Source organism: Lentzea atacamensis (assembly GCF_003269295.1).
In the GTDB taxonomy this organism is placed as follows: domain Bacteria; phylum Actinomycetota; class Actinomycetes; order Mycobacteriales; family Pseudonocardiaceae; genus Lentzea; species Lentzea atacamensis.
The window spans coordinates 381,695-438,137 of the sequence record NZ_QLTT01000008.1; the positions used below are offsets into that span (position 1 = coordinate 381,695).

The 56,443-nt window shown below is 70.2% G+C and carries 48 protein-coding genes, 2 tRNA genes and 1 pseudogene (1 of these 51 only partly in view); 21 read left to right on the forward strand and 30 right to left on the reverse strand.

The features are described from left to right. The 6 genes from C8D87_RS32915 to C8D87_RS32940 form a co-directional block, all read right to left on the reverse strand. Positions 1-193, reverse strand: the 5' portion of a protein-coding gene (locus C8D87_RS32915; RefSeq protein ID WP_109640151.1) for a VWA domain-containing protein. It extends 911 nt beyond the left edge of the window; only the first 193 of its 1,104 coding nucleotides appear in the window; the start codon lies at positions 191-193; its stop codon lies beyond the left edge, outside the window. Next, positions 190-2,445, reverse strand: coding sequence for a DUF5682 family protein (locus tag C8D87_RS32920; protein ID WP_233442407.1), 2,256 nt, complete (start codon positions 2,443-2,445; stop codon positions 190-192). The genes C8D87_RS32915 and C8D87_RS32920 overlap by 4 nt, the downstream gene beginning before the upstream one ends. Beyond that, on the reverse strand, positions 2,403-3,473 hold the full coding sequence (locus tag C8D87_RS32925; RefSeq protein ID WP_109640149.1) for an ATP-binding protein: 1,071 nt from the start codon (positions 3,471-3,473) through the stop codon (positions 2,403-2,405). Before C8D87_RS32925 ends, C8D87_RS32920 begins: the two co-directional genes overlap by 43 nt. Beyond that, entirely contained in the window at positions 3,470-6,988 is a 3,519-nt protein-coding gene (locus C8D87_RS32930; protein WP_170166663.1) for a DUF4132 domain-containing protein, read from the reverse strand. The genes C8D87_RS32925 and C8D87_RS32930 overlap by 4 nt, the downstream gene beginning before the upstream one ends. Positions 6,989-7,061: 73 nt before the next feature. Further along, on the reverse strand, positions 7,062-10,571 hold the full coding sequence (locus C8D87_RS48735; RefSeq protein WP_112229588.1) for a WGR and DUF4132 domain-containing protein: 3,510 nt from the start codon (positions 10,569-10,571) through the stop codon (positions 7,062-7,064). 83 nt (positions 10,572-10,654) lie between these two features. After that, the gene (locus C8D87_RS32940; RefSeq protein WP_112229589.1) at positions 10,655-12,202 is read right to left on the reverse strand and encodes a glycoside hydrolase family 13 protein; all 1,548 of its coding nucleotides are present in this window, start codon (positions 12,200-12,202) and stop codon (positions 10,655-10,657) included. Positions 12,203-12,501: 299 nt separating this feature from the next. On the opposite strand from C8D87_RS32940, the gene C8D87_RS32945 reads away from it, so the two are divergent. Then, positions 12,502-12,574 (forward strand) — tRNA-Gln (locus C8D87_RS32945). Positions 12,575-12,576: 2 nt separating this feature from the next. Next, positions 12,577-12,653: transfer RNA gene (locus C8D87_RS46315), tRNA-His, on the forward strand. 83 nt (positions 12,654-12,736) lie between these two features. On the opposite strand, the gene C8D87_RS32950 is transcribed toward C8D87_RS46315, so the two are convergent. After that, a complete protein-coding gene (locus C8D87_RS32950; protein WP_112229590.1) occupies positions 12,737-13,510 on the reverse strand; it encodes an inositol monophosphatase family protein in 774 nt (257 codons plus the stop codon). Between the two features lie 58 nt (positions 13,511-13,568). Between C8D87_RS32950 and C8D87_RS32955 the strand changes: the two genes are divergently transcribed. Then, positions 13,569-14,543: an ArsR/SmtB family transcription factor gene (locus C8D87_RS32955; RefSeq protein ID WP_112229591.1), complete on the forward strand. Its 975-nt coding sequence runs from the start codon at positions 13,569-13,571 to the stop codon at positions 14,541-14,543. Continuing rightward, positions 14,540-15,280, forward strand: a complete 741-nt coding sequence (locus tag C8D87_RS32960) for a DUF1684 domain-containing protein (RefSeq protein WP_112229592.1) — start codon at positions 14,540-14,542, stop codon at positions 15,278-15,280. The genes C8D87_RS32955 and C8D87_RS32960 overlap by 4 nt, the downstream gene beginning before the upstream one ends. Here C8D87_RS32960 and C8D87_RS32965 read toward each other — a convergent pair. Continuing rightward, positions 15,277-15,975 (reverse strand): aminoglycoside 3'-phosphotransferase, encoded by a 699-nt coding sequence (locus C8D87_RS32965; RefSeq protein WP_112229593.1) that lies wholly within the window; start codon positions 15,973-15,975, stop codon positions 15,277-15,279. The two genes, C8D87_RS32960 and C8D87_RS32965, sit on opposite strands and share 4 nt — an antisense overlap. Positions 15,976-16,104: 129 nt before the next feature. On the opposite strand from C8D87_RS32965, the gene C8D87_RS32970 reads away from it, so the two are divergent. Continuing rightward, complete coding sequence (locus tag C8D87_RS32970) at positions 16,105-16,395, forward strand: peptidase inhibitor family I36 protein (RefSeq protein ID WP_112229594.1); 291 nt, start codon at positions 16,105-16,107, stop codon at positions 16,393-16,395. A gap of 48 nt (positions 16,396-16,443) precedes the next feature. Next, the gene (locus tag C8D87_RS32975; RefSeq protein WP_112229595.1) at positions 16,444-16,872 is read left to right on the forward strand and encodes a DoxX family membrane protein; all 429 of its coding nucleotides are present in this window, start codon (positions 16,444-16,446) and stop codon (positions 16,870-16,872) included. Here the strand turns inward: C8D87_RS32975 and C8D87_RS32980 are convergent. The 7 genes from C8D87_RS32980 to C8D87_RS33010 all read right to left on the reverse strand — a co-directional run bounded on the left by C8D87_RS32980 (position 16,830) and on the right by C8D87_RS33010 (position 24,381). Continuing rightward, positions 16,830-17,708, reverse strand: a complete 879-nt coding sequence (locus C8D87_RS32980; protein WP_112229596.1) for a hypothetical protein — start codon at positions 17,706-17,708, stop codon at positions 16,830-16,832. The genes C8D87_RS32975 and C8D87_RS32980 overlap by 43 nt on opposite strands. 173 nt (positions 17,709-17,881) lie before the next feature. After that, positions 17,882-18,859, reverse strand: coding sequence for a LacI family DNA-binding transcriptional regulator (locus C8D87_RS32985; protein WP_112229597.1), 978 nt, complete (start codon positions 18,857-18,859; stop codon positions 17,882-17,884). Then, entirely contained in the window at positions 18,856-20,205 is a 1,350-nt protein-coding gene (locus C8D87_RS32990) for a GH1 family beta-glucosidase (protein ID WP_233442408.1), read from the reverse strand. Before C8D87_RS32990 ends, C8D87_RS32985 begins: the two co-directional genes overlap by 4 nt. Positions 20,206-20,207: 2 nt before the next feature. Next, on the reverse strand, positions 20,208-21,020 hold the full coding sequence (locus C8D87_RS32995) for a carbohydrate ABC transporter permease (protein ID WP_109640135.1): 813 nt from the start codon (positions 21,018-21,020) through the stop codon (positions 20,208-20,210). After that, a complete protein-coding gene (locus tag C8D87_RS33000; RefSeq protein ID WP_233442420.1) occupies positions 21,017-21,937 on the reverse strand; it encodes a carbohydrate ABC transporter permease in 921 nt (306 codons plus the stop codon). Before C8D87_RS33000 ends, C8D87_RS32995 begins: the two co-directional genes overlap by 4 nt. A gap of 32 nt (positions 21,938-21,969) precedes the next feature. Further along, a complete protein-coding gene (locus C8D87_RS33005; protein WP_233442421.1) occupies positions 21,970-23,202 on the reverse strand; it encodes an ABC transporter substrate-binding protein in 1,233 nt (410 codons plus the stop codon). 159 nt (positions 23,203-23,361) lie between these two features. Beyond that, entirely contained in the window at positions 23,362-24,381 is a 1,020-nt protein-coding gene (locus tag C8D87_RS33010; protein WP_112229600.1) for a LacI family DNA-binding transcriptional regulator, read from the reverse strand. Between the two features lie 152 nt (positions 24,382-24,533). Here C8D87_RS33010 and C8D87_RS33015 point away from each other — a divergent pair, with 152 nt between their 5' ends. Beyond that, positions 24,534-27,251 (forward strand): AfsR/SARP family transcriptional regulator, encoded by a 2,718-nt coding sequence (locus C8D87_RS33015; RefSeq protein ID WP_170166664.1) that lies wholly within the window; start codon positions 24,534-24,536, stop codon positions 27,249-27,251. On the opposite strand, the gene C8D87_RS33020 is transcribed toward C8D87_RS33015, so the two are convergent. Both C8D87_RS33020 and C8D87_RS33025 read right to left on the reverse strand, forming a co-directional pair. Further along, a complete protein-coding gene (locus tag C8D87_RS33020) occupies positions 27,237-27,710 on the reverse strand; it encodes a hypothetical protein (RefSeq protein ID WP_112229602.1) in 474 nt (157 codons plus the stop codon). The genes C8D87_RS33015 and C8D87_RS33020 overlap by 15 nt on opposite strands. A 50-nt stretch (positions 27,711-27,760) precedes the next feature. Next, complete coding sequence (locus C8D87_RS33025) at positions 27,761-29,233, reverse strand: sigma-70 family RNA polymerase sigma factor (protein ID WP_146771938.1); 1,473 nt, start codon at positions 29,231-29,233, stop codon at positions 27,761-27,763. 208 nt (positions 29,234-29,441) lie between these two features. On the opposite strand from C8D87_RS33025, the pseudogene C8D87_RS48150 reads away from it, so the two are divergent. Further along, a pseudogene (locus C8D87_RS48150) lies at positions 29,442-30,142 on the forward strand (trehalase-like domain-containing protein). A gap of 19 nt (positions 30,143-30,161) precedes the next feature. Further along, positions 30,162-30,464: a glycoside hydrolase family 15 protein gene (locus tag C8D87_RS49280; protein WP_146771941.1), complete on the forward strand. Its 303-nt coding sequence runs from the start codon at positions 30,162-30,164 to the stop codon at positions 30,462-30,464. Between the two features lie 6 nt (positions 30,465-30,470). Here the strand turns inward: C8D87_RS49280 and C8D87_RS33040 are convergent, their stop codons facing one another. Then, complete coding sequence (locus C8D87_RS33040) at positions 30,471-31,214, reverse strand: DUF899 family protein (protein WP_112229606.1); 744 nt, start codon at positions 31,212-31,214, stop codon at positions 30,471-30,473. 467 nt (positions 31,215-31,681) lie between these two features. Between C8D87_RS33040 and C8D87_RS48740 the strand changes: the two genes are divergently transcribed. From C8D87_RS48740 to C8D87_RS33055, 3 genes are all read left to right on the forward strand, one after another. Beyond that, positions 31,682-31,807: a hypothetical protein gene (locus C8D87_RS48740; protein WP_267899899.1), complete on the forward strand. Its 126-nt coding sequence runs from the start codon at positions 31,682-31,684 to the stop codon at positions 31,805-31,807. A 14-nt stretch (positions 31,808-31,821) separates the two neighbouring features. After that, on the forward strand, positions 31,822-32,214 hold the full coding sequence (locus C8D87_RS47195) for an ABC transporter permease family protein (RefSeq protein WP_215732556.1): 393 nt from the start codon (positions 31,822-31,824) through the stop codon (positions 32,212-32,214). An 84-nt stretch (positions 32,215-32,298) separates the two neighbouring features. Continuing rightward, complete coding sequence (locus C8D87_RS33055) at positions 32,299-34,899, forward strand: ATP-binding protein (protein WP_109640126.1); 2,601 nt, start codon at positions 32,299-32,301, stop codon at positions 34,897-34,899. A gap of 22 nt (positions 34,900-34,921) precedes the next feature. Here the strand turns inward: C8D87_RS33055 and C8D87_RS33060 are convergent, their stop codons facing one another. Beyond that, positions 34,922-35,257: a hypothetical protein gene (locus tag C8D87_RS33060; protein ID WP_109640125.1), complete on the reverse strand. Its 336-nt coding sequence runs from the start codon at positions 35,255-35,257 to the stop codon at positions 34,922-34,924. Positions 35,258-35,287: 30 nt separating this feature from the next. Beyond that, entirely contained in the window at positions 35,288-37,621 is a 2,334-nt protein-coding gene (locus tag C8D87_RS33065) for an XRE family transcriptional regulator (RefSeq protein ID WP_112229607.1), read from the reverse strand. A 207-nt stretch (positions 37,622-37,828) separates the two neighbouring features. Here C8D87_RS33065 and C8D87_RS33070 point away from each other — a divergent pair, with 207 nt between their 5' ends. Continuing rightward, positions 37,829-38,896, forward strand: a complete 1,068-nt coding sequence (locus tag C8D87_RS33070; protein WP_170166665.1) for a glycosyltransferase 87 family protein — start codon at positions 37,829-37,831, stop codon at positions 38,894-38,896. Here C8D87_RS33070 and C8D87_RS33075 read toward each other — a convergent pair. After that, entirely contained in the window at positions 38,879-39,550 is a 672-nt protein-coding gene (locus C8D87_RS33075) for an RraA family protein (RefSeq protein WP_112229609.1), read from the reverse strand. The genes C8D87_RS33070 and C8D87_RS33075 overlap by 18 nt on opposite strands. Before the next feature lie 33 nt (positions 39,551-39,583). Continuing rightward, positions 39,584-40,084: an ester cyclase gene (locus tag C8D87_RS33080; RefSeq protein ID WP_112229664.1), complete on the reverse strand. Its 501-nt coding sequence runs from the start codon at positions 40,082-40,084 to the stop codon at positions 39,584-39,586. A 115-nt stretch (positions 40,085-40,199) separates the two neighbouring features. Between C8D87_RS33080 and C8D87_RS33085 the strand changes: the two genes are divergently transcribed. The 5 genes from C8D87_RS33085 (at position 40,200) to C8D87_RS33105 (ending at position 45,576) form a co-directional block, all read left to right on the forward strand. Continuing rightward, a complete protein-coding gene (locus C8D87_RS33085; protein ID WP_112229610.1) occupies positions 40,200-41,693 on the forward strand; it encodes a sialidase family protein in 1,494 nt (497 codons plus the stop codon). A 62-nt stretch (positions 41,694-41,755) separates the two neighbouring features. Continuing rightward, a complete protein-coding gene (locus C8D87_RS33090; protein WP_146771942.1) occupies positions 41,756-42,313 on the forward strand; it encodes a nucleotidyltransferase family protein in 558 nt (185 codons plus the stop codon). A gap of 78 nt (positions 42,314-42,391) precedes the next feature. Continuing rightward, complete coding sequence (locus C8D87_RS33095; protein ID WP_112229612.1) at positions 42,392-43,768, forward strand: MFS transporter; 1,377 nt, start codon at positions 42,392-42,394, stop codon at positions 43,766-43,768. Between the two features lie 3 nt (positions 43,769-43,771). Continuing rightward, positions 43,772-44,521: an isocitrate lyase/PEP mutase family protein gene (locus C8D87_RS33100; RefSeq protein ID WP_112229665.1), complete on the forward strand. Its 750-nt coding sequence runs from the start codon at positions 43,772-43,774 to the stop codon at positions 44,519-44,521. A 65-nt stretch (positions 44,522-44,586) separates the two neighbouring features. Then, a complete protein-coding gene (locus tag C8D87_RS33105; protein ID WP_170166666.1) occupies positions 44,587-45,576 on the forward strand; it encodes an RNA polymerase subunit sigma-70 in 990 nt (329 codons plus the stop codon). On the opposite strand, the gene C8D87_RS33110 is transcribed toward C8D87_RS33105, so the two are convergent. Together C8D87_RS33110 and C8D87_RS33115 are read right to left on the reverse strand one after the other, a co-directional pair. Further along, positions 45,577-46,107 carry a DEAD/DEAH box helicase family protein gene (locus C8D87_RS33110; protein WP_215732557.1) on the reverse strand — a complete coding sequence of 177 codons (531 nt, stop codon included), beginning with the start codon at positions 46,105-46,107 and terminating at the stop codon, positions 45,577-45,579. It abuts the gene before it with no gap. 2 nt (positions 46,108-46,109) lie between these two features. Next, positions 46,110-46,514, reverse strand: a complete 405-nt coding sequence (locus C8D87_RS33115; RefSeq protein WP_112229614.1) for a P-loop NTPase family protein — start codon at positions 46,512-46,514, stop codon at positions 46,110-46,112. A 126-nt stretch (positions 46,515-46,640) separates the two neighbouring features. Here C8D87_RS33115 and C8D87_RS33120 point away from each other — a divergent pair, with 126 nt between their 5' ends. Beyond that, positions 46,641-49,403: an AfsR/SARP family transcriptional regulator gene (locus tag C8D87_RS33120; protein ID WP_112229615.1), complete on the forward strand. Its 2,763-nt coding sequence runs from the start codon at positions 46,641-46,643 to the stop codon at positions 49,401-49,403. Positions 49,404-49,459: 56 nt separating this feature from the next. Here the strand turns inward: C8D87_RS33120 and C8D87_RS33125 are convergent, their stop codons facing one another. Next, positions 49,460-50,017 (reverse strand): AMIN-like domain-containing (lipo)protein, encoded by a 558-nt coding sequence (locus C8D87_RS33125; protein ID WP_112229616.1) that lies wholly within the window; start codon positions 50,015-50,017, stop codon positions 49,460-49,462. Between the two features lie 214 nt (positions 50,018-50,231). Here C8D87_RS33125 and C8D87_RS33130 point away from each other — a divergent pair, with 214 nt between their 5' ends. After that, a complete protein-coding gene (locus tag C8D87_RS33130; protein WP_112229617.1) occupies positions 50,232-51,983 on the forward strand; it encodes an ABC transporter ATP-binding protein in 1,752 nt (583 codons plus the stop codon). 3 nt (positions 51,984-51,986) lie between these two features. On the opposite strand, the gene C8D87_RS33135 is transcribed toward C8D87_RS33130, so the two are convergent. Further along, positions 51,987-52,625 carry a DUF998 domain-containing protein gene (locus tag C8D87_RS33135; protein ID WP_112229618.1) on the reverse strand — a complete coding sequence of 213 codons (639 nt, stop codon included), beginning with the start codon at positions 52,623-52,625 and terminating at the stop codon, positions 51,987-51,989. Between the two features lie 334 nt (positions 52,626-52,959). On the opposite strand from C8D87_RS33135, the gene C8D87_RS33140 reads away from it, so the two are divergent. Further along, positions 52,960-53,505: a hypothetical protein gene (locus tag C8D87_RS33140; RefSeq protein WP_112229619.1), complete on the forward strand. Its 546-nt coding sequence runs from the start codon at positions 52,960-52,962 to the stop codon at positions 53,503-53,505. Here the strand turns inward: C8D87_RS33140 and C8D87_RS33145 are convergent. From C8D87_RS33145 to C8D87_RS33160, 4 genes are read right to left on the reverse strand one after another with little or no spacing between them, the layout of a single operon-like run. Then, positions 53,455-54,303 (reverse strand): alpha/beta fold hydrolase, encoded by an 849-nt coding sequence (locus tag C8D87_RS33145; RefSeq protein ID WP_112229620.1) that lies wholly within the window; start codon positions 54,301-54,303, stop codon positions 53,455-53,457. The genes C8D87_RS33140 and C8D87_RS33145 overlap by 51 nt on opposite strands. Next, positions 54,303-54,842, reverse strand: coding sequence for a GNAT family N-acetyltransferase (locus tag C8D87_RS33150; RefSeq protein WP_233442410.1), 540 nt, complete (start codon positions 54,840-54,842; stop codon positions 54,303-54,305). The genes C8D87_RS33145 and C8D87_RS33150 overlap by 1 nt, the downstream gene beginning before the upstream one ends. Before the next feature lie 31 nt (positions 54,843-54,873). Continuing rightward, positions 54,874-55,227, reverse strand: a complete 354-nt coding sequence (locus tag C8D87_RS33155) for a VOC family protein (protein ID WP_112229621.1) — start codon at positions 55,225-55,227, stop codon at positions 54,874-54,876. An 8-nt stretch (positions 55,228-55,235) separates the two neighbouring features. Beyond that, positions 55,236-56,174, reverse strand: a complete 939-nt coding sequence (locus tag C8D87_RS33160; protein WP_112229622.1) for an RNA polymerase subunit sigma-70 — start codon at positions 56,172-56,174, stop codon at positions 55,236-55,238. Between the last annotated feature and the right edge of the window lie 269 nt (positions 56,175-56,443).

Consider the following 56,443-nt stretch of genomic DNA (forward strand, 5'->3'; position numbering starts at 1 on the left):
CCAGCCAGTCCACCGTCTGCAGCACGGAGTCCTCGTTGCCGCCCTTGCGCACCCCGCGTTCGGCGAGCTCGGGATCGCGCCCGTAGAGCCACTGCAGCGCGGCGTCCCGCGCCGCCGCGGAACCCTGCAGCGCGCCGGTGCAGCGGGAGGCGGGCTCGCCGAGGATCAGCCGCCAGCGTTCCAGGTCAGTCATGCCAGCCCGCCCTTGGTGAGTAGCGCCTCGACGCGGTGTTCCACGGCCAGTGCCTCCGCAACGACCATCGGGTCGGCGGTGAGCCGGGTGAGGTTCCTCGCGTCGCCCTCGACGCCGCGGTGGGCGAGGACGGTCCCCGCGATGGTCTCCCTTTCCCTCGGCGGGAAGTAGCTGAAGGCGAGCCGCAACGCGGGCAGCGCCACCAGGAACTCCTCCTCGGTCATCGCGCTGACCAGCTCGTCCAGCACCCCGACCAGATCGGGGCTCGCCAGCACCTCTTCGCGGGCCACCGCGAACAACCCCGCGAGCCAGTCGCCGAGCGCCGCGATGCCGCGGACCTTCCGCACGTCCGGCTGCGCGCCGAGCGCCCAGGCCAGGCCGAGCGCCGCACCCCGCAGGTCCGGCGGCGCCTGCACGTCGTTGCTCACGCGCGTCGCCACACCAGTGACATCCGCTGTGTCCAGTGACAGCGCGGCGTTCGCATGCAGCACGGCGTCCCTGGTCGCCGCCATCGTCCTGAGCCGGTGCGGGTCGGCAGGCGCCGGTCCGCCGTGCAGTCCCTCGATCAGCCACAGCACCCTGGCCGTGCCCGCGTCGATCACCGCGCCCAGCAACGGGTCCTTCGCCGTGCCGAACAACCTGTCGTGCCGCCACAACCCGAGCACACCGCTCAGCACGTCGCCGAGTGCGGCAAGGTCACCCGTCTCCTTGACGCCTTCGCCGAGCGACGCCTTGACCCTCTCCGACAGCGTCGAGATGCCGCACAGCACCGCGTCGAACAGGATCCCCGCGAGGTGCCGCAGCTGCGCGTGCCGTGCCTGCCGTTCGAGCGCCACCCCGGCCGCTTCCTCCAGCGTGGCACCGTGCTCGGCGGCCTCGATCAACGCCGCCAGCCGCTCCTCGACCGGTGTGAGGAGCCACTGCTCGTCCAGCTGCGGCGCGGTACCCCCCGACGGCCCGCTCGTGCGCTCGAAGCCGGGAATCCCCAGCACCCGCAACCGGTGCAGGATCCTGCTGCGCTCCAACGCGTCCGGGTCCGTGAGGTCGAGCGCGATCTTGCCCTCCTGGTCGAGCCCGTGCGCCCGCAGCAGCTGCTGGACGGCGTCGACCAGCGGCGGCGCCGGTGTGCTCGGATGCAGCCGCCCGACCTTGTCACCCCGCAGCGCCCCGATCATCTCGACGAGCGCCGGGTGCGCGCCGGGCCGCAACGTGCCGCGCCGATTCCACGGCGGCGGCTGCGTCAGGTCCTCGGAGATCAACGCGCTGGTCAGTCCGTCCAGCACGTCCGTGCGGGCCGGGTGCTCGTGCCCACGCAACCGCGCCAGCGCCCCGGCCTGGGTGTGCGCGGCGACGAGGTCAGCCGTCGACACCGGCTGCTGCCTGCGGCGCAGCCTCGTCGCCACCGACTCGACGAGCCAGTCCGCCGCCCGCCGCGGCCCGTTCTCCCAGACCTGCTGGTAGTAGCCGGGTGACGGCATGCCCGACTGGTACCCGGTGAACGCGTCCAGCCGCGCGTGCGAGTACGGCACGAGGTAGCTGGCGCCGCGCTCGCGTTCCGGCACCCCCGGCCACTCGGCGTCCTCTGCCGGACGGCTGTCGAGCTCGGCCTTCAGCGCGGGCGTGTGGAAGCCGCCGGTGACCACGACGACCGGCCTGCCACCCGCGTGCCTCACGGCCGCCCGCACCCAGCGCGCCATGTACTCCTCGCGCGCCGCGTCGCCGTCGTCCGCGGCGGCCGTGCCGCGCAGGACGTCGAAGTACTCGTCCAGCCCCTTCGGCTCCGGTTCGGACTCGAAGAGGTGGTCCCACAGCACGTCGACGTTGTCGACCGCGAACTCCCGGCACAACCGCTCGACGACCTCGGCGTAGCGCAGCTCGGCGTCGGCGTACCTGTTCGTGACGCCGTGGAACGCCTCGTGCCACGCGGGCAGGTCGATGAACCTGACCTCCGCACCGTGCCGGCGCCCCTCGGTGATCGCCACCCACTCCGGCGAGTAGTCGCAGAACGGCGTCCACGAGGCGTGCTGGTCGGAGTAGCTGAACAACGCGATCGGCAGCTCGTGTCCCAGCAGCAGCTCGTCGACGCGCTCGTTGAAGTCGGCAGGGCCCTCGATCAGCACGTACGCCGGCCGGTGGGTGCGGATGGTGTCGGCGACCAGCCGGGCACAGGCGGGACTGTGGTGCCGGACGCCGACGAACACGGCCCCCATCAGCCGGGCAGCAGGTGGCGGGCCCGGTGCAGCTCCTGCCACTGCTTCCCCTTGCGCCGCGGCGCGTGCTGTTCCAGGTACCGGCGCAGGCGAGCCAGGTCCTCCGCGTTGTCCTTGGCCGCCGTGCCCGCCAGGCACTCGACGACGTCGGCCGCCGTCCCCGCCTCGCCGCGCAGGAACCACCCGCGCAGCCCCACCGCGTGCGCCACCGACACCGCCTCCGCCGTGCTCATGACGGTGGTCAGCCGGTCGTTGCCCTCCCTCAGGTCGCGGAACGTCCTGACGAGCACCTCCAGCACGTCCCGCTTCGGCGCGAGCTCGACGCCGGACTTGGCGAGCAGCTTCGCCGACTCCTGCTCGACCAGCGCGAGCTCGGTGTCGAAGTCCGCGATGGGGAACACCGTCTCGAAGTTGAACCGCCGCTTCAGCGCCGCGCTCATCTCGTTGACACCCCGGTCGCGCGTGTTCGCCGTGGCGATCACGTTGAACCCGTCCTGCGCGAACACCATGCCGTCCGGGCCGTTCAGCTCACCGATCGCCATCACGCGGTCGGACAGCATCGACAGCATGCAGTCCTGGACCTCCAACGGGCAACGCGTGATCTCCTCGAACCGCACCACCTTGCCCTCGGCCATGCCGCGCAGCATCGGCGCCGGCACGAGCGACCGCGGCGACGGGCCCTCCGCCACCAGCAACGCGTAGTTCCACGAGTACTTGATCTGGTCCTCGGTGGTCGCCGCGCCGCCCTGGATCGTCAGCGTCGACTCGCCGCTGACCGCCGCCGCGATCAGCTCGGACAGCAAGGACTTGGCCGTGCCCGGTTCGCCGACGAGCATCAGCCCCCTGCTGGTGGCCAGCGTGACGAGCGCTCTGTCCACAAGGGACGGATCGCCGACGAACTTCTTCGTGATCCCCCGCTTCTCGTCGCCCACCACGAACCTGCGCGCGGCTTCGAGGCTCAACGCCCAGCCGGGCGGCTTGGGCGCGGTGTCGGAGTCGCGCAGCCGGGCGAGCTCGTCGGCGTGGCGGACTTCGGCCGGCGGGCGCTGCATCGTCTGAGTGCTGGTCATGACTGCAGGGACTCCAGTTCGGAAAGGAGCTCGGACACGGTGATCGGGTCGACGTCGAAGGTGCGCGGCGCGTTCTTCGGCGCGGACCAGTCGCCGCTGCCGGTGGGAGAGAACCACATGTCGGTGAAGCTGACCTCGGGGAAGACGTCGACGGCGCCGACCGCGATGCCGGGGTCGAGGGAGGCGACGAGCGCGCCGCCACCGGGGAACGGCCGCGTGATCCAGCACTCGACCCCGGCGTCCTGCGGTTCGCCGCGGACCCAGCCCTTCTTGGTGAGGCCGAGGATCTTGCCGATCGGGCGGGGCACGTTGCTGTACTTCTCGAGGTGGGGGAGCAGGTCGTCACCGGGAGCCAGGAGGTGGACCGGGCGGCCCAGCTGCGGGAACGGCTGGAGGATCTCGTAGTCGGCGAACACCTCGCCCCAGCGCGGCTCGGCCTGGAGACTCACCGGGTGAGCCACCCGGACGACGGCGTTGTCCGGGAGGGTGATCTCGTCGTCGGCGGCGTCGGCGAGGGTGCGGTCCTCCGCCAGCCGGAACGAGAGGCCTTCGTCGGTGATCCACACGAGGCGGCGGACAAGGTGCCAGAGCAACGGGTGTGCGGCCAGAACCGTGTGGAACTCCTCCGCGGTCCACGTCCGCTGGTCGACCATGGCACGTTCGAGACGCTGGATCTGGTCGGCCGCGATCGTCCTGACGTCCTTCTTCAACGCAGCGAACCGCCTGTGCTCCAGCGGTGCCTTGTCCTGGTCGTCCTTGGCGGCTGGCTTCGGGAGATCCTTGCGGCGCTTGCCGTCCGGGTCGAGCACGAACGGCTTGAGCTGCTCGTCGAAGCCCACGGTGAACCGGCGGGGCCCGTAGTCGATCACCAGGGTCGCGGCGTCGTCCAGGCCCAGGCGCGGGACGAGGCGGTCGGACAGCTGGTCGCGGCTCAGGCCCAGCTCGGCGGCGATCTGGGCGATCTTCTCCTGGGCGCGGGTCTTGAGGCCCTTGAACGACACCTTCTCGGCGATGCTGTTCAGGTGCGACAGGGCGACCTCGGTGCCGATGTCGGCGAGCACGTCCAGCCCCGCGACCGCCCTGGCGTGCTGGCTCTCGCCGGGCCAGTTGCGGATCAGCGGAGACAGGGCCCGGACCGTCTCGTCGTTGCCGAACCAGCCGAGCGCGCTCAACGCCCAGCTCTCCTTCGACGGCCCGCCGGCCTGCAACCAGTGCTCGAAGACGGCCCACGCGAACGCCGCGAGCGATGCCGGGTCGAGAGCCTCCCTGGCCACCGGCAGCCCGGCGTAGATCTCGCCAGGCTTGGACAGTGCCGCCGTCATGAGCAGGTGCCCGGTGGCCTCCGCCGGCAGGGCGTGCGCGCGGTCGCGGAGCAGCACCTGGGGCAGCAGCCGGGTGTCGGCCCACTCACCGATCACCGGCAGCTTGGTGGGCAGCACGTCGAGCGGGTCGACGGACAACACGACGTCGATCGCCGTCTCCGCGCCGCAGGACGCGGCGATGGACTTCACGTCCACGCCGATGCCGTGCAGGTGTCGGATCGCGGCCTCGGCGTTGCGGCGCGCGGTGCCTGGCGTGCCGGCCGCCGCCGGGATGAGCAGCCGGGCGGCCAGTTCGCGGTGCCGGGCCAGCCAGGCGAGCCCCCAGCGCCTGGCCTGCCTGGTCCTCGCGAACCAGTCGGCCATCACGGCAGCCACCTCGGCGGACGCGAAGGGCAGCAGCACCACACCGCCCGTCGCGGGGGTGGCCTGGCCGAGCCGCAGCAGGGCGGGCACGGCGTCGACCCCGAACCGGGCGGCGAGCCGCTTGCCCCAGTCCTCGAAACCGTAGGAGTGCGTCGGCTTCCACTCCGCGACCAGGTGCCGCACTTCCGCCTCGGGCGCGAGGAGGAACAGTTCGCTGTCGAAGTAGCCGGCCCGGCCCGCGAGGTAGTCCCCGAGCAACGTCTGCCAGCTGCGGTCCGAGTACCAGTCGTGGCCCGACTCGAGCCACTTCTCGCGTTCGCCCGGTTCCCAGACCACCGTCGCGTCCGGCACGGGGAGATCCGCCACCACCACGGGCTTCACCGGCGGACGGCGCCGCAGCCACGGCGGCGAGGCGAGCAGCGGCGGCAACAGGTCCGTGCCCGCCTCCGGCACGACCTGGCCCTCGGACGCGGCGAGCAGCGTGGTGACCTCGGCCGGCACGTCGAGCGACGGATGTGACAGCAGGTGCGCCTTCAGCAGCTGTCGCGCTTCCTCGCTCTGCTCGACCCGTTCCACGAGCAGCCGCGCCGCCCGCCGCGGGAACGCCGTCATCGCGGACAGCAGCGCGGGCCGCACGTACTTGGTGTCGTGGCGGTCGAGCAGGATGGTGAACGCCTCGTCCGTCGGCAGGACCGCGAGGATCTTCAGCGCCAGCTTGCGGCGGTCCGCGACCTGGTACTGCTCGTCGAGCTCCGCCGCGAGCATCGGAGCGATGGCCGGCCCCAGCACGTACAGCGCCGTGTAGAGCACGAAGGCAGAGCTGGGCAGCGACCGGCCGACCTTGACGAACTCCTCGTACGTGCTGGCACTGCACGGCAGCAGCCACCACGGCGACACGTAGGACTGGCGGCACACCTCGTCGAACCAGTCCGCCCGCGACGGCACCAGGAACGACCGCAGCTGCCGCACCTCGAGCGTGGCACTCAACCCCGCCAGCGCGGCCTCCGCGGCCTCGACTTCCGCGTCACCGGCGACCGCCAGCGCATAGCGGACGGCGATGAGCATCTGACCCTCGACGTCGGTACGACCGGCGTGGAAGTGCCCCTTCCGGCGGTGCAGGCGGGTACCGGTCCACTTCTGCCGCCGCTCGTTCCACTCCTCCGCGAACGTCAGCGCGACGAACTCGATGACCGCGACGGCGGCGAACGCCGCGCCGTGGTCGGCGATCCAGGCGTGCACCGACGCCGGCCCGGACGACGTGATGGCCGCGATCGCCGCCGCGCCAACGGGGTTCGCGTTTCCGGCGAGGTGTTCTTTGGCCGCGTCGACCAGATCGGCGTTCGGGTTGTGCGCGGAGAGCGCGCGCTCGATCGTGGCGGCCTTCTCGACGATCTGGAGCCGGGCCTCGGCGGCTTTGGCGTGGTCGACCGAGAACTCCGGTGCCGGGTCGAACCCGCGCTGCCGCACCACGTCGCGCAACCAGGCTCTGGGCATGACCCAGGTGTCCTCGTCGACGACCGGTTCCGGCTTGGCAGCGGCGCCGGTGGGTTGCGCGGCTGCGCGAGCGGCGGTCGGCTGGGCGGGTGCGGGCTGGGCAGCCGCCGGAGCCTGAGCGGCCGTGGCCGAGCCGACCGCGACGTAGCCCTTCTTCTCCTTCTCCCCCACCAGTTTCGCGACGTGCGCCTCGGCCGCCTCCGCGGACGCCAGCTCCTTGGTCTGGGTCTGGCCGGCCGTCTCCAGCCGTCCGAAGCGGACGCTCACAGAGGATCCTTCCCGGCCGATCTCCCAGAACTTCGCCGAGCTGCCCGCGACGAGCTCCCACCTGCGCACTGCCGTACCTCCTGGGTCAGGTTCCGATGTCATGGACCGTACTGATGGGGTCTGACAATTTTTGGTGCAACGCTCACGCGCGCAGGGACTCCAGTTCGGACAGGACCTCGGAGACGGTGATGGCGTCGAGCTCGACGGTGGACGGGGCGTTCTGCTGTACAGACCAGTAGCCGTCGCCGCTGGTGGAGTACCAGAGCTCGGCGAACTTGATCTCCGGGAAGACGTCGACGGCGCCCACCGCGATGCCGGGGTCGAGAGAGGCGACGAGTGAGCCACCGCCGGGGAACGGGCGGGTGATCCAGCACTCGACGCCGGCGTCCTGGGGTTCGCCGCGGACCCAGCCCTTCTTGGTGAGGCCGAGGATCCTGCCCACCGGGTGGGGCTCGTCGCGGTAGTTCTTCAGGCGGGTCAGGAAGTCCTCGCCCGGTGCCAGCAGGTGCACCGGGCGGCTCAGCTGCGGGAACGGTTGCAGGATCTCGTAGTCCGCGAACACCTCGCCCCAGGCGCCCAGACAGTCCCGGAGGTCGGCCGGGTGCGCCACGCGGACCGTCGCGCCCTCGGGGAGGGTGATCTCGTCGTCGGCGTCGTTGGCGAGGGTGCGGTCTTCGGCCAGGCGGAAGGACAGGCCCTCGTCGGTGATCCAGACCAGTCGGCGGACGATGTGCCACAGCAGGGGATGGGCGGCCAGGACCGTGTGGAACTCTGAGGCGGTCCAGGTGCGCTGGTCGACCATGGCGCGTTCGAGGCGGTGGATCTGGTCTGCTGCCACGGCTCGGACGTCTTTCTTCAGCGCCGTGTAGCGCTTGTGTTCTTGCGGTGCCCGGTCCTCGTCGTCGCGGGCGCCGGGTTTGGGGAGGTCCTTGCGGCGCTTGCCGTCCGGGTCGAGGACATAGGGTTTGAGCTGCTCGTCGAAGCCGACGCGGAACTGGCGCGGGCCGTAGTCGATCACCAGGGAGGCTTCGTCGTCGAGGCCGAGGCGCGGGACCAGGCGGTCGGCGAGCTGGTCGCGGGACAGGCCCAGTTCGGCGGCGATCTGCGAGACCTTCTCCCGGGCGCGGGTCCTGAGGGCCTTGAACTTCACCTTCTCGGCGATGCTGTTCAGGTGGGACAGGGCCACCTCGGTGCCGATGCCGGCCAGGACGTCCAGCCCTGTCACGGCCTTGGCGTGCTGGCTCTCGCCCGGCCAGTTGCGGATCAGCGGGGACAGCGCGCGGACCGTCGTGTCGTCGCCGAACCAGCCCAGCGCTGTGAGCGCCCAGCCTTCCTTCGACGGTGCACCGACCTCCTGCCACCGCTGGAAGACGGCCCACGCGAACTCGGCCAGCGAGTCCCGGTCGAGCGCGTCGCGGACGATCGGCAGGCCCGCGTAGACGTCGCCCGGCTTGGACAGGGCAGCCGTCATCAGGAGATTGCGGGCGGCCTCGGGGGACAGGGCGTGCCTGCGGTCGCTCAGCAGGACCTGCGGGAGCAGCCTCGTGTCCGCCCACTCGCCGATGACCGGCAGCTTGGCGGGCAGCACGTCGGCGGGGTCCACCGACAGCAGCGCCCGCAGGCCTGCGGCTGACTCGGCATCGGGAGCGACGGCGACGACGTCCACGCCCATGCTCTGGAGCTGGCGGATCGCGGCCTCGGCGTTGCGGCGCAGGGCACCCGGTGCGCCCAGTGCGGCGGGGATGAGGAAGCGGGCGGCCGTCTCGCGATGCCGGCCGAGCCAGTCGAGGGCCACGCGCCGGGCCTGCTTGAGACGCACCAGCCAGTCGGCCATCAGCGCGGCCACCTCGGGGCTGGCGAACGGCAGCAGGATCACGGCGGCGTTCGTGGCCGACTCGACGATGCGCAGCAGCGGGGGCAGCGCGTCGAGGCCGAATCGCGCGGCCAGCCGCTTGCCGGCAGGCTCGGAGCTCCAGCCGAAGTTCGGCTTCCAGTCCGCCAGCAGGTGCCGCACCTCGTCCTCGGGCGCCATCAGGAACAGGTCGTTGGCGCGGAAGCCGATCCGGCGAGCCTCGTACTCCTTCAGCAGCTCCCGCCAGTCGTGGCGGTTGCTCCAGCAGGCGGCTTTCAGCCATTCCTCGCGTTCACCCGGCTGCCACACGACCGACGGCGCGGGCACCGGGACGTCCGGCACCACGACCGGCTTCACCGGAGCCCTGCGGTGCAGCCACGGCGGCGAAACCAGCAGCGGCGGCAACGCTTCCGCCGGTGCTTCTGGCACCAGCGCGGAGTCGATCGGCGTGAACCCGGCGGGCACCTCCAGCTGCGGGTGCGTCACCAGGTGGACGCCCAGCAACTTCCGCAGCTCGTCGTTGCCGGACGACCGCTCGGCCAGCAGCCGGGCCGCCCGCGCCGGGAACGCGCCCATCGCCGACAGCAACGCGGGCCGCACGTACTTGGTGTCGAGACGATCGAGCAGGATCGTGAACGCCTCGTCGGTGGGCAGCGCCGCGAGGACCTTGAGCACCCGCTTGCGGCCGTCCGCGAGTTGGTGTGGCCTGTCGAGCTCTTTCGCGAGCAACGGCGCCACGGCCGTCCCGAGCACGTACACCGCGGTGTGGAGGATGAACGTGCTGCCGGTCAACGACGCCTCGGCCTGCATGAACTCGTCGTAAGTGCTGGCGCTGCAGGGGAGAAGCCACCAGTGGGTCAACGAGTTCGGCTGCTGACAGGCCTCGTCGAACCAGTCGGCGCGCGACGGCACCAGATAGGCGCGGGCCATCACCGCGTCGAGCCCGGTCTTGCGCTCCAGCACGGCTTCCGCCGCGTCGCGCCCGGCGTCGTCCGCGACGGCCAAGGCGTAGCGGAGAGCCGTGAGCATCTGGACGTCCACACTCCCGTTGCTCAGGTGCACGGGGCCGTAGCGGGACAGGTGGGGTTTGCCCCAATCGGACTTGTGCGGCATCCACGTCGCGTTGACGTGCATGCCGATGCTCTCGATCATCGCGTCCACCGCGAACGTCAGCCCGTGGTCGGCGATCCAGTGGTGCACCGTCGCCACGTCGCGCCTCGTCATGACCGCGATCGCCGCCGCTCCAACGGGATTGACGTGCCCGGCGAGGTGGTCGCGCGCTGCCTGGACGAGGTCCTGGTCGGACTCCGGCTCGGCCATGACGCGGTCGAGGGTGGCGATCTGCCTGACCGCGCGCTGCCGGCCCTCGGCGGCCAGTTCGGCGTCGACGGAGAACACCGGTGCCGGATCGAACCCGCGCTGCCGCACCACCTCGCGCAGCCACGCCTCGGGCATGACCCAGGTGTCCTCGTCGGCGACAGGCGGCTTGGTGGGTGTCTCGGTGGCAGGAGGAGAAGCGAAGGTGGCGGCGGGTTGGCCGGCGTTGTCGCGGTCGGTGCTGGGCTGCTCGGCGGCGGCAGCCTGGGTTGAGCCGACGGGTCGGTAGCCCTTCTTCTCCTTCTCCGCCACCAGCTTCGCGACGTGGGACTCAGCCGCCTCCGCAGACGCCAGCTCCTTCGTCTGGGTCTGCCCGGCCGCCCCCAGCCGTCCGAACCGGACGGTCACCACCGACCCGTCGCGGCCGATCTCCCAGAACTTCGCCGAGCCGCCAGAGACGAGCTCCCATCTGCGCACTGCCATACCCCCGGAGTCGGTTCGAAGCTGATGTCGACGAACCGTACCCAGGGGGTCTGACAGTTTTGATGATCAAGCGAAAGCGCTGGTCAGAGCTCCCACCAGAGCGCGGTGTCCGGCGGAAGGAGCAACTGCCCGTCACGCACGCCGTAGTACGAGGACGCCAGCAGCACCGCGCCCGGATCCGGCAGCGAGACGACCTCGCCGGACAGGTTCACCGCGCACGCGAGGCCGTCCCGCTCGAACCACAGCACGTCGGCTGGCCCGTCGACCCACTTCACCCCGTCACCGGCACCCAGCGCGGGGTGCTCGCGGCGGATGCGCAAAGCGTTGCGGTAGAAGGACAACATCGAGTCCTGGTCATCCGACTGCGCCTCCACGCTGAGCTTCGCCCAGTCCGCGGGCTGCGGCAGCCACGACCCGCCGGTGCCGAACCCGAGCGACGGGCCGGACGCGGTCCACGGCAGCGGTACGCGGCAGCCGTCACGGCCGCGCTGGGTGTGGCCGGAGCGTTCCCACATCGGGTCCTGCAGCACCTCGTCCGGCAGGTCCAGCACCTCGGGCAGCCCGAGCTCCTCGCCCTGGTACAGGTACACCGATCCCGGCAGCGCCAGCATCAACGCCAGCGCGGCCCGCGCACGCCGCACACCGGTCTCGCCGCCGCCGTACCGCGTCACGTGCCGTTGCACGTCATGGTTCGACAGCACCCACGTGGTAGGCGCACCGACCGGAGCCACCGCCGCCAACGACGAGTCGATCACCGCTCGCAGCGCGTCGTGCTCCCACTCGGCCGTGAGGTAGTGGAAGTTGAACGCCTGGTGCATCTCGTCGGGACGCAGGTACAGCGCCGTCCGCTCGGCAGAAGGCGTCCACGCCTCCGCCACCAGCACGCGCTCGCCGGGGTACGAGTCCACAACGGTGCGCCACTCGCGGTGGATCTCGTGCACGCCGTCCTGGTCGAAGAACGGCAAAGGCTCCGTGCCCAGCAGCTTCAGCTGGTCGGCGTGCCCGATGTCCGGCAGCCCCGCGGCCTTGATCATCCCGTGCGCCACGTCCACCCGGAAGCCGTCGACGCCCATGTCCAGCCAGAACCGCAGCACGTCGCGGAACTCCGCGCGCACCTCGGGCAGCTCCCAGTTCAGGTCCGGCTGCTCCGGCGCGAACAGGTGCAGGTACCAGGAACCGTCGGCCACCCGCGTCCACGCCGGCCCGCCGAACACCGACTCCCAGTCGTTCGGCGGCTGGTCGCCCACGCCCTCGCGGAAGATGTAGCGCTCCCGGCCACGCCCGGCGAGCGCCTCCTGGAACCACTCGTGCTGGTCCGAGCTGTGGTTCGGCACGATGTCGACGATCACGCGAATGCCGAGCTCGTGCGCGTCCGCGACCAACGCGCGCACGTCGTCGAGTTCACCGAACTGCGGGTCCACCGCGCGGTAGTCCGCCACGTCGTAGCCACCGTCGGCCATCGGCGACGCGTAGAACGGCGTGATCCACACCGCGTCGACCCCCAGGTCGCGCAGGTAGGGCAGGCGTGAACGGATGCCGGGCAGGTCACCGACGCCGTCGCCGTTCGAGTCGGCGAAGCTGCGCACGTAGACCTGGTAGATGACGGCGTGTCGCCACCAGTCCTGGGACATGTCCTGAGCCTTCCGATGGGGTGTGTCAGCGGTCCAGGAAAGACGTTGCAAAAGTTTTCCGCAAGTCGACATGAGGATCGCTTGAGTTTTCGTTGCAAGCCTGCAAAGTTTTGCAGCCCCGGATAATGCGTTGCGGCATCCCCGTGTCATCAGTCAGAGTGGATCTCGACGAACCGGAGAAAGGAGCCAGCCGTGATGCAGCACATGTGTCATCAGCACGTCTGGTGCTCCCCGGCATGAGTTGACCCATGTCTCCGGGGAGCCGTCCCGTCGCCGTCGCGACGAGACGGCTTTTTTGTTGCCCGTTGGTCCAATCGGCACGGACGCCGCGCTCTGGACGCGGAGATCGAGGTTCGAGTCCTCGACGGGCAGCTGTGACCGAAGCCGAAGCAGTCGAGGCGCCAGGTTGTGATCCTGGTCGAAGCCGGTGCGAGTCCGGCCGGTCACCCCATCGCGCGGGACCCGGTGGTCACCTGGGCCTCATAAGCCCGGGCTGCCTGGTTCGACACCAGGACGCGCGATGCCCGGCCCACGTCACGACGGCCGTGGAACGCTCTGCAACAGCGTTGACACTGGGTTCGACTCCCAGGTGGGTCTCGGCAGGACGGCGCGGAAGGCGTCGTGCAGGACACCGTTGGTGGCCAGCACGACGTCGTCCGTGATCGTCACCCGGCCACCGGCCTCCTCCACGAGCACCGGCAGGCACGCCAGGTCGAACTCGTCCAGTTCGGCGCCGGCGACCACGATCGCGTCGGCCTCACCGGTGACGAGGCTCAGCACCGAAACGCTGCCGTCCACCACCACGCAGCCTTCCAGCACGGGTTTGGCCTTGCCGTGCAGGCACACCCGAGCGCCGCGCAGCGAGTCCTGTGTGGACACGCGTGCGGTGGCTTCGTGAGAACCGGTGAACACCCGGCATCCGATCCCGCGTCCCGCCGCCATCGTGCGACCGAGCGACGGCAACGCCGACACCGCGATCGCCGGCCCGCGCGAGTCCCGCATGGCCAGGTCCACCGAGTACGTCGGCCGTCCGCGCACGAAGTCCGCGGTGCCGCTGATCGGGTCGACGAGCCAGCGCCTGCCCGACGTCCCGTACCGCTCGGGACGTTCCTCGCCGGCGACCCCGTCGTCGGGCACGGCCGCGGCCAGCCTCCTGCGCACGAGGTCCTCGATCGCGAGGTCGATGGCGGTGACCGCGCTGCCGTCCTCCTTGTGCCGCACGTGCAGGGTGTCCGAGGCGAACGCGGCCGCCGCGAGCTCCGCGGCCTCCCGCACGATCCGCAACGCCAGATCCAGATCGGTCCACATGGCGCACGAGCTTGTCCGAGCGCGCCTGCCGCGCGTAACTGATGTAGCGTTGTGCTACATGATCGAGTTCGTGCTCGGCGAGTCCGACCTGGTCGACGTGCGGTTCGCCGTGTCGCCGCTCAACGAGCTCACGCTCAGCCTGCGCGTGCTGAAGGACCCGGCCAGGTACCCGCTGCACCTGCCGTTCGCGCGCCGCATCCGGGACGTCGACACCGAGGTCCTGCTGGCCCTGTCCAACGACCGCGGCTGGACACCGGACTTCCTGAGCCCCCGCCCGCTGACGCCGTTCACGAAGATCGAGGACGAGTTCGCCGCGCTCGGGGAGGTGTCCACCCGCACGATGCGACGCGACCTCCGCGCGGTGCTCGGGGAGGTGCCCGCCGTGCTCCGGGACCGCGACCGGATGCTCGAAGCGCTGGAGACCTACTGGCACGTTGCGCTGGCCGGTCACTGGGACCGGATGCGCGCCGTCCTGGAAGCGGACATCGCGCATCGTGGCCGGGAGATGGCCCAGCACGGCCTGGCGGCGATGCTCTCCGGCATCTCGGAACGGATCACCTTCTCGAGCCCCGTCGTCAGGGTGCTGGTCAAGGGCGTCGAGCCGCGGCGGGTCGAAGCGAGGGGACAGGGGCTCACCCTGATGCCCAGCCTGTTCGCGCGGCGCACGGCCGTGCCCGTCGATCCCGAGGCACCGCCGTTGCTGATCTACGCGGCCCGCGGCGCCGGCACGGTGTGGGAGACCGGCCGGGCGAGCGGCCCCGCGGCGCTGGTCCGCGTGCTCGGCCAGGTGCGGGCGGATCTGCTGGCCGGGCTGGGCGAACCGCGCTCGTCCACCGACGTCGCGCGGCGCACCGGTGTCACGACCTCTGCGGTGAACCAGCACCTGCGGGCGTTGCGCGACGCCGGTCTGCTCGCCTCGCAACGGCACGGCCGCAGCGTCGTGTACGCCCGCACCGAGCTCGGGGACGCCCTCGTGTCCCATTCCTCGGGACGGGGAAGCAACTCCGCAGACCCGCCGTTCTCCCGGACATGAGCTTCGCGGAGGACTGGCAGACGTGGAAGACGGAGCGGGAGAAGAGCCTGGCCGACCCGTACGGGTGGCTTGCGCTGGTCTCGCTCGACTGGCTGGAGACCGCCCCTCGTGCCTATGAGGGCCTACCGGGCGTGTGGTGGCAGGACGACGACGCGGCGTACTGGCAGAACGGGGGAGAGCCGCAGCGGTTCGCACTCGTCCAGAGCGGTCCCGGCGCCCGCGTCGAAGCCGGTGACGTGGAGATCGAAATCGCGCGGCGCGGCGGGTACCTGATCCGCGTCCACGACCCGAAAGCCGAAGTGCTCCAGAACTTCCGCGGCGTGCCGTCGTACGAGCCGCAAGAGAGGTGGGTGCTCGAAGGCGTGTACGAACCGTTCGACGCACCTGTGCCCACAACCGTTGGTGCGGTCGTGGAAGGACTTAGCCACGTCTACGAGGCACCGGGCCGTGTGCGGTTCACGTACAACGACACCGAGCACACGCTGACGGCGTTCAACGGACGCAACGGCGGCCTGAGCATCCTGTTCACCGACGCCACCAGCGGTGTGACCACGTACGGGGCGAACCGATCTCTCGCGGCAACCCCGGTGAACGCCAAGGTGGTGCTCGACTTCAACCGCGCCACGAACCTGCCGTGCGCGTTCACCGACTTCGCCACCTGCCCGCTGCCGCCCGCGGGCAACCACCTGCCGTTCGCCGTCGAGGCTGGCGAGCAGACGCCCTACGAGCGCGGTTAGAAGAACTCGTCCAGCAAGCGGTACCACGCAAGCGTTTCCGGGCGGGGGACGAGGCCGTACGCGCGGTCGAACGCGGCTGAGGCCTCCTCGCCCAACTCCCGGTGCGCCAACGCGATGTCGCGATGCCGATCGGACACGCCCAGCCGTGACACGTCGATCAGCACGGTCGAGCCGTCCGGGCGCAGCAACACGTTCGGCGGGCAGAAATCCCCGTGCGCCACCACGAGATCCTCGTCCTCCGGCGCGGTCGCGATCAGCCGGTCCAGCAACTCCTGCGGCGTGGCCCCGCGGTGGTCGTCGTCGAAGTCGTCCGGATCCACGAGGCCCGCCTCGACGTTGCGCCGCGCCTTCTCCAGCACGACCGCCACCCGTGCGTCGAAAGGACACGACGCCACCGGCAATGCGTGCAACGACCGCAGCACCTCGCCCATGACAGTCCCCGCCGGCACGGGATCGACCGCGGCCAGCGAGGGCGCGCCGACGTCGGCGAGCACGAGCCAGTCGTCCGCGAACGCCCTGATCTCCGGCACCTCGAAGTGCTCGCCCAGCCACAGCAACCGATCGCGCTCGTCCACTCCGGCGCGCTTCACGTAACTGGAACCCACCCGCCACACGTCACCGGACAGGCCTTCGTGGTCGCGCGACCACACCGCGTCCACTCCAACCGCGCGCAACACGTCCCCTGGAATCTCCACCCGTTGATCAGACCATTGAAGTCACCCGAGTTCCGGTACTGCGAAAACCTCGACCTGGCCCCGTGGCGGCGGAAGGTGCCAGACAAGGGGAAACTGGGGAGGAACCATGAAGAAGATCGCAGTTCTGCTGTGCGCTCTGGCCGGTCTCACCATCACACCTGCGGCCATGCCGCCACGCCGGACTGCACGTTCACCGACGCGTTCTGCGCGCGGGACCAGGTCGACTACCAGGGGGTCAGGTTCAACGTCGTGCCGCTCGGCTCGTCCGCGTGCGTCGACCTGGCGGAGCACGGCCGGGGTGAGCGGATTCGCTCCGCCCGCAACAACAGCAACCTGACCGCGTCACTGTTCACGAGCATCGACTGCACCGGCCGGCCCGATATCACGTTCAAGGCGAACAGCGTGTTCATTCAGCGGTGAGCGAACCCCCGTTGACCTCCAGCTAAATGGAGGTTCGACGCTTTGGGCATGACGATCAAGTACCTCACCGTTGCCGTTCGCATCCTCTTCGGATCGCTGTTCGCGTTCTCGGGCTTCACCGGGCTCTTCGGCCTGGGATCGCAGTCGATGGAGGGCATGCCCGCCGAGGCGGTGGCGTTCGCCACCGCTCTCGGCGAGAGCGGGTTCATCATGCCCGTCACCAAGGTGGTCGAGCTGCTTGCCGGAATCATGTTGCTGACCAACAGGTTCGCGCCGCTGGCGTTGGCACTGCTGGCGCCGCTCGTGGTCGGCATCTTCGGCTTCCACGTGCTGCTGGCACCCAGCGGCGCGATCATGGCCGTGCTGCTCGCGGTCGCCGAGATCTACCTGGCCTGGGCCTACCGGGACTCGTTCAAGCCGATGCTGAAGGCACGTCACTCGCAGGCGACACCGTCACCGTTCCTGTCCAGGTCGTAGATGTCACTGCCGATGACACGGATCGGGCCTGCGACGTACGCGGGCCCGTTTCCGCTGCCACCGGCGCAGTCGACGTCTGACGCGATCGGCACGCAGCCGCTGTAGTTCGGGTCGCACTTCGGCTGCGGTGCCGGAGCGGGAACCGGCTGAGGCTGGGGCTTGGGTTGCGGCTGGGGTTGGGGCTGGGGTTGCGGCTTCGGTTGAGCGACCGCCGGGGGAGTGGTGGTGGTGGTCGTCGTAGTCGTTGTGGTGGTGGTAGTTGTGGTCGTCGTGGTCGGCTGTGCCACCGTCGTCGTCGTGGTGGGCGACACCGTCGTCGTCGGACCTGATGCGGAACCGTTGTCCGAACCACCGATCGCAGCGCCAACGATGCCGACCACGAAGAAGAACGCCAGCAGGCTCGCCGCGCTGATCGCCACCGGCACCACCCACGACTTGGGTTTCGACGGCACCGGCACCACCGCGCCACGAGGAACGTCACGCGGCATCCGCAGGACGATCTGCAACAGCCCGTTGCCGCCGCGCTGGACCAACGCCGCGCACCCGGTCGACCCACCACCGGACTCCACGTGCAGCAGCACCGGCGCATACCGTTGCGACATCAGGAAAGTCAGCTCACCCACGCGCTGCCCGTCGAGCCGCACCTCGATACCGCGCTGACCGCGGTGTTTGCCGACGGCGATCCCGCACCACGTCAGATGCACGGCGACGTGCCGCGTCACACCGTCCGGAACGGCGTACCGGGCCAGCACGTCCTGGTGGTGCTCCTCGCCGGTGACGGTCACCGTCACCTCTCCGGGCACCATCACCAGTCCGGCGGCCGAGTTCTCGATCACGTCGCGCTCCCTCGGGGTGGGCGTTCGTACGCCTGACCATCGAGGGACTTCGCCAGGTGTTACCGAGAGTGCGGCGAAGTTGTGCCGATCGAGTGAAAACAGCCTCGACGTGTCACGAAGCGTTCGTGATCAACGATGTAAACCCTTCCCCGCGACGACGTCAGACGCGCTGATCAGGCGCTTGTCCGCCGCACCAGCGATGTGGGCAGCAGCACCGTCGGCGGCAGCCCCTCCTCGCCCTCGATCTCGGCGAGGAGGCGCCACGTCAGCATCCGCCCGAACTTCTCCACGTCCTGCTTCACCGTCGTCAGCGGCGGCACGGCGGGCACCGAGTCGTCGAACCCGACCACGGCCACGTCGTCCGGCACGCGGCGCCCGGCGGCGTGCAGCGCCTGCAACGCTCCGAGCGCCATGATGTCCGCGGCCACGAAGACCCCGTCCAGGTCGGGCTGCCGCGCCAGCAACGACGTCATCGCGGCGGCACCGCCCTCCGGCGTGAAGTCGCTGTACGCCACCAGGTCCGCCCGCCGGCCCGACATCGCCCGCCGCCACCCGGACAGCCTGTCGAGCCCGACGGCCATGTCCGAGGGGCCGGCGATGGTGGCGATTCGCTGGCACCCCAGGGAGATCAGGTGCTGCGTCGCGTCCACCGCACCGGTGAAGTTGTCCGAGTCGACGTACGGCACCGGCCCGCCCGCCAGCGGCCGCCCGCCGGCCACGACCGGCAAGCCGTTGTCGTACAACAACGACAGCAGCGGGTCGTGGCCGTGCAGGCTGATCACCAACGCGCCGTCGACGTGCCCGTTGGTCAGGTACGACCCGACATCACCAGGCTCGCTCATCATCAGCACCAGCTGTGTGCGGTGCCCAGCCAGCTCGGCGTGCACCCCGCGCATGACCCCGGCGAAGAACGGGTCCGTCAGCACCCGGCCGCTCGGTTCGGAGACCACCAGCGCGATGGCGTGCGCGCGGTGTCCTGCCAACGACCGAGCGGCCTGGTTCGGCGTGTAGTCGAGCTTCACGACCGCCTTGCGCACCGCCTCCCGTGCCCGGGAGCTCACGTGCGGCGCACCGTTGAGCACCCGGGACACGGTGGACTTCGACACCCCGGCAAGCCGGGCGACCTCGTCGATGCCGGGGCGCGTGGTCATGACGCGATTGCGTTGCTGCGCGCCACTGCGGAGAACCAGCGGGCACTCATCTTCGGTGTCCGCACCTGCGTGTCGTAGTCGACGTGGACGATGCCGAACCGCTTCGCGTAGCCCTCGGCCCACTCGAAGTTGTCCATCAGCGACCAGCAGAAGTAACCCCGCAGGTCCACGCCCGCGGCGATGGCGGTGTGCGCGGCCCGCAGGTGCGAGGCGATGTACTCGGTGCGTTCCGCGTCGTCGACTCCCGGCTGGTCGGGGTACGCCGCGCCGTTCTCGGTGATGTACAGGGGAATCGACGGGTAGTCGTTGTGCACCCTCAGCAGCACCGACGTGAGCCCGTCCGGCCGCACCTCCCAGCCCATGTCCGTGACCGGCGCGTCACGGCGCGGGAACGAGTGGTCCCCGACGCCGACCCACGGCGACGGCCCGATCTCGCCGGGCTGGGCGCTGACGTAGTGCTCGGTGTAGTAGTTGACGCCGAGCATGTCGAGCGGGCCCGAGATCGTCTTCAGGTCGCCCTCGTGGATCACCGACGAGAACCCGAACGGCTCCAGGTCCTCCACGACGTCGGCGGGGTACTCGCCGAGCAGCAACGGGTCGAGGAAGATCCGCTGCTGGAGGCCGTCGAGCCGCCGCGCCACGTCCCGGTCGGCCTCCGACGACGGATCGGCCGGGATGATCGGGTACATGTTGAGCGTGATGCCGAGCTCCTTGCCGGCGCCGCGGATCACTTCGCCCGCCAGCCCGTGGGCCAGCAGCAGGTGGTGCACGGCGGCCACGGCGGCGTCGGGCTCGGTGCGGCCGGGGGCGTGGATTCCCGCGGCGTAGCCGAGGAACGCCGCGCACCACGGCTCGTTCAGCGTGGTGAAGCCCTCGACGCGGTCGGCCAGCGCCTCGACCACCGACTCGGCGTACTCGGCGAACCGGTGGGCGGTGTCCCTCGTCGCCCAGCCACCGGTGTCCTCCAGCTTCTGCGGCAGGTCCCAGTGGTAGAGCGTCGGCCACGGCCTGATGCCGTGCTCCAGCAACGTGTCCACGAGGCGGCTGTAGAAGTCCAGCCCGGCCTGGTTGACCGCCCCGCCGTCGGGCCGCACCCGTGGCCACGCGATCGAGAACCGGTAGGCACCCAGACCGAGATCGGCCATCATCCGCACGTCCTGCTCGAACCGGCGGTAGTGGTCGGCACCGGGTTCACCGGTGTGGCCGCCCACGATCTTGCCGGGCACGCGGCAGAACGCGTCCCAGATCGAGTCGGTGCGGCCGTCGACGTCGGTCGCCCCCTCCACCTGGAACGCAGCCGTCGCGGCTCCCCACAAGAACCCCTTCGGGAAAGCGATGTTCTCCACCTTCACCCCTTCACAGCGCCTTGCATCACGCCCGCGACGATCTGCCGCCCGAGCACCAGGAACACGATCAAGACCGGAACAGTCGCCAGAGTCGTTCCGGCGAGCACGAGCGAGTAGTCGACGTAGTAGCCGCTCTGCAGCTTCTCCAGCGCCACCTGGAGCGTCGGGTTGTCGGCGTTCAGCACGACCAGCGGCCACAGGAAGTCGTTCCAGGACTGCATGAACGTGAACACGCCGAGCATCGCGGCGGCGGGGCGGGCGGCGGGCAGTGCGACGTGCCAGAACGTCCGCCAGAGGCTGCAGCCGTCCATCCGCGCCGCCTCGACGAGCTCGTCGGGCACCGCGTCGACCAGGTACTGGCGCATCCAGAACACACCGAACGCGGTGACGAGGTTCGGCACGATCACCGCTTCGAGCTCACCGGCCCAGCCGAACTCCGCCATCGCCATGTACAGCGGGATGATCCCGAGCTGGGTGGGCACCGCGAGCGTCGCCACGACGAAGAGGAACAGCACACCCCGGCCGCGGAACCGCAGCTTGGCGAACGCGAAACCGGCCAGCGCCGACAGCACCACCACCGACAGCGTCACCGTGCCGGACACGATGAAGCTGTTGGCCAGGGCCTTCCAGAACGGGATCGTGTCGAACACCCGCGTGGCGTTCGACCAGAAGTTCCCGCCGGGGATCAGGGTGAAGTCACCGGTGAGCACCGAGTTGTCGCGGCTCGCGACGAGGTACGACCAGTAGAACGGGAAGGCCGAGCCCAGCACGAACGCGGCCAGCACCCCGTAGACCACGAAGGACGGACGTTTCATCGCACGGCCCTCCTCGTGAGCCAGAAGTTCAGTCCTGCCACCGCGATCACGATCAGGAACAGCGTCCAGGCGATCGAGGAGGCGTAGCCGAGGTCCAGTTGCTGGAACGCCGACTGGTACATGTAGAGCACGACGGTCTGGTACTGGTGCTCAGCGCCGCCGCCGCTGCCCCCTGCCGGGTCGTACAGCTTGGGCTCGGTGAAGATCTGCAGGCCGCCGATGGTCGACGTGACGATGACGAAGATCAGCGTCGGCTTGAGCATCGGCAGCGTGATGCTGAAGAACCGGCGCAGGGCACCCGCGCCGTCGACGGTGGCCGCCTCGTGCACCTCGCGCGGGATCGCCAGCATCGCGGCGAGGACGATCAGCGCGTTGTAGCCGGTCCAGCGCCAGTTGACCATCGATGCGATGGCGACGTGGCTGCCGAACGTGTTGGCCTGCCAGTCGACCGGCGGAATTCCCAGTGTCGTCAGCACGCTGTTGACCAGCCCGAACTGCGGCCCGAACAGGTTGCCGAAGATGATCGTCAACGCGACGAGCGACGCGACGTAGGGCAGCAGCACGCCCATCCGCCACGCCGTCCTGGCACGCAGGTTGGCGCTGAGCAGTGCGGCGAGCACCACCGCGACGATCACCTGCGGGACGCTCGACAGCAGGAAGATGCTGAACGTGTTGAACAGCGCGTTCCAGAACTGGCTGTCGGTGAACAAGGTCCGGTAGTTGTCGAGACCGACGAACGTCGTCTCGTCGGCGCCGAGCTCCCAGTCGAACAACGACACGTAGGCCGTGTACAGCAACGGGAAGAGCCCGACCGCGCCGAACAGGACGAAGAACGGCGCGACGAACAGGTACGGCGACACCTTGTTGTCCAAAGCGGACAGCCGGTGCCGCGGGGGCCGCGAGCGGGGCTGGTGCACCCGCTCGCGGTCCGGCCTGGTGAGAACGGCGGTCACTTGGCGACCTTCTGAGCCTCCGCGACCGCGGTCTTCCAGCCCTCGTCAGCGCTCTTGCCCTGCTCGACCGACTGCAGCGCCGGGCTGAACACGTTCTCCTGAACCTGTCCGTCCTTCGGGCCCTTGTACTGCGCGGCACCGACCTTCTTGGCCTGCGCGGCGAACAGCGCACCCGCCTTGACGTCACCGAAGTAGGCGTTGACCTGCTCCAGCAACGCCGGGTCGTCGAGAGCCTTGACCTGGCTCGGGAACGTGCCCTTCGCCTTGAAGGCCTTGATCTGCTGCTCCGGCGCCGTCAGCCAGGCAGCGACCTCGGCGGCCTTCTTGGCGTTCTTGCTCTGCTTCGGCACGGTCAGGTACGAACCGCCCCAGTTGCCGCCACCGTTCGGGAACGCGTCGGTGACCGCCCACTTGCCCTTGTTCTCCGGCCCGGCCTGCGCCTCGATCACGCCGAGCATCCACGACGGGCACGTCTTCGTGGCGAACGCGCCGGCCTTGAAGCCGGAGTTCCACTCGTTGCTCCACGCCACGAGCTTCGCCGACTGGCCCTTCGCGACCGCGTTCGTCACCGCGGTCCAGTCGGCCTTGATCGCCGGGTTGGAGTCGACGACGAGCTTGTCGGACTTGTCGAAGTAGCCGAGCTCGTGCTGGTTGTGCATCGCGTTGAAGACCTGCGAGGCGCTGTCGAACCACGCCACCCCGCCGGACTTCGCGATGAACTGGTCACCGGCGGCGAAGTAGCTGTCCCACGTGGCGAACAGCGCCTTCACGGCCTGGGGGTCGGACGGCAGACCGGCCTTCTCGAAGAGGTCCTTGCGGTAGCACATCGCGAGCGGGCCGATGTCCGTGCCGTAGCCGATCTGCTTGCCGTCCTTGGTGGCGGCGTCGGTCTTCCACTTGAGCCACCGGCCGTCCTCGATCTTCGGCCCGATCTCGGCGAGGTCGTTGAACTGACCGGCCTTGTCCATCACCTGGCTGAGGTAGCCCTCTTCCACGGCTTCGATGTCGGCGAGACCGGAACCCGCGCCCAGCTTGGTGAACAGGTTCTGATGGTGCGGCGCACCCTGCCCGGTCTTGCGCTGCGTGAGCTTCACGTCCGGGTGAGCCGCCTCGTACTCCTTGAGGAGCTCCTCGTACCCGAACTCGTTGAACGTCGCGATGGTCAGCTCGGTCTTGCCGTCCTGGCTCGTCGCTCCACCGGACGAACAGGCGGTGGCGGCGGTCAACAGGAGGAGCACGCTGACCCAACTGCGGTGGCGCACGGGAGAACTCCCTCGGTCTCGGCGGCAAATTCTGGGAGCGCTCCCAGAAGTTTTACGGAGTGTTTCCCGCGCGACACGAGGGTGTCAAGGCATCTAAGGTTGATTTCTGGGAACGCTCCCAGGTTGTTACGCGCTCGCCCGCCGGACGAGGGACGTCGGCAGCAGCAGCGACGGAGGCAGCCCCGCCTCGCCGGCGAGCTCCGCGAGCAGCCGCCACGTCATGGTGCGGCCGAGCTCCTCGACGTCCTGCCTGATCGTGGTGAGCGGCGGCGACGCGCTGGAGGCGAACACCGAGTCGTCGAAGCCGATCACGGCGACGTCCTCGGGGATGCGCTTGCCGCGCGCATGGAGCACCTGCAATGCGCCCAACGCCATGATGTCCGCTGCGACGAACACCGCATCGAGCTCCGGCGCCTTGTCCAGCAACCGTTCCATCGCCTGGCCGCCGCTCTCCGGCGTGAAGTCGGCGTGCTCGACGAGATCGGCGGCGATCTTCGCTTCGCTCAGCCCGCGCTTGAACCCGCTCAGCCGGTCGGCGCCCACGGCCATGTCCTTCGGTCCCGCCACGGTGCCGATCCGCTTGCGCCCCAACGAGACCAGGTGCCGTGCGGCTTCGAGCCCGCCGGTGAAGTTGTCCGCGTCGACGAACGGGACGCTGGTCGTCCCGAGCGGACGCCCGCCGGCCACGACCGGAAGCCCGATCTCGTTCAGCATGGCCACCAGCGGGTCCTCGCCGTGCAGGCTCACCAGCAACGCCCCGTCGACGTGCCCGCTGCTGAGGTAGTTGACCAGATCGCCGGTGTCCGCCGGCTGGCTCATCATCAGCAGCAGCTGCAGGTGCCGCCCGGCGAGCTCGGAGTGGATCCCGCGCAGCACCCCGGCGAAGAACGGGTCGCCGAGCACACGGCCGGACGGTTCGGAGACGACGAGCGCGATCGCGTTGGCGCGGTGACCGGCGAGGGCTCGTGCGGCCTGGTTGGGCGAGTAGCCGAGCTGGGCGATGGCGGCGTGCACGGCCTCACGGGCCTTGGCGCTGACGTACTGCTCGCCGTTGATCACGCGCGAGACGGTCGACTTCGAGACCCCGGCGACCCTCGCCACCTCTTCGATGCGGGGGCCGGGACGTCGTTTGGCCGTCTCGGTCATGCAGCCATCTTAGGCTGCCTGTCCCGTCCATGATCTCCGGTACACGGCGGTTCTCCTCCTTCGCGACGGCGAAGAGGAAGTTTCGAAGATCGTCCGCACAAATTCCGCACAGCGGTCCGATGTTCTGGCACCATGCCCCCCGAGGAGGGCTAGTGCGGTATCGGCTTCTTGGGCCGCTGCAGATCTGGCGTGGGGGCGTGGAACTGCGGCTGGGCGGGCCCCGGCAACGGGCGCTGCTGGCAGCGTTGGCCCTGCACGTCAACGAGACTGTCAGCTTTGAACACCTGAGTGAAGCGGTGTGGGAATCCCCGCCCGCGGCACCGGAATCGAACATCCGTACCTACGTGGCCGCCCTGCGCAAGGTGGTGCTCGACGAACTGGTCACCGTCCCAGGTGGATACCGGCTCGTCGTCCCCGCCGACGAGGTCGACGTCTTCGTCTTCACGCGGCTGTGCGCGGCCGGTGACGAGGCGCTGCGGCAGGGAGACCACCGGACGGCGGTGGCCCGGTACGAGGAGGCGCTCGCGTTGTGGCGCGGCCCCGCCCTCGACGGTCTCACCTTCGGGGCGCGCCTCGACGCCGAGCTGACGTTGCTCCAGGAACGCAGGCTGACGATCGCGGAGCAGCACGCGCGCCTGGCGATCGAGCTCGGCCAGGGCGAGCGGCTGGTCGCCGAGCTGCGCCGGCTGACCAAGCAGTTCCCGTTGCGCGAACAGCTGTGGCTGCAGTTGATGCACGCGCTGCAGCGGGCGGGGCGGCCGGCCGAGGCGCTGCGGGCGTTCGAGGACCTGCGGGTGCTGCTGGCCAGTGAGCTCGGCACCGATCCCGGCGCCGAGCTGAGGGAACTGCACGAGCGGCTGCTGCGCGGGGACGAACCGCGGCCTGCGTTGAACACGCTGCCGCGCGACGTCGCCGACTTCACCGGCCGTGCCGTCGAGATCGAACGGCTGACCAGGGCTGTCACCGGGAAGTCGGCCGTGGTGATCTCCGCGATCGACGGCATGCCGGGCGTCGGCAAGACGACGCTGGCCGTGCACCTGGCGCACCGGCTGGAGTATCCGGACGGTCAGCTGTTCATCGACCTGCACGCGCACACTGCGGGCCGTGCACCCGTTGAACCAACGGATGCGCTGGACGTGTTGCTGCGCGCGCTCGGCCTGGAGGACATCCCGGTCGGCTTGGACGAACGTGCCGCGTTGTGGCGGCTCGAGCTGTCCCGGCGGCGCCTGCTCGTCGTGCTGGACAACGCGGCGAGCGCCGACCAGGTGCGGCCGCTGCTGCCGGGCGTGCCGGGGTCGCTGGTGCTGGTCACGTCACGGGCGCGGCTGGTCGAGCTGGAAGGTACCTCGACGCTCACGCTGGACGTGCTGTCCGAGGCGGAGGCGCTGCAGCTGTTCGCGACGATCGTGGGCGACGAGCGCGGCACGGATCCGGCGGCCCGTGAGGTCGTGGAGCTGTGCGGCAGGCTGCCGCTGGCCGTGCGACTGGCGGCCGGCCGGTTGCGTTCCCGTCCGACGTGGACCACCGCCCACCTCGCGACGCGGCTGCGCGAGGGACGATTATCCGAACTGGACGCTGTCTTCGCGTTGTCGTTCGGCCAGCTGCCCGCCGGGCACCAGCGGCTCTTCGGGCTGCTGGGACTGCACCACGGCACGGACTTCGACGTGCACCAGGCCGCGGCGCTCGGTGATCTCGGCCTGCTGGAGTGCGACGGGATGCTCGAGGACCTCGTCGACGTCCACCTGCTCGAGGCGACCACGCTCGGCCGGTACCGGATGCACGACCTGCTCCGCCAGTACGCGCAGTCCAAAGTGGACTCGTCGCGGGCGCCGCTGACCCGGCTGCTGGACCACTTCCTGGACACCGCGAACCAGGCGACGCGGCTGATGTCGCCCGCGGCCCGCAGGTACGAGGTCGACATCACCTACCGCCCGGAGTCACGGCTCGTGCTGCGCGACTACGACCACGCGGTGGAGTGGCTGGAGACCGAACGGCAGACACTCGTTGCCGCGGTTGCGTTGTCGCTCGACGGTGATTGGCGTACACACACGTGGCAGCTCGCCCGCGCGATGACGTTCTTCTGCATGGTGCGCGGCCACACGCGGGACTGGGCGACGATCAACGAGCTGGCGCTGGAGGCCGCGAAGGACAACCCGGCGGCGCTCGCGATCACGACGAAGAACTACGCGATGGTGTTCTGGCAGACCGCGCGGTACTCCGACGCCATCTTCCACAACGAGCGCGCGATCGAGATGCTGCGCGAGCAGGGCGACCTGCAGGGCGTGGCGGGCACGCTGAACAACCTCTCGCTGGTCTACCGGACGCTGGGCCGCCACACCGAGGCCGCCGAGCTGCTGGAGCAGGCGATCACGGTGGCGCGGGAGCTGGGCGACCGGCACCTCGAGTCGCAGGCGATGAGCAACGTCAGCAACATCTACAGCGCTTTGGGCCGCTACGACGAGGCGCTGGAAGCCTGCAACGGGGCCCTGGCGCTGATGCGCGAACTGGGCAGCCGGCGCGACGAAGCCGACACCCAGAGCGCGCTGGGCATGATCCTGCACGCCATGGGCAGGCACTCCGAGGCGCTCGGAGCGTTGAACTCGGCACTGACGGCGGTGCGCGCGATCGGTGACGTCACGACCGAGACGGTGGTGCTGAACTACCTCGGCGAGGTGCTGACCGCGGCCGGGCGTCCCGAGGAGGCCGTGGTGCCGTTGCGCGAGGCGCTGGAGCTGGCGGAACGGATCGACGACCGGCGCGAGGCGGCCAACGCGCACAAGCACCTGGCCAAGGCGGTGGCGGACCCGGCGGAGGCGGCCCGCCACGAGAAGGAGGCCGAGGTTCGCTTCGCCGCTCTAGGCACCGACTGAGCGCGGTCCAGGCCTGCCGCCCGGCAGCACCGCGCCGCGTGGCAGGCCGTCCCGCAGCAACGGCAGCAGCTTGGGGTGCTTGCTCATCAGCACCGCGGCGGTGCCGTTGCGCTGCTGGATCCTGCGGCAGAAGTGGGGCGACAGCGGGATGCCGAGGTACGCCTCCGCCCGTGGCCCGTAGACGACCTGGTCGTTCTTCCCGCACCACGCGGCGGCGACCGGGCGGCCGTCCAGCCAGAGGTAGCCCTCCACGTACACCGCGCCCTGCAGGCGCGCGGCCTCGCTGAAGGCGACGCTGAACGTGACCTGGGGAGACAACCTGGTGCCGGCGTCGGCGGTCCACCACGTGCCGACGTCGAGCACCATGCCCTCCATGCTCGCGTGCGCCCACTCCGAGTCGTCGACGAGCGTGCGGAACGGCGCTTCGAGCACGGTGAGGGCCGCTGTGAGCTCCTCCACCCGCTCATGGTGCGTCGGACAGCGCGATTTCGCTGCCCGACCTGGAATAGCTAACTGATCGTGACGACGATGCTGAGCTGCAGCGGGCCCGCGTTGCCGGCGATGGTGCCGTTGGTCGCCTTCGGTCCTGCCTGCAACCGGAGTTTGAACTTGATCGTCTGACCCGGCGCCAGCGTCTGGCCACCGGTGCACGTGACCGTGCCCTTGCTCGCGGGACAGCCGATTGATCCCTCCGGCACGTTGCCGGGCCCGACCGTCTTGATCTCGTCGGGCAGGGCCAGCGTCAACGTTGGCACCGTGGTCGGTGCCGAGCCGGTGTTGGAGATGCCGATGTTCATCTCGTCGGGCGGGCCGTTGGTGGACATGGCCATGGTGGTGGGCGCGGTGGCGGACAGCTTGGCCTCGCCCACCGTGGCGGTGGTGGTCGACGTCGCCGCCGGTGGGTTGGGCCCGTTCGGCTCGGCGATCGGCGTGGCGCCACCGGCGGTCGTGCCCGCGGCCGTGGTGCCGGAGGTCGTGGTGGAGCCGGGGGTGGTGGTGGAGCCGGGGGTGGTGGTCGGCGTGACACCGGCCGTGGCGATCGTCGAGGTGATCGGTGCTGCGGCCTGGGGAGCGTTCCCGTTGTCGGAGGTGACGACACCGGAGCCCGCGACGACCACGACGGCCGCGGCCGAAGCGGCCACACCGAACCACGAGGTCGCACTGATGGACACCGCCGTGCCCTTGCCCGCCGCGGCCAGGTAACCGGCCGTGCCCGTGCCGAGCACGATCGGCGCGATGACACCGCGCAGCGCGCCGTTCACGTCGGCCAGTTCGCTCGCGAGCTTGCGGCATTCGGCGCAGTCGTCCATGTGCGCGTCGAGCTGGACGGCCTCACGTCCCTTGAGCCCGCCACGCGTCCACGCGCCGAGCTTCGTCACGGTCGCGCGGCATCGTTCCGCCGGTTCCTGGGCCACGTGCGCCTGCAGGAACGCCTTGCGCAGCCCTTCGCGGGCCCGGAAGGCCATGGCCGAGACGCCGTTCGCGGTCAGTCCGAGCAGCGGCGCGATCTCACCGGGCGACTGGCCCTCGATCGCGGTGTGCCACAACACCGTCTGCCAGCGTTCGGGCAGCGACGCGAACGCCGTGGCCGCGAGCGCCTGGTCGAGGTCCTCCACGGCCTTGTCGCGAAACGGCACGCTCGTCGCCCGCACGGCACCGGGCACCTCCTCGATGTCGCCGGCCAGTTCGAGCCGCTTTTCCTTGCGCGTCCGGTCATACGCCGCGTGCCGCACCGCCGTCAGCAGGTACGGCCGGAACGCCGCGCCAGGGCCGCCGCCGGTGCGCAACGCGGCGAGCACCTTGGCGAACGCGTCCGACACCAGATCGTCGGCGTCGGAGGAAGAGTTCGACAGCTGCATCGCCAGAAGGTTGGCAGCACGGACGTGGCGCTCGTAGAGCTTGCCGTAGGCCTCGATCTCGCCTTCGCGCACGGCGTCGATCAGGTCGGCGTCCGACGGCGGTCGACCACGCTGCCCGATCAAAGATTGCCGCCTTACGTCATGCACAGGACTGATGTGCGGACCCTATCGAGATGACTCAACGCGAACAATCCACGCATCCGAATCCGATGTAATAAGAAACCGTTGGGACGGACCTAAGTCTTGACCAACACAGGTCCGATGGCCCTATCACGTTCCTGCGTTCGCCGTCGTGACGGAGTTCCTGACCGAGCTGCCGGTGCGCGTGGCCGTGCCGATCGAACGGCACAGCCTGCTCTCCGACCGCCGTGCCCTCGCCCTGGTCACGCCCGGCGCGGACGTGACGTGGCTGTGCCACCCCGCTCGGACTCGCCCGCGTTGTTCGCAGCACTGCTCGGCGGATCGGGCCACTTTTCCATCAGGCCCCAGAAGGACCAACTGCCGTTGGGCCAACGGCACGTACCCGGCACGATGACGGTGCAAACCCGCTGGACGGGCCTGCAGGTCACCGACCACCTGTCCGCGGGCCTGGTGCGCACCGTCGAGGGCAGGGTGCCCGCGGTGGTGGAGTTCGCGCCCCGCCCCGACTTCGGCCGGGCACCCGTGGTCCTGGAACGGATAGCCGACGAACTTTCTCTCGCCGGTACGCCGATCGTGCTGCGCTCACCCGGCGTGGAACGGGAGATCGCCGACGGCACCGCCACTGCTGTGATCACCCCACCTTTCGTCATGGAACTGGACCTCGGCTCACCGTCCGAAGAGGACACCGACTGGCTCGGCTGGTCGGCGGCGCTGCGGCTGCCTTCCGTCGAGCGCGATCTGGTGCGAAGATCCGCGCTCACGTTGCGCGCCCTCTGCCACCGCGACACCGGCGCCGTCCTGACCGCCGCCGCGACGTCGCTGCCCGAGCAGATCGGCGGCGTCCGCCGCCTCTTTGCACGTGGGGTTGTCGGGGCTGCTCGATCCGTCTGACGAGCGGTCCCGTTCGACGGTGGTCGCGGGGGAGGAGACCTTGTGCAGCGGGCCGACGGTTTACCGGTACCTGCGTGACGACGGTCTGCCTGGTGATGAGGGTGGGTTCCACCTGTGTACGGCGTGGCTGATCGAGGCCTGTCTGAAGGTGGGGCGGCGTGCCGACGCGGAGGAGCTGTTCGAGAGCTTCGTGCGGCTGACCGGGCCGACCGGGCTGCTGCCCGAGGAGTACGACCCGGTCGCCGAACGATCGCTGGGCAACCACCCGCAGGCCTACTCGCACCTGGGTCTCATCAGGTGCGCGCGGTTGCTCGACGGATGACGCGCGTCAGTGGCAGGCGCCGTCCCTGCCGAGCGTCTCCACCGGCCCGGCTCCCGGACGGGTCCACTGAGGCACCGGCCGCCCGGTCGGCCCCCAGGTCGAGTTCCCCTCCGCGTCCGTCCGCCAGAACCACGCGGCGTCACGCCCCTCCGGCCACCCCTCGGGCTTGTCCTCCCACTTCTCACCACGCCCGTAAGGCGTCATGTCGAGCAGCCCCAACGACCCGTTGACCCGCTCGGTCCCGCGCCCGGTGGTCCGATACGTGAGGAACACCTGCTCCCCGTCCCGCAGGAAGCACGAGAGGTACCCCATGTCGCCCCCGATCGGCGCGGGCAGCCCCCGCACCGAGTACCAGGGCTGCATGTAACCCATGAACTCGACGAACGGCGCCACCTCGTCCCAGGCGCCCACGGTCAGGATGGCGAACGAGACCCCGCGAGCGTGGAGATACGCGGCGTTCTGCAGGTGCCAGGGCACCCAGGTGCAGCCCTCGCACTGGCCCTGGTGCGGCGCGCCGTCCCACCACATGTGCTGGTAGACCACGAGCTCGTCGCGGTCCTCGAACAGCGAGACGAACGGCACCGGGCCGTCGGGTCCGACGACGAGTGCCTTCCCGTCGATCTCCACCATCGGCAGCCGGCGGCGTGCCGCGGCGATCGCATCGCCCTCGCGCGTGTGGGCCTTCTCGCGAACCAGCAGCTCATCGCGGGCGGCTTCCCAGGTGGCGAAGTCGACGACGGGCGGTTTCATAGCGTCCTCCAAGCATGTCCGTGGCGCTTACACAGTCATGTCGAAGCTGAATCCGCCATCTCGACATCTGCGGATGACCTCGCCACAACCGCCATGCCCGCGGGCTGGCCGGCGAGTGGTGGCTGTTGGCCTCCCCGAACCGCAACCGCACCCGAGCACCGCCCAGCCGTCCGCGCTCCAGGTGGATCGTCCCGCCGGTGGCCTCGGCCGCCGCACGGGCGATGTCCAGCCCGAGCCCGGTCGACCCGCCTCCGCTGCTGCCCCGGTGCAGTGTCCGGCTCGCCGAAACGGGGCGTGCTGTCGCGGCTCGGCAACGGTTTCGTGCAGCTGGTACTCGCGCTGGTGGCGTTGTTCTGGCTGGTTCCGGTGTTCGGCCTGCTGATCGCGTCGTTGCGCGACGAGTCGGCCAACACCGCGAGCGGCTGGTGGACGGTGTTCGCCAAGCCGGCCGAGCTGACGCTGGAGAAGTGCGCGGGGCTCGTCGCGGGCTCTTCGGCACCATCACCGGCGTCGTGCTGTTCCACGTCGCGCTCGGCCTGCCGTTCGCCATCGTCCTGCTGCGCAACTTCTCACCGGCATCCCGCGCGACCTGATCGGTCTCGCGGCGGTGGCGGTGCCGGTGGCCAAGCCGGCGATCGCGTCGCTGACGATCTTCCAGTTCCTGCGGGTGTGGAACGACATGCTGGTGGCGCTGGTGTTCGCGGACCAGGACTCGGCGCCGATCACCGTGGCGCTGCGGGCCCAGCTGCGCCAGTTCGGCACCGACATCGACCTGCTCGCGACGGGCGCGTTCCTGTCGATGATCGTGCCGCTCGCGGTGTTCCTGGTGTTCCAGGCTGCACTTCTTCGACCTGGACGACGGGCGGCGGATAGGGCCTCGCGGACGCCGTCGCCGAGATGGGGGTGTGAAGGCCGGTTGCCGCCCCCGTCGCGGCAACCGGCCTTCGTGACGTGGCCGGCTCCTCTCCCCCCTTGGATCAGGTGCCGACCACGAACCTGATGACGATTCTTTAGCCCGAACGGCGGTGGCAACAGCGACAACCCGCACAACCCACCGATACAGTCGGGTGTACGGGAGGCGTGTGTGGACGGGTCATTCGGCGCGCTGCTGCGCCACCACCGCCTGGCTGCCGCGTTGACGCAGGAAACGCTCGCCGAGCGGGCCGAGATCAGCGCGCAGGCCATCGGCGCGCTGGAACGCGGCGCCCGCCGGTATCCCCACCGCGAGACCGTCGCCCGCCTCGCCAGGGCGTTGCGTCTCACCCCGGACCAGTACGGCGACCTGATCACCGCCGCGTCGAGGCCGCCGGTGCCCAGGGCGGATCCCGAACCGCCGGACGAACGCACGGTCGCCGCGCAGCTGCCCGCGGGCGTGCAGGGGTTCACCGGCCGCGAAGACGTCCTGCTCACGATGGACGCGTTACTCGCGCACGAGCCGAATGCCGTGGTCGTGTCCGCGATCGCGGGCATGGCGGGCATCGGCAAGACCACGCTGGCGGTGCACTGGGCCCACCGCGCGCGGTCCCGTTTTCCCGACGGACAGCTGTTCCTGAACCTGCGCGGCCACGGCGGCGGTGCCCCGGTGACCCCGCTGGAGGCGTTGACGCACCTGCTGACCGGCCTCGGGATGGAGCGGGCCAAGGTTCCCTCCGACGTGGAATCGGCAGCGGCCACGTACCGGACGCTGCTGGCGGACCGCCGCGTGCTGGTGGTGCTGGACGACGCCGTCGACGCACGTCAGGTCCGGCCGCTGCTGCCCGGCTCGCCGGGGTGCCTCGTCCTCGTCACGAGCAGGTACCGGCTCGACGGCCTGGTCGCGCGAGACGGGGCCCGGCGGATCCAGCTGGAGCAGCTGAGCCGGGACGCCGCCCGCGCGCTGCTCGTGCACGTGCTGGGGGAGCAGCGGGTGCTCGCGGAAGAGGAGGCCGTCGCCGGGCTCGTGGACCTGTGCGCGGGCCTGCCGCTGGCGTTGCGCATCGCCGCCGCGCACCTGCTGGGCGGCCGGTCGATCGCCGGTTACGTGACGGCCCTGCGTTCCGGCGACCGGCTCGCCTCACTGGCCGCACCCGGCGACCCCGACACCGCGGTGGGCGCGGCGTTCGACCTGTCGTACGCCGCGCTGGACCCGCAGGCGCGCCGCGTGTTCCGCCTCATGGGCCTCATGCCGGGCCGGGACCTGACCGCCGACGCCATCGCCGCGCTGACCGAGCTCGACGCCGCGGAGACCGACCGCTGCCTGTACGCGCTCACCGCCGCACACCTCGTCGACGAGCACAGCCCCGGCCGCTACACGTTCCACGACCTGCTCCGCCTGCACGCCGCGCACCTCGCCGACGCCGAACGCGAGGCGGCGACCGAACGGCTGTGGGGCCACTTCGCGCTGACCCTGCTGAACGCCGGCGAACGCGTCGACCCGCGCACGTACCGCCACGTGCTGGCCGAGGACTACCGCCACACGACGTTCATCGACGACACCATCGCGAACACGTGGATCGACGTCGAGACCGAGAACCTCGTCGCCACCACCCACGCCGCCGCGGCCGCCGGCCACACGAGGCTCGCCGTGCAGCTGCTGATCGCGTTGCACCCGCAGTTCGAGCGCCACCGCATGGAGTCGGTCTGGCTCGCCACCGGCACGGCGGTGCTGGAGGCCGCGCGCCGCAGCGGTGACCTGCTCACCGAGGCCCACGCCTTGCGGATCATCGGCGACGCCCACTGGTGCGCCTGCGACTACGAGCAGTCGCTGACGTTTCTGGGGGAGGCGCTCTCGGCCGCGGAAGCCCTGGGCCACACCGAGTTCTACCGCGTCGTGCTCTGTGCGCTGGGCAGGACGTCGATCTCGATGGGACGGCCGAGGGACTGCGCCGACTACTACCAGCGGGCGCGGGAGCTGTGGCGGCAGGACGGCCGCCCGACCGACGGCTCCCTCGTCCTCGGCGACGCGTACTGGGAGCTCGGCGAACTGGACCAGGCCTACGAGCTGCACACCCAGGCGATCGACGCGGCCCGGCGGAAGGGAGTCCGCTTCGGCGTGCTGCTGGGCGAAACCCACGCGGGCCGTTCCTGCCAGGCCCTGGGCCGCCTGGACCGCGCGATCGAACACTACGAGGCGGGCCTGGCGCTGTGCCGCGAGTTCGCCGAGCCCGCCGAGGAAGCGGGCAACCTGGCGAACCTCTCCGGCGCCTACCGCGACCAGGAGAAGTACGACCTGGCCCTGGACACCGCCCGCGAGGCACTGGACATCGCGACCCGCCTCGGCATGCGGCGCACCCAGATCAGCGCGTGGCACGTCCTCGGCAGCACCCACCTTCTGCTCGGCTACGACACCGCCGCCAGGACGGAACTGCGGACAGCACTCGACCTGGCCATCGCCGCCTCCCACTCGCGGGGCCGGTGCGACGCCCTGATCTCGTTGGCAGCACTGCACCTCCGCCACTCCGAACACGACTCCGCACGCGCGCTGGCCTCGGAGGCGCTGACCATCAGCCGCGGTACCGGGCATCGGCTGGTGGAGGGAGAGAGCCTGCGCACGCTCGCCGAGGTGGATCTCGCGCAGCGCCGCTTCGACGACGCTTGCCGGCACGCGGAGCAGGCCGGTGCGTTGCACGCGAAGTCCGGCTACCGGCTCGGGACGGAACGGGTCGCGGATCTCGTGCGCCGCATCGCCGAAGCCTGTGCCGGCTAGGCGGGCGGCTGGAGCCGGCTGACTAGCTGCCGAAGCTCGCGGTCGACGTCAACGTCGAGCAGGCGGAGTTGCGTTCTGCCCGGTCTCGCGTCTCCTGGTCGAAGAGCGGTTCGAACCACGGGAGAAGCACCCACATCTCGACGCTGGCGTTGAGCCTGCTCAGCTCCTGAAGCCGCCACAGCCCGTAGGACGGCTTCGGGTCGCTCACCAGCCGTCGCGCCGCTTCCACAGCTCCGTGTTCGGCCAGCATCTTCTTGAAGAAGTGCGCGGGATACCCGAGCTGGGCGAGTTCTGCCACGCCCCGGTTCATGTCGCGGCTGAACCGCCGTGCCAGCTCTGCCTGCTCTTCCTCTGCCATGCCAGTGCATCGCGCCACCACGCCTCTGCGTCAGTGCGTCAGCGCCGCCGCCAGCCCGGCCGCCGTCCCACGCACCGCCGGTGTGTCATACCGGTCGCACTCGGCCAACGCCCGCACCCTCATCTCGCGAGCATCGGCGGCCTCCCCGGTCGCGTCCGCGAGTTCCGCCAGCCGAGCCATGATCTCGATCCGATGATCGGACAACCGAGTCTCGTCCAACGCGGACAGCAACTCCACCTTGGCCTCGTGAAGCCGGCCCACGTCCATCAGCACGATCCCCCGGTTGTGCCGCACGCGCGCGACACCGGCCGTGGTCCCGTGCTTCGAGAACAACGACTCGGCCTCGTCGAGCAGCTCCAGTGACGCCAGCACCTGCCCGGCGGCCGCAAGGGTGGTCGCCAGCCGGATGAGCATCATCGACAGCAGCTCGTCGTCGCCACCGGCCTCGCGGTGCTGCGACACCCCGCGTTCCTGCACCTCGATGGCCTCGTCGACCGAGCCGACGGTGCTCAGCATCAGGCCCAGCAACGACAGCGCCAGGTTCTCCCCGATCAGGTACCCCGCCTGCTCGAACAGCTCGACGGCCCGCCGTCCCAGCCACACGGCCTTCTCCGGTTCGCCCACGCGGCGCCGGATCGCCGAGCCGTAGTACCAGGTCCACGCCTCCGTGAGCGTGTCGTTGGCCAGTATCGCCGCCGCCTTTTCGTGCACGACCAAGGCGTCGTGGGGCTGGCCGCACAACGCGTAGAGCGCCCACGAGAGGTAGTTGAGCTGCTCGGCCGTGTCGCGGGCACTGCCCAACGCCTGCGCGGCTTCCACACCCGCGCTGAAGACCTCGCGCCAGAGCTCGCCCACGCCGTGCATGTCCGAGTACCAGTGCATCGCCTTGGCCAGCGCGAGCACCTGCTCGTGTTCGCCCAGAGCCACCGCCGAGCGCAACGCACCGCGCCAGTTCTCCAGCTCCAGCGCGAGCCAGCGACCGGCGGACTCCCTGTCCTGCACCGGTTCCGGGTTGTCGTGGTCGAAGAGCCGCCCCGCCTGGGTGGCGACGGCGAGCAGCCAGTGCCGCAGCCGGGTGCCCACCTCCCTCACGACGGCCGGGTCCTCGTCGAGTTCCATGCGTTCGACGGCGAACACGCGCAGCAGGTCGTGGCACGTGTAGCGGCCCGGTGTCTCGCTGATGCCGAGCAGGCTCGCGTCGGCGAGCTCCTCCAGCGCCTCCTCTGCGCGCTCGGCGAGCACCGCGGCCAGCTCCGTGCTGATGTCCGAGCCGGGCACCAGCGCCAGCCGCCGGAACAACGCGGCCGCACCGGGTCCCAACTGGTGGTAGGAGATCTCGAACGCCGCCCGCACCTGGAGGTCGCCCGCCCGCAGCACCGACAACCGGCGCCGCTCGTCCTCCAGCTGCTCGGCGAGGTGCCTGATCGTCCACTGCGGTCTGCTCGCGAGCCTGTTGCCGGCGATCAGCAACGCGAGCGGCATGCCACCGCACAACTCCGCGACCCGCTCGGCCGACGACGGCTCCGCCGCCACGCGGTGCTCGCCGGCCACCGCGCCCAGCAGTGCGACCGATCGGTCCAGCGGCAGCATGTCCACGCAGAGCCGGTGCCGGGCGTCGAGGCCCGTCATGGTGTTGCGGCTGGTCACGAGCACGAGGGTGCCGGGGCTGGAGGCGAGCAGCGGGCGCACCTGGGCCTCGTTCACGGCATTGTCCAGCACGAGCAGCACCGTGCGGTCGCGCAGCATCGAGTGGTACAGCGCCAGCTTGTCGTCCGCGTCGGCGGGGATCTGGCGTTCCTCCAGCCCGAACGCGCGCAGCAGCCGGTGCGCCGCCCGGTCCGCCGGCAGCGGGGCGGAGTCCATGCCGCGCAGGTCGAGGAACACGCACCCGTCGGCGAACCGCGAGCCCAGGCGGTGGCCGGCGTCGACGGCGAGCGCGGTCTTGCCCGCACCCGGCGCGCCGTGGATCACCGCGAGCTGCAGCCGTGACGCCGACGCGGCGTCCTTGGCGAACCCGTCCACCTTCTTGCGCTCGGCCTCGCGGCCGGTGAGCTCGATGAGCACCGGCGGCAGCGTGTACGACGACATCGCGGCGACCGCGGCCGGAACCTCTGGCTTCGCCTCCGCCGCACGGGTCCGCCCGGCGCGCGCGAGCGACGTGAACTCCGCGGCTTCCTCGCCCTGCAGACGGAGCCCGCGGACGAGCAGCTGAACTGTGCGGAGCTGCGGCGTCTGCGTCCGGCCGCGTTCCATGTCGCTGATCGCGCGCATGCTCAATCCGGTCCGTTCCGCCAGTTCTTCCTGCGTCAGCGGAATGCGCGACCGGTAGAAGCGCAAGAAGTCCCCGAATGCCGATGTCCCCACGTTGTGTAGAGACGCCGGAACCGGTGAAACGTTGCAGGCGAGACCACTTCTGCCGGTAGTTCTGCCGGTTGTTCAACAAGGTGTACAACTGTGGTCGCAGTTAACTTCGAAACAGTGTCACTTGTTTCAACAACGCGGATTACCGACGAAGTCCCGCACAAATTGCTTCGTCTCGCGGAAGGCCTGCGCGCTCGACAGGTCGCCGGTGTGCTCTGGCTCGTCGCCCTGATCTGGCTGGTGATCGAGTGGTACGGCCATTATCCCATTGATCTGGACGTGTACCGCCTCGGCGGCAGGGCTTGGCTGGACGGCGCCTCGCTGTACGTCGGCTTCACCGGGCCACCGCTCGACCCGCGGCTCCCGTTCACCTACCCGCCGATCGCGGCGGTGTTGTTCAGCGGGCTGAGCGTGGTGCCGGAGGGACTGCACAACCCGCTCGTCGTGGCGTCCGGCTTCGTCGTGCTGACCGTCGTGTGCGTCGCGGTGGCGGGCAAGGTGCGCCCAGGTCTCAAGTGGACGGCCGGTCCGCTGGCCGCGATCGCCGCGCCGGCACTGGACCCGGTGTGGATGACGTACGGCTACGGCCAGGTCAACCTGTTCCTGCTCGGCCTGGTCGTGATCGACTGCCTGCTGGTGACGGACCGGCGCTGGCGCGGTGTGCTGGTGGGTGTCGCGGCGGCGATCAAGCTCACCCCCGCCGTCTTCGTGCTCTACTTCCTCGTCAAACGCGACTGGCGGGCCGCCATGACCTCGATGGCGACGTTCGCGGCCCTCGTCGTCGCCGGCTTCCTCGCCGCACCGGAGGACTCGGTGCAGTACTGGTTCCACTCCCTGCTGAACCCCGACCGCATCGGCGACATCTCGTTGTCGACGAACCAGTCGATCAAGGGCCTCGTCCGCGACCTGGGCCTCGCACCGGGCATCGAAACGCTGGTGTGGGCCGTGCTGGCCGCTACCGCCGTCGCCGTCGGGGTGTTCGTGGCCCGGCGGACGCGGGACGATCTCGTCGCGCTGTTCGCCATCGCGGCCGCCGGGCTGCTGGCGTCCCCGGTGTCCTGGCTGCACCACTGGGTGTGGTGCGTACCCGTGCTGGTGTTCCTCGCCCTGCGCGGCAACGCGTGGCCGGCGTTCGTCGCCGTGTTCCTGGTGTTCGTGACGCGGCTGCACGACTACGACACCTATGTGTGGCTGGCGATCGCCGCACTGGTGGTGCTCGCCGTGAGGTACGCCGGCACTCGTGTCGCCGTGTGGACTCCGTTACCCGTGGAACGATGAGAAACCGAGATTCGATGGTTCGCCGCGTCCGAGCGCGTCGACGTGCTCGGCGACGTTGAACGCGTCGCTCAGCGAACCTCCGCCGTCGAGCAGTTCGATGACGTGACTCTCGGTGTTCTTGATGGCCAGCGCGGCGTCGAGGAGCGACTCCAGCCGTTGTGGGTCAACGACGACGAGGCCTTCGTCGTCGGCGAGAACCACGTCGCCGGGGTTGACCGTGACCCCGCCGCAGGTCACCGGAACCTGGAGTTCCCCGAGCTGGGACGCGGTACCGGCGCGCGGCGTGACGAACCGGCTGTAGACGGGCAGCGCGCACGTCGCGACGTAGGACATGTCGCGGTAGCCGCCGTCCACGACGATGCCGCCCAGAGACCGCGCCAACGCCGCCCGCGCGAACATCTCGCCGCCCAGAGCGGTCTCGCGTGCCCCGCCGTCGACCACGATCACGTCACCGGGCTCGGCCGCCTCGACCGCGCGCAGCACGGCCAGGAAGTCCTCCCGGCACCGGACCGTGAACGCGGGCCCGAAGACCCGGGTCGTCGCGGACCGGGCGCGGATCGCGCCGTGCACGACCCGCGTGGTCCGGTCGGCGTCGCAGATGGCGGTCGTGTCGACCGCGCGGAACCGTTCGAGCAGTTCGTCGTTGACCGGCATGCCGCAACGATCGCACCCGGCAGGCTCAGCGGGCTAACGCGACGGGCGTAGCCGGCCAGGGACGTCCACTCCAGACCGGAGTGCGCGGTGAACGCCGTGCCGTTCTCGGACCTGGACGAGCCCGAGTTGCCTCAACTGCGCGAAAACGTCGACGACGCCCCAGATCTCCGCGATCCGGCCGCCGGAGAAGCGGAGGATGAAGATCTCGCTGTAACGGACGGACCTGCCCGTCGGCGGCACGCCCCGGTACTCGCCCTGATGGGTGCCGGTGACCGTGTTCCGGTAGACGACCTTGTCGCCCTGCGCGATCACGTCCTCGATGGCGACGTGGATGTCGGGGAACGCGCGCAGGAGAGTCGCCCACACCTGCTTGAGCGCCTGCACCCCGGACAGCTCGCCCGGCACCGGCGCGTGGAAGACCAGGTCCGGATCGGCGACCTCGTCGATCGCCTTCGAGATGGCCTCCGCGTCACCGCTGTTGACGGCGTCGTGCAGGCGGCTGAACGTCGTTTCGTTGCTCGTTTCGATCGTCATGCCCACAGGACGGCGCGTCGGGCCCGGTTGTGACAGCCGTGCAAGACCTGCAACGGTCCGGCCCGCCGCAGCGATTCACCCGTGAGGGGGAAAGCAGACCTGCGGAGGTACCCCCATGCATGCGACCAGACGGCTCACCGCCGCGGCGGCGGCTGTCCCTCTGATTCTGTTCAGCGCGGCACCCGGAGCATCGGCGGCTCCCTTCTCGGTCGGCGCTGACGTGCTGGTCAGCGGCCCGTCGACGTTGACGGCCTGCCCCTTCGGCGCCTCTGCCGACTTCGCCGCGGCCTACGACAACACCGAGGTCGAGCCGCAGGTGGCGGTCAATCCCGTCAACCCGGACGAGATGATCGGCGTGACCCAGCAGGACCGCTGGCCGGACGGCGGCGCGCGTGGCCTGTCCTCGTGGATCACGCACGACGGCGGCACGTCGTGGGCCAAGCTGCCGGACGTGCCGTGGAGCGCCTGCCAGGGCGGCCCGACCCGGTTCGGCCGCGTCACCGACCCGTGGGTCTCCTACGACAAGGTGGGCAACGCCTACTTCATCGGCCAGCCGATCGACTCGGCCGCGCTCGGCCTGTCCGCGATCTCGGTGACGAGCCTCGACCGGTCCACCGGCACGTGGCGGCCGCCGCGGATCATCCAGGAGGACGGCGGCGAGCGCGGCATCTTCAACGACAAGGTCTCCATCACCGGCGACCCGACCCGGCCCGGCCACGCCTACGCGACGTGGTTGCGCGGCACCTATCCCAACGACGGCCGGCAGCACCCGGTCGCGGACCTGCACTCGTTCGCCTACCGCGGCATGCCCATGTTCTCCCGGACGACCGACGGCGGGCTGACGTGGTCGACGCCGGTGCCGATGCGCAACTCGAACAACTTCTTCCAGGGCAACCAGATCGCGGTCGGCCCGGACGGCACGCTCTACAACGTCACCGCGAACCTCTTCACCGGCGCCGGCTTCAACGACAACGGCGTCTACGTGGGCGTCATGACCTCCCGCGACGCCGGTCTGCACTGGTCGGCCCCGGCGCGCATCGCGCCGATCCGGACCGCCCAGCTGGTCGTGCCCGACGACAACTTCCCGATCCGTGCCGAGGACTACCTGCCCGACATCGCGGTCGACATGACCACCGGCGCGATCTACGTCGTCTGGTCCGACTCGCTCGGCACCGCGGTGAACAAGGTCGTGCTGGCCAAGTCCACCGACGGCGGCCGGCACTGGAGCGGCCCCACCGCGGTCGCCACCGGCGGCCCCGGCGTGCAGTCGTACAACCACGCGATCGACGTGTCGGACACCGGCATGGTCACCCTGACCTACTGGGACGACCGGAACAACGTGCTCGGTGACGGCGTCGCCACCACCGACGTCTGGCTCCGCCACTCGCACGACGGCACCCTGAGCTGGCAGCCCGAACAGCACCTGCACGGGCCGTTCGACCACTACGCCGCCCCGATCTCGTACTTCGCGCCCGGTGATCCGAGGGGGCTGTTCCTCGGCGACTACATGGGGCTCGAGACGATCTCCGGCAACAGCACCATCGCGTTCTTCACTTCGACGATCGCCGACGGTGCCGACGCGCACGCGGTGCGGCTCGACCACAGCTGAGCACCACGGGCCGGTCGTGGATCGTGGTCCTCGACCGGCCCCCGGCGGGTACCTTCGGCCGAGTGCTTGATCCGGACTCCCGCCCGTCCCTCCACGTGACCCCGTTGCTGCGGCTGCTGCACGAACGCGGCGTCGACTGGGTTCTCAGCGGTTCGGCCGTGCTCACCCTGTACGGCGCGGACCTGCGGCCGAACGACCTCGACGTGGTGCCGTCGCTCGATCCCGCCAACCTGCGCCGGATCGCCGGCCTGCTGGTCGAGCTCGACGCCGTGCCCGCTCGCGAGCCGTCGTGGCACAAGGCGCTGACACGGCGGGAGTGCCTGGACTGGCGGCCCGATCCACCCACCGCGGAGCAGCTGGACCACCTGTTCGTGACCCGCCTCGGAATGGTCGACGTCACGCCGAAGCTGACCGGCAGCTACGCCGAGCTGCGGCCCGGTGCGACCAGCGTGGAGCTGGCGGGTGTGCCCGTGTGGGTGTGCTCGCCGGACGAGGTGCTCGGACGGCTGCCGGCCAAGCCGCGTCCGAAGGACGTCGAACGGGCCGCGCAGTACGCGATCGTGCGCGAGGCCGTGCGCCGCGGGGAGCAGCCTCGCGGAGCCCGCTGGCTCGACAGCTGACCCCTGCTCCGATTCCTTTCGCTGCCGCCCGATGTCCATTCCTCCGAAGGACGTCGGCTGGAGCCAGAGGAGACGGACGTGTCCACCCGAACCACACCCGCAGATGTGCCTGCGGCCGAGGAGAGATCGCGGCGAACGTGGGTGCTCGCGATCACCTCGATCGCCTCGCTGCTGGTCGTCCTCGACGCACTGGTCGTGGCGACGGCGCTGACCGCGATCAGAACGGATCTGGGCGCCTCGATCACCGACCTGGAGTGGACGGTCAACGGCTACGGCCTGAGCTTCGCGGTGCTGCTCATGACCGCCGCGGCCGCGGGCGACCGGTGGGGACGGCGGCGGGTGTTCGCGGCCGGTGTCGCGTTGTTCACGCTGGCCTCGCTGGTGTGCGCGGTCGCGCCCGACGTGGAGACGCTGATCGCCGCGCGGGTCGTCCAGGGCGCCGGGGCCGCGTTCATCATGCCGCTCGCCCTCGCGTTGCTGAGCGCCGCGTTCCCGCCCGCCCTCAGGCCCAGGGCACTCGGCGTCTTCGGGAGCGTGAGCGGGGTCGCCGTACCGCTCGGGCCACTGGTCGGCGGCGCCGTGGTGGAGGGGGTCTCGTGGCCGTGGATCTTCTGGATCAACGTGCCGCTGGGGGTCGCGCTGCTGGTCCTCGCTTTGACACGCGTCGAGGAGAGCCGCGGACCTGATCGCACCCTCGACCTTCCCGGGCTGCTGCTGGCGGGCGCCGGCACGTTCGGCCTGATGTGGGCGCTCGTCCAGGGCGGCTCGGTGGGATGGGCCGTGGCGGGGCTGGTGGCGATCGGGCTCTTCGTCGCCTGGCAGCGCCGGGCGGCCCATCCGATGCTGCCGCTGCACCTGTTCCGCTCGCGCAGGTTCGCCGCCGCCAACGTCGTGATCTTCTTCCACTGGGCTTCCGCGTTCGGGGTGCTGTTCTTCATCGCCCAGTTCGTGCAGGAAGCACTGGGGTACGGGCCGCTGGCGGCGGGGCTGGCGCTGGCGCCGTGGGGACTGACCACGGTGATCGTCCCGCAGTGGGTGGGACGGTCGGTCGGCCGGTTCGGTGAGCGGCCGTTCATCGTCGCGGGGCTCGGCCTGCACAGCCTGGCCATGGTCTGGATCGCCCTCGTCGCCCATCCCGCCGCCGGCTATGCGGCGATCGCGGCACCGCTGGTGCTCTCCGGAACGGGCATCGCGATGTGCCTGCCCGCCGTGCAGAGCGCCGTGCTGACATCGGTGGCGCCGCAGTTCCTCGGCAAGGCGTCGGGTGCGTTCAGCGCCATGCGGCAGCTCGGCGGAGCGTTCGGCGTGGCGGTTCTGGTCGTCGGCTTCACCGCGGCCGGCAGCTACGCGACGCCTGAGGAGTTCTCGAACGGTTTCACGTCGGCCGTTCTGACCGGCGCGGGCCTCGCGGCCGCTGGTGCGCTGGCCGGAGCCGTCATTCCACGAAAGGGGTAGTTGGTGTCCGATCTGAAGGCGCATGCCGACCTGTTGCGCGAGCTCCACCACGAAGAGATGCTCGTGCTGCCGAACGCCTGGGACGAGCCCAGCGCGGAACTCGTGGTGGAAATGGGTTTCCCGGTCGTGGCGACGTCGAGTGCCGCCGTGGCCGAGACGCTCGGCCACGGCGACGGCGAAAGCGCGCCCTGGCAGGAGATGTTCGCGGCCGCCGCCCGGATCGCCGCCGCCGTGCCCGTCCCGGTGACCGTGGACGCGGAAGCCGGCTACGGCCTGGCACCGGACGAGTTCGTGGCCCGGCTGCTCGAAGCCGGTGCGACCGGCTGCAACCTCGAAGACACCGATCACCGGGCTGGTGGCCTCGTGGACGCGGCGGCGCAGGCGGATCGGCTCGCCGGGGTGCGCGCTGCCGCCGACGCCGCCGGGGTCCCGATCGTCGTCAACGCCAGGATCGACGTGTTCCTGCCGTCCAGCGGCGTTCCCGAGCAGGACCGGCTGGACGAGGCGGTGCGGCGCGGCCGTCTCTACCGGGACGCGGGCGCGGACTGCGTCTACCCGATCGGCGGCTCGACCACCCACAACCTCACCCGGTTGATCGCCGAGGTGCAGGCGCCGGTCAACGGGAACACCACCGACTCCCTCGACCTCGACGCGTTGCGGTCGCTGGGAGTGGCCCGCGTGTCCTACGGCCCGCGGTTCTACCGGGGAGGGTTCGCCGGCATGCGCGGTGCCCTGGAGAAACTCGCGCGATAGCGATTCCTTTTGCCGGCCGGAGGAGTCCAATGAAGAGTTGGTGACCCACGACCAGGGGGAGTGACGTGACATCTGCGGCCAGTGCGAGCCTGCACGACGAGTTCGGCCTGCTGCGCGACGGGCTGCTCGCGCACTGCTACCGGATGACCGGCTCGTACCAGGACGCCGAGGACGCCGTTCAGGAGACCTACCTGCGCGCGGTGCGCGGCGCGGCCGGGTTCGAGGGACGTTCCTCGGTCAAGACCTGGCTCTACCGCATCGCGACCAACACCTGCATCACCGCGTTGAGCCATCGAAGCCGGCGGGTGCTCCCCGCCGGCCTCGGCGCGCCGTCGACGGACCCCGGCGTCCGCGCCTACTCCGACGAGTCCATCGCCTGGCTCGAACCGCTGCCCGACGCCGTCCTGAACCACCGCGACGACGAACCGGCCGAGGTCGTCGTGCAGCGCGAGTCGGTGCGCCTCGCGTTGATCGCGGCGCTGCAGCACCTGCCGGTGCGGCAGCGTGCGGCGCTCCTGCTGCGCGAGGTCCTCTCGTGGTCCGCCGCCGAGATCGCGGAGACGCTCGGCATCAGCGTCCCCGCGGTGAAGAGCCTCCTGCAACGGGCCCGCAAACGGCTGGACGAGCTGGACCTCGCCGACCAGCGCGTGGAACCACCGGACCTGGAGCTGGAACGCGCCCTGCTCGACCGCTACCTCACCGCGTTCGAGGCGGGGGACTCCGCCGCGATCCGCGCCGTCATCCACGACGACTTCAGCCTCGAGGCCGTGCCGCATCCGGTCTGGTTCAAGGGCGTGCACGTGTGCATCCCGTTCCTGGAGCGCACTTTCGCCTCCCCGGGCTGGCACGTCCGGCTGCTGCCCACCCGTGCCAACGGCCAGCCGGCCATGGCCGGGTACCGCCCCGACGCCTCCGGCGACCTGCGGGCCGACTGCCTGTGGGTGCTCACCCTCGTCGACGGCCGCTTCTCCAGCGCGACGAAGTTCGAGAACCCGGCCTTCGTCACGGCCGCCGGCCTGCCCGAGCGGTGGCCACGAGTCCCGCCGTCGGTGTGATCAAACCGCGTGCCAGCGGGTGAGGCCGATGACCTCGCCCGCCACCTCGGTGACGCCCTTGCCGTCGGTCGGAACGCGAACCACCCACTGCGGCGCGTGCGTCTCCAGGTGACGGGCGGCGGCGGTCCCGCGCGTCACGTGCGCCTCGTACTGGCTGCCCGTCTCGCGCAGGCCCAGCCGCTGGTTCGCGATGTCGTCCGCGGCGGTCAGCAGAACGCCGGTCACCTCCACGTTCCCGCCCATCGCGCCGACCACCAGGTCGCGTTCCAGCACGCTGACGGTGTTCGTGTAGATGAGCCGCCGGTAGCCGAGCGCCGCGTAGTTTCCCCACAGGGAAGCCAAATTCCGCCTGGTCATCTCCGTGCGGCTCGGGTCGTCCGGTGGCGCCGGGTGGGCCTGGTCGAGGAAGTCGCCCTCGATGAAGCAGTGGGACACGGCCGCGTCCCGCAACTGAGCCGAGATCTCCCAGGAGACCGTGGACTTCCCGACTCCGGACCGGCCGCCGATCAGCAGCACGGAAAAACGTTCCACGGTCATGTCCTCCGGGTCAGCTCTCGAGCCACGAAACGTGCTTTCGCGCGTGGATTCCGAAGCACGTGCAGCGTCGCGTGCCCGGCGTGTGCCGCGATCGCGTTGATGAGCAGCGCCCGCCAGGCGCACCGCGGGAACGAGTGGTCGAGCAGCAGGACGGTGCCCGCCCGGCGGAGACGGACGTCGAGGACGTCGTAGGGGCCGAGGTCACCGTCCATGATCCACCGGTCGGTGATGGCGAGTTCACCCTGGACGACGGCCCAGCGATCAGGGGGAGTCGCTTCTAGATCCGGCCCCCAGAAGTGCTTGTCGAGTTCGATGACGGGGAGCCCGGTCGCGGTGCCCAGGGCGGCCGCGAGAGTCGACTTCCCCGCGCCGCCGCGGCCGAGGATCACAACGCGCTCCATGAACGCAATCGTGCCAGTACGACGCAAACGACTAGCACGGACTTGAGACCGGTGGAACTGCACCGAATGTCAGCAATAGTTCGAAATACCTTGAGTCGGCTGGCCATGACGAGTTAGTTCGGATCCATGTCGGTGGAATTCCGGGTGCTCGGCGACGTCGAGGTGCGCATTGATGGCCAGAGCGTCGACGCCGGTCGCGCGCGGCAGCTGTGCGTGCTGGTGGCGCTGCTCCACGACGTCCGGCAGCCGATTCCGGTGGAACGGATCCTGAGCCGGGTTTGGGGGGACGACCCGCCGAATCGCGGCAAGAACGTGCTGTACGGCTACCTCTCCCGGTTGCGCCGGGCACTCGCGGCAGCTGGTGACGTGACAGTGGCCAGGCAACACGCGGGGTACGTGCTCACCGCCGATCCCATGGCGGTGGATCTCCACCGTTTCCGGGAGCTGGTCGCCCAAGCCCGGACCTCAGACGACGATCAGGCGGTTCTGTTGTTCAACCGCGCGCTCGCGCTGTGGCGGGGCAGGCCGTTCGGCGGGTTGTCCACGCCGTGGCTGGACGAGCTGCGCGCCACCCTCGAATCCGAGCGGTTCGCCGTGGTGCTGGACCGCAACGAGGTGGCCCTGCGGCTCGGCAGGCAGGACGACGTGCTCGGGGAGATGTTCCGCGAAACCACGGCACACCCCCTGGACGAACGCCTCGCGGGGCAGGTCATCCTGGCACTGCACAAGTCAGGACGGCACGCAGACGCCGACCGGCACTACGCCGAGCTGAGCCGCAGGCTCGCCGACGAGCTCGGTGTCGACCCGAGCCCGGCCGTGCGGGAACAGCACGAGCAGTCGCCGGCCGCCCTGAAACGCCGGCCCGACGTGCCGGTGCCACGCCAGCTTCCCGCGCACTCTCCGTTCTTCGTCGGGCGTGACGGGGAGCTGGAAGTGCTCGACGACCTGCTGCGCCGGCATCGGCCGTTCGTGGCGATCAGCGGCGCCGCCGGAGTCGGGAAGACGACACTGGCCGTGCACTGGGCGCATCGCGTGCAGGATTCGTTCCCCGACGGCCAGCTTTACGTGAACCTGCGAGGGTTCGAGCACGCCGGGGCCGCCGTGTCGCCGGCGGAGGCGTTGCGGACGCTTCTCACGATGCTGGGTGTACCGCCCGATCGTGCGCCGTCGGACATCGACGCGATGGCGGCCACCTACCGCAGCATCCTGAATTCGCGGCGGTTGCTCATCTTGCTGGACAACGCGCGGGACGTGCAGCAGGTCCGCCCTCTGCTGCCGGGTGACGGCGTTTCGATGGTGGTCGTCACGAGCCGCAACCACCTGGTGGGTCTCGTGGCCGGGGAAGGCGCGCACCTGATCACGCTGCGCCACATGGATCTCCGCGAGGCACGCGCGTTGCTCGAACAGCACCTCGGCCGCGACCGGATGGAGGCGGAGACCCAGGCGGTCGACGAGCTCATCGCGGGCGCGGGGTTCCTGCCCCTCGCGCTCGCGGTGGTCGCCGCCAGGGCGTCGCTGAACCCCACCTTCTCCCTGAAGGCACTGGCAGGTGAGCTGGACAGCCAGCAGTCGCGTTTGGACACTCTGGACGACGACGACCCGAAGACCAGCGTGCGGGCCGCGATCTCCTTGTCCTGCCGGCACCTCGGACCGACGGCGGCGCAGGTGTTCCGGTTGCTCGGCCTTCATCCGGGCCCCGCCGTCACCGCCGCGGCGACGGCGAGCCTGGCCGGGCTGTCCGGCAAGGAGGCGGAGGACGCGCTGGACGAGCTGGCCCGCGTGCACCTGACCGAGGAACACCGGCCGGGCCGGTTCGCCTTCCACGATCTGGTGAGGGTTTACGCCGCGGAACGGTTCCGGCTGGAGGTCCCGGCGCCGGCGAGGAACGACGCGTTGCGCCGCCTCCTGGACCACTACCTGCACACCGCCGTCTCCGGGGCATTGCTGTTGCGTCCCATGAGAGACCACATCGACGTGGATGACGCGGCACCGGGAACGTGCCCGGAGCCGCTGAGCGACTACCAGGCCGCGTGGCGCTGGCTCGAAGACGAGATCGCCGCCCTGCGCCGGCTTCTTCCCCTCGCCGCCGCTGAAGGTTTCGACCAGCACGTGTGGCAGCTCGCCTGGACCACGGCGGACTTCCTGGACCGCCAGGGCCGGTGGCACGACTGGATCGAGCTCGGGACGTACGCGCTCGCGGCCGGGGCGAGACTCGCCGACCGGCGAGCGCTCGCGAGTGCCCATCGCGGTCTCGGCCAGGCGTTCATCATGCTGCGTTCCTTTCCGCAGGCGCGGGCTCACCTCATGGCCGCACTCGATCTCGACGGCACCCGTGTCGGCGAGGCGGGCATTCACCGCGACCTCGCGCTGATGGCCGACACGCAAGGCAGCTTCACCGAGGCACTCGAGCACGGCCGGCGCGCACTGGAGATCTATCGGAACTGCGGTCACCTCGCCGGTGAGGCCGCCGCGCTGAACCAGGTCGGCTGGTACCTCTGCCAGCTGGGCAGTCACCGCCGCGCGCTGGTGGCGTGCGAGGAGGCACTCGTGCGGCATCGCGGGATCGGTGACTGGACAGGCGAAGCGGTCACCTGGGACAGCCTCGGCTTCATCCACCACAACATGGGCGCCAACGCCCGTGCGATCGAGTGCTACGAGAGGGCGCTCGCGCTGTACCGGGAGCTCGGCGACGTGTTCGAGAACGCCGCGACCCTCACCCGGCTCGCCGACACGCACCTCGCGGAAGGGGAGACGTCCGCGGCACGAGACGCGCTGCGGTCCGCGTCGGCTTTGCTCGACAACCTGAGGCATCCTGACGCCAGAGCCGTGCACGCGAGGCTTGAGGCTCTGGACGCGGAGGATGAGCGGCTGCCCGGCCCGCGGGCGTGACGCGCGCGGAAGCAGACCGCCTTGCCACGGTCCAACGGCCGGGGCAAGGCGATGTCCTACCAGCGGTGCGCGACGTCGATCACCAGGCGCCCGGTCGACCCCGGCCCGGTGAGCGTGAACACGCGGAACGGCAGGCGGGCCCGGACACCCATCCCGAACTGCGTCTGTCCCTCGAACGTGCCGAGGAACGCGACCTGGCGGAAGGTCGTGAAGCCGGCGACGTTGACGGCCTGCATCGGGTTGGCCGGTTGGTAGGTCGGGTTGTAGTACTGGTCGTGCGCGGCCGAACCGACGAGCACGTCGAGGAAGGCGCCGCCCGCCAGCGGGACGGGGACGCCGCTGCCCTGCTGGTGCACGGTCGACACGTAAGAGACGTGGTACCACTCCGGAGCCGGGCCACCGGTCATGTCGACCACGAGCCGGTCGTAGCAGTCGTGCCGTCCGGCACGCACGTCGTTGATGGTCGCGCTCGTGTGCGCGTGGCTGGGCCCTGCTTTCGGCAGTGAGCCCCAGGTGATGCCGCAATACGGTGCGGCGGACGCGGACGGCGCGAGCAGTCCGGCCATCATCAGCAGTGCCGCCAGTGCGGCGCCGCGTCTCAGGATCTTTCCCATGTCGTTGCTCTCCCTTCGAGCTGCCCCCTTGCATCTAGTGACGTGCATCACAGGCCGAGGTTGTCTGTTGGCTGGGCGGCGCTCCTCCGGTCGACGGCGCAGCACCATCCGACCGGCTGGGTTGTCCGGCCGGTTCACCGGTGCCGCGCGCAGCGTCTCGGACCGAGGATCGAGGTGACCGTTCAACGACCACAAAAGACGGAGTTGTGTCGCCGTGCGCACCCCGATCGACCGCCCGGCCTGGAGAACCCTGCTGGGCCACGTCCGGCCACATCGCCGTACTGTCCTTTTAGGAGGAACACTCGTCCTGCTCGGCGGGCTCGCCGCGGCGGCCCAGCCTCTCGCGGCGAAGGCGCTGGTGGACCGGCTGGGCACCGGTGACGCGATCACCGGCCTGCTGGCGCTGCTGGTCGGCCTCGCGCTCGCCGGCGCCGCGATCGCGATGGCCGGTGACTACCTGCTCGAACGCGCGGCGGAGTCCGTCGTGCTGGTGGCGAGGAAGCGGCTCACCAGGAAGCTGCTCTCGCTGCGCGTGCCCGCCGTGCAACGCGCGGAGCCGGGAGACCTGCTGTCCCGCTTCACCAGTGACACGACATTGCTGCGCGAGGTGTGCACCAGCGCACTCGTCGGACTGGTCACCGGTGCGGTCACGACCGTGGTGATGGTCGTCATGATGGGCGTGATGGACCTCGCCCTGCTCGGCGTCACCCTGGCCGTGCTCGCCGTGGTCGGCCTGTTCGCCGGCGCCGGTCTGCCGATGATCGAGAAGGCGTCCCGCGCCGCCCAGTCCGCGGTCGGGGACACGGGTGCGCGGCTGGAGCGCGTGCTCGGCTCCTTCCGGACCGTCAAGGCCGCGGGTGCGGAGACCGGGGAGATCGCCGCGATCGAACGCGGGGCGGAGGACGCGTGGCGTGCCGGTGTTCGCTCCGCGCGCTGGGAGTCGCTGGTGCACGGGTCCAACACCCTGGCGGTCCAGGCGGCCTTCCTCGCCGTGCTCGGCATCGGCGGGGCTCGGGTCGCGACAGGAGCCATCTCACTGTCCACTTTGGTCGCTTTCCTGCTGTTCCTGTTCTACCTGAACGAACCGATCGGGCAGTTGCTGCACGCGGGCAGCAGTCTGTCCGTCGGGCTGGCGGCGGTACGCCGCCTGGCCGAGGTCGAGGAGATGCGGTCCGAGCCCGCCGGAGTCGCCGGCGCCCGCACGGGGTCCGCCGCGAAGGACGGGATCCGTCTCGCTTTCGAGGACGTCCGCTTCCGCTACGGTCCGGAGCTGCCAGAGGTCCTCCGCGGTATCGGTGTCGACGTTCCCGCGACGGGAATGACCGCTTTCGTCGGTCCTTCGGGTGCGGGGAAGTCCACGCTCTTCGCGTTGGTCGAGCGGTTCTACGAGCCGTCGGCCGGCCGGATCCTGCTGGACGGCCGCGACCTCGCGGAGTGGGACCTGGCGAGCCTGCGCGCCGGTGTCGGCTACGTCGAACAGGACGCGCCCATGTTGTCGGGCACGTTGCGCGACAACCTCGTCTACGGCAGGCCGGACGCCACCGACGAGGAGATTCGCGACGTCGTGGCGCAGACCCGGCTGGACTCGCTGGTCGAGCGCCTTCCGGAAGGGCTGGACACAGCGGTCGGGCATCGCGGCAACTTCCTGTCCGGGGGCGAGAGGCAGCGGATCGCACTCGCTCGTGCGCTGATCCGCCGTCCCCGCCTCCTGCTGCTCGACGAGATCACCTCGCAGCTCGACGCCGCGAACGAGATGGCGATCCGCGACGTGGTGACGGCCGCGGCGAAGACGATGACCGTTCTCGTGGTGGCACATCGGCTGTCGACGGTCACGCAGGCAGAACGGATCGTGGTGGTGGACAACGGAAAGGTGCGTGCGTCCGGCACTCATGACGAGCTCGTCGCGAGTGATCCCCTGTACGCGGGCTTCGCCGCCACTCAGCTGCTCACCGGCGAACGCGAGTGACTCTCAACGGAAACCGCTGCGCCTCCACCCGAGAGACGCCCGCGCTCCGAGCACCAGTCCCACCGCGATGGTCAGCAACTGGACACGCTGCACCAGCCCGGCGCCGGGCTGGTGCACGAGGACGGCGGACAGCACGCCGGTCGTGGCCAGCAGGGCGACCACCACCCTGGCACTCCACCGGCGGGTGCTCCGTTCGAGACCCGCGGCGGCGGCGAGGGCGCTGCCGAACGTCAGCGCGCTGGTGACCTGGTGCAGCCGATGCCCGAGCGACACCGTTCCCGCGGTCTCGCGGGAGCGGCACAGCGCGTCGACGCTTGCCGCGCAGTCCAGCGACAGCACCGTGTCGGCGAGGGTCGCGACCGCGAAGAGGAGCACAGCCGCGATGACGAGCCGCCCGCGCATCCGGCGGGCGGCGAGGAACAGGCAGCAGGCGGCCAGCGCGTCGGTGACGCGGAAAACCCACCGGTACGGCTGGTCGTCGGCGAACAGCTCACTCACGTAGCTGTCCACCATCGACAGCCCTGTCGGCAGCACTAGCTCGAGGAGCCAGCAGGAATACAGGAGGGCGGCGGCGACCAGCCACGTTCCCGGCCGGTCAAGCCGACGGGGCAACAAGTGGCCGGAAGGCCTTTCCAGTTCCAACGTCGGATCCCCCTCACCCCTTCCGCCATGCTACGTCTCTGATCGACGTTGTGTGGCCGGACGCCTGTCACCGCCATGTTCGGCAGGCGCCTGCGGAGCACGCTCCGACCTCAATGGAGTCGACCGTCCATTGAGGAGTGAGGGGCGCGAACCACCGTGCAGGGGGCCAGGTACCGGCCGGGTGGCGGGGTTGGTTCCGGCCCGCTGGCCGGTGTGGTCGGCGGTCCGCCCCTACGCAATCTGACGTACACGAGATCAGAACGTGAGCGGATGAAGCACGCCCACCCGCCAACGAGAGTGGGTCGCGACACCACGAGCAAAGGAGTGCATCGCGATGACTACCACCCGCAAGCTGAGCGGCCGCACCCGCAAGGGAGTGCTGCTCGTGCACATCCTGTCAGCGGTGGCGTGGCTGGGCATCGACCTCGCACTGGGCATCCTGGTGGTGGTCGCACTGTCCACAGAGGACACCGGCATCGCAGGCGTCGCCATACAGGCGATCGACCTGTTCGCGATCTGGCCGATGTTCGGCGCCAGCGTCGTCTGCATGACCTCCGGCGTGGTCCTGGGCCTCGGCAGCAAGTACGGCCTGGTCAGGTACTGGTGGGTCGCCATCAAGCTGTTCATGAACGTCGGCATGTCACTGCTGATCGCGTTCTCGCTGCGCCCGGGTGTGCGGGAAGCGGCCGAGATCGGCAAGCGCATGTTGGCAGGCGACCCGACGGCGGTCATCCCGCCCGACATCATGTACCCGGTCGTGGTCGCGCCGACGTTGCTGCTGTTCGCCTACATCCTGTCGGTGTTCAAGCCGTGGGGCCGGATCCGCAGGTCAGCGCAGCCAGTCAAGCGCGAGCGCCGCGACCTCGTCGGGGCGGTCTAGCTGCAGGAAGTGCCCGGCGTCCGCCACGATCTCGACCCGCGAACCCGGGGCGAGACCCGTGGCGGCGTCGGTGTAGTTGTCGGGCGTGATGCAACCGTCCTGGGCGCCCGCCAGCACCAGCATCGGGATCGGCGCCGGCTTCTCGGTCGCCTGCGCCATCGAGGACAACGAAGGATCGTGCAGCGACCGGTCGAAGTTCGCCCGGTACAGCTTCAGCGCGTTGGCCCTGAGCTGCGGATCCTCGTACATCGACAGCACGTGCGGCGGTACGGAGAGACCCGGTGACCAGGTCCGCCACAGGTACTCGATCAGTGTGGAGTTCAGCAGGCTCTCCGCGACCCCGGGCACCTGGAACATGAACAGGTAGAAGAACCGTTGCTGCTGTGCGGGATCGTCGAAGATGTGACGCAACGTGGCCGGCGGCGGCACGGACATCGTGATCACTCGGCGCACCCGCGAGGGCCAGCCGGCCGCCAGCCGCCCGGCCACACCGGCGCCGATGTCGTGGCCGATCACGTCCAGCGGCTCGGGCGACAGCGCGGCGTTCACCGCGGCGGCGTCGGCCGCCAGCGTCAGGCCGTCGGCGAACGGCAGCTGGTCGAACGTCGACGGGTGGTGCCCGCGCAGGAACGGCGCGACGACCCGGCGGCCGGCGGCCACCAGTCGTTCGGCGAGCGGGCCGAACGACGCCGGGTGGTCGGGGAAGCCGTGCCAGCACACCACGATCGGGCCCTCACCCGCGGCCAGGGCGGGGAAGGAGAGGCGCTCGGTCGGGATGACGATCTCTTCGAAGTCCATCAGAAGTCCACTCGCATCACGAAACGTCGTTTGGTGGGGTGGGTGACCTGCGTGAACCCGGCCTCCTCGAACACCTGACGCGCACCGACGTGCAGCTCGCCCCAGGTGACGGTCTGGCCGGACGCGGCGATCATCGGATACGCCTCGACCGCGCGAGCACCCTGTGACCGAGCGTGCTCGACGGTCACGGCCACCAGCTCGTAGGTGAGGCCTTGCCTGCGGAAGCCCTTGCGCACCACGAAACACGTCACGGCCCACACGCCGTCGTCGTCCTTGTCCTCGGACCTGCCCTTCCACGGGATGGGCAGGTCGAGCAGCTTCGCGTAGTCGCACCGGGGTTCGACGGCCACCCAACCGGCGGGCTCACCGTCCACATAGGCCACCAGCCCGCTGCCACGGGCGGCCTGCGACTCGTGCGCGGCGTAGCGCTCGTCGAACGTCGAGTCGCGCCACATCCAGCCCTTCACCTTGTAGCGCTGGCAGCGGCACTTGCCCGGCTCGGACCCGTCGCAGATCGCCTCGACGTCCTCCCGGGGCACCTCGCCAGACGGCACGTTCCGGGCCGCGCCACTAGAGCTCCTGGGTGAGGTTCACGGGGTTTCCGTCAGGATCGAACACGTGGGCAACGCGTTGTCCCCATGGCATGTCGTTCGGCGGTCCCTGCACACGGCCTCCCGCGGCCTCGACCAGGGGCAGCAACGCGTCGACGTCGGGAACGTCGATGCTCAGCGCGATCCGGGGCGGCGCCGAGACGTCGGCCTTCTCGGCGACGAGCCTGAGCTCGGCATCACCGATCTTGAGCGTCTTGTAGAACACCGGACCGGACTCCGGGTACCGGAACACCTCGGTCGCGCCGAGAACCTGCTCGTAGAACGCCTGCAAGGGCGGAAGATCCGGGGTCAGGATGATGGGTTGGATCGCCATGGTTCCTCCTAGTCGTCCACCGTTGTACGGGGCGGCTGGCCGGAACTCATCGGTGCACCGAACAACGGCAGGAGTTCGGGAACGTTGAGGAACGTCGTCGTGCCCGTGACCAGCCCATCGCGCACGTCGATGAACACCAGCCCGAACGGCCGGTCCATCCCCGGCCGCATCTGCCAGTACGCGGGCGACGCGTTCGCCCGCACCGGCACCAGCCACGCGCCGGCACACGTCGCCTGGGGATCGTTCAGCGCGACCGAGATCGGGCCACGGCCCCGCAGCCACCAGCTGAACGGCGGCATCGACATCGTCGCGTCCTCGTGCAGCAGCGCCACCAGAGTCCGCACGTCGTGCCGGTCGAACGCCTCGCAGTATCGGCTGAGCAGTGCCTTCTGCTTCGGGTCGGCGGGGTGCAGCGGCTCGCCGGGATCGACCACCTGCATCGTGGCCCGCGCCCGCTGCAACGCGCTGTTGGCCGCAGCCACCGAGATGGAGAGCAGATCGGCGACCTCGGCGGCCTGCCACACCAGCACGTCCCGCAGGATCAGCACCGCGCGCTGACGGGCCGGCAGGTGCTGCAGTGCCGCCACGAACGCCAGCCGCACGGTCTCCTTGCGGATCGCCTGGTCCTCCGGCAGGACCTTCGCGTCGGGCGTCGGCTGCACGAAGGTCCGCTCGGGCAGCGGCGCCCCGAAGTCCCCGCCGGGCGATCGCAGGTCGACGGCCAGGGCCCGGCGCTGGGCGGACCGCAGCATGTCGATGCAGATGTTGGTGGCGATGCGGTACAGCCAGGTCCGCAGCGACGCGCGCGACGGGTCGAAGCTGTCGTACGCCTTCCACGCGCGGACGAGCGTCTCCTGCACGGCGTCCTCGGCCTCGAAACCGGAGCCGAGCATGCGGTAGCAGTAGCCGGTCAGCTCGATCCGGAACGGCTCCAGCTCCTCGATCACGAGAAAGACCCTACGCGGACCGATGAGTTTCCATCGACCCGTCAGCGGGGGAAACCTCCCCGATCGGTACCTGCTTGCGCCGCCTGCCGATCACGACTGTCCGCAACCTCCGACCGGCCAGGCAAGACTGGTACGCGCTACGGGCGCCGCAGCGCGTCGAGAACCTTCAAACCAGTTCGTGTCCGGCTTGATCCGCACGCACCGCCGGGAGCTGGGATCGAGGTGGCGCAGGCTCGATGCCGGGCAGCAAGCCCTGCTGGTGCTGGTCC

What these genes read in the sequence shown, in the direction of transcription:
- C8D87_RS32985 (WP_112229597.1), bottom strand. Translation starts at nt 18,859, where the DNA reads ATGACCACGCGCCCCGGCATCGACGAGGTCGCCCGGCTTGCCGGGGTG.
- C8D87_RS33080 (WP_112229664.1), bottom strand. Translation starts at nt 40,084, where the DNA reads ATGACGATCGAAACGAGCAACGAAACGACGTTCAGCCGCCTGCACGAC.
- C8D87_RS33155 (WP_112229621.1), bottom strand. Translation starts at nt 55,227, where the DNA reads ATGGCGATCCAACCCATCATCCTGACCCCGGATCTTCCGCCCTTGCAG.
- C8D87_RS33060 (WP_109640125.1), bottom strand. Translation starts at nt 35,257, where the DNA reads ATGGCAGAGGAAGAGCAGGCAGAGCTGGCACGGCGGTTCAGCCGCGAC.
- C8D87_RS32995 (WP_109640135.1), bottom strand. Translation starts at nt 21,020, where the DNA reads ATGAAACGTCCGTCCTTCGTGGTCTACGGGGTGCTGGCCGCGTTCGTG.
- C8D87_RS33120 (WP_112229615.1), top strand. Translation starts at nt 46,641, where the DNA reads ATGTCGGTGGAATTCCGGGTGCTCGGCGACGTCGAGGTGCGCATTGAT.
- C8D87_RS33040 (WP_112229606.1), bottom strand. Translation starts at nt 31,214, where the DNA reads ATGAAACCGCCCGTCGTCGACTTCGCCACCTGGGAAGCCGCCCGCGAT.
- C8D87_RS33145 (WP_112229620.1), bottom strand. Translation starts at nt 54,303, where the DNA reads ATGGACTTCGAAGAGATCGTCATCCCGACCGAGCGCCTCTCCTTCCCC.
- C8D87_RS48735 (WP_112229588.1), bottom strand. Translation starts at nt 10,571, where the DNA reads ATGGCAGTGCGCAGATGGGAGCTCGTCTCTGGCGGCTCGGCGAAGTTC.
- C8D87_RS32960 (WP_112229592.1), top strand. Translation starts at nt 14,540, where the DNA reads ATGAGCTTCGCGGAGGACTGGCAGACGTGGAAGACGGAGCGGGAGAAG.
- C8D87_RS32925 (WP_109640149.1), bottom strand. Translation starts at nt 3,473, where the DNA reads ATGACCAGCACTCAGACGATGCAGCGCCCGCCGGCCGAAGTCCGCCAC.
- C8D87_RS33085 (WP_112229610.1), top strand. Translation starts at nt 40,200, where the DNA reads ATGCATGCGACCAGACGGCTCACCGCCGCGGCGGCGGCTGTCCCTCTG.
- C8D87_RS33115 (WP_112229614.1), bottom strand. Translation starts at nt 46,514, where the DNA reads ATGGAGCGCGTTGTGATCCTCGGCCGCGGCGGCGCGGGGAAGTCGACT.
- C8D87_RS33075 (WP_112229609.1), bottom strand. Translation starts at nt 39,550, where the DNA reads ATGCCGGTCAACGACGAACTGCTCGAACGGTTCCGCGCGGTCGACACG.
- C8D87_RS33140 (WP_112229619.1), top strand. Translation starts at nt 52,960, where the DNA reads ATGACTACCACCCGCAAGCTGAGCGGCCGCACCCGCAAGGGAGTGCTG.
- C8D87_RS32955 (WP_112229591.1), top strand. Translation starts at nt 13,569, where the DNA reads ATGATCGAGTTCGTGCTCGGCGAGTCCGACCTGGTCGACGTGCGGTTC.
- C8D87_RS32950 (WP_112229590.1), bottom strand. Translation starts at nt 13,510, where the DNA reads ATGTGGACCGATCTGGATCTGGCGTTGCGGATCGTGCGGGAGGCCGCG.
- C8D87_RS32975 (WP_112229595.1), top strand. Translation starts at nt 16,444, where the DNA reads ATGACGATCAAGTACCTCACCGTTGCCGTTCGCATCCTCTTCGGATCG.
- C8D87_RS32940 (WP_112229589.1), bottom strand. Translation starts at nt 12,202, where the DNA reads ATGTCCCAGGACTGGTGGCGACACGCCGTCATCTACCAGGTCTACGTG.
- C8D87_RS33125 (WP_112229616.1), bottom strand. Translation starts at nt 50,017, where the DNA reads ATGGGAAAGATCCTGAGACGCGGCGCCGCACTGGCGGCACTGCTGATG.
- C8D87_RS33010 (WP_112229600.1), bottom strand. Translation starts at nt 24,381, where the DNA reads ATGACCGAGACGGCCAAACGACGTCCCGGCCCCCGCATCGAAGAGGTG.